Origin of the sequence: Clostridium sp. DFI.1.208, from assembly GCF_024463855.1 — a bacterium.
GTDB lineage: Bacteria > Bacillota_I > Bacilli_A > Erysipelotrichales > Erysipelotrichaceae > Clostridium_AQ.
Map to the genome: position 1 here is coordinate 1 of NZ_JANGCA010000010.1, position 57,671 is coordinate 57,671.

General features: G+C 44.8%; 56 protein-coding genes (1 of these 56 running past the window's edge). 38 read left to right on the top strand and 18 right to left on the bottom strand.

Annotated elements, in window-relative coordinates:
- The 19 genes from NE665_RS06930 to NE665_RS07020 all read left to right on the top strand — a co-directional run.
- A partial coding sequence (locus NE665_RS06930) for a replication initiation factor domain-containing protein (RefSeq protein WP_256302515.1) occupies positions 1-692 on the top strand: 692 nt, incomplete at its 5' end.
- Positions 692-895 carry an excisionase gene (locus tag NE665_RS06935; RefSeq protein ID WP_002610247.1) on the top strand — a complete coding sequence of 68 codons (204 nt, stop codon included), beginning with the start codon at positions 692-694 and terminating at the stop codon, positions 893-895. The genes NE665_RS06930 and NE665_RS06935, both read left to right, overlap by 1 nt.
- Before the next feature lie 78 nt (positions 896-973).
- Positions 974-2,167, top strand: coding sequence for a site-specific integrase (locus NE665_RS06940; protein WP_025301273.1), 1,194 nt, complete (start codon positions 974-976; stop codon positions 2,165-2,167).
- 254 nt (positions 2,168-2,421) lie between these two features.
- Positions 2,422-2,676 carry a hypothetical protein gene (locus tag NE665_RS06945; RefSeq protein WP_256302516.1) on the top strand — a complete coding sequence of 85 codons (255 nt, stop codon included), beginning with the start codon at positions 2,422-2,424 and terminating at the stop codon, positions 2,674-2,676.
- On the top strand, positions 2,673-3,317 hold the full coding sequence (locus tag NE665_RS06950) for an Rpn family recombination-promoting nuclease/putative transposase (RefSeq protein ID WP_256302517.1): 645 nt from the start codon (positions 2,673-2,675) through the stop codon (positions 3,315-3,317). The genes NE665_RS06945 and NE665_RS06950 overlap by 4 nt, the downstream gene beginning before the upstream one ends.
- Positions 3,318-3,692: 375 nt before the next feature.
- Positions 3,693-4,682: an Rpn family recombination-promoting nuclease/putative transposase gene (locus tag NE665_RS06955; protein ID WP_233104564.1), complete on the top strand. Its 990-nt coding sequence runs from the start codon at positions 3,693-3,695 to the stop codon at positions 4,680-4,682.
- Between the two features lie 658 nt (positions 4,683-5,340).
- Positions 5,341-6,789, top strand: a complete 1,449-nt coding sequence (locus tag NE665_RS06960; protein ID WP_117443385.1) for a chorismate-binding protein — start codon at positions 5,341-5,343, stop codon at positions 6,787-6,789.
- Positions 6,786-7,364 (top strand): aminodeoxychorismate/anthranilate synthase component II, encoded by a 579-nt coding sequence (locus NE665_RS06965; RefSeq protein WP_117443378.1) that lies wholly within the window; start codon positions 6,786-6,788, stop codon positions 7,362-7,364. Before NE665_RS06960 ends, NE665_RS06965 begins: the two co-directional genes overlap by 4 nt.
- Positions 7,358-8,377 (top strand): anthranilate phosphoribosyltransferase, encoded by a 1,020-nt coding sequence (gene trpD / locus NE665_RS06970; RefSeq protein WP_117443377.1) that lies wholly within the window; start codon positions 7,358-7,360, stop codon positions 8,375-8,377. The genes NE665_RS06965 and trpD overlap by 7 nt, the downstream gene beginning before the upstream one ends.
- Positions 8,374-9,141, top strand: coding sequence for an indole-3-glycerol phosphate synthase TrpC (trpC, locus tag NE665_RS06975; protein ID WP_117443376.1), 768 nt, complete (start codon positions 8,374-8,376; stop codon positions 9,139-9,141). Before trpD ends, trpC begins: the two co-directional genes overlap by 4 nt.
- Positions 9,113-9,745, top strand: a complete 633-nt coding sequence (locus NE665_RS06980) for a phosphoribosylanthranilate isomerase (protein WP_117443375.1) — start codon at positions 9,113-9,115, stop codon at positions 9,743-9,745. The genes trpC and NE665_RS06980 overlap by 29 nt, the downstream gene beginning before the upstream one ends.
- 58 nt (positions 9,746-9,803) lie before the next feature.
- Positions 9,804-10,988, top strand: coding sequence for a tryptophan synthase subunit beta (gene trpB / locus NE665_RS06985; RefSeq protein WP_117443374.1), 1,185 nt, complete (start codon positions 9,804-9,806; stop codon positions 10,986-10,988).
- Complete coding sequence (gene trpA, locus NE665_RS06990; protein WP_117443373.1) at positions 10,981-11,775, top strand: tryptophan synthase subunit alpha; 795 nt, start codon at positions 10,981-10,983, stop codon at positions 11,773-11,775. Before trpB ends, trpA begins: the two co-directional genes overlap by 8 nt.
- A 336-nt stretch (positions 11,776-12,111) precedes the next feature.
- A complete protein-coding gene (locus NE665_RS06995; protein ID WP_178759747.1) occupies positions 12,112-12,681 on the top strand; it encodes a helix-turn-helix transcriptional regulator in 570 nt (189 codons plus the stop codon).
- A complete protein-coding gene (locus NE665_RS07000) occupies positions 12,674-13,411 on the top strand; it encodes a CPBP family glutamic-type intramembrane protease (RefSeq protein ID WP_117443371.1) in 738 nt (245 codons plus the stop codon). Before NE665_RS06995 ends, NE665_RS07000 begins: the two co-directional genes overlap by 8 nt.
- A 129-nt stretch (positions 13,412-13,540) precedes the next feature.
- Complete coding sequence (locus NE665_RS07005; protein ID WP_117443370.1) at positions 13,541-14,110, top strand: TetR/AcrR family transcriptional regulator; 570 nt, start codon at positions 13,541-13,543, stop codon at positions 14,108-14,110.
- Between the two features lie 54 nt (positions 14,111-14,164).
- Complete coding sequence (locus tag NE665_RS07010) at positions 14,165-14,833, top strand: hypothetical protein (protein ID WP_117443369.1); 669 nt, start codon at positions 14,165-14,167, stop codon at positions 14,831-14,833.
- On the top strand, positions 14,830-15,252 hold the full coding sequence (locus NE665_RS07015; protein WP_117443368.1) for a DUF2871 domain-containing protein: 423 nt from the start codon (positions 14,830-14,832) through the stop codon (positions 15,250-15,252). The genes NE665_RS07010 and NE665_RS07015 overlap by 4 nt, the downstream gene beginning before the upstream one ends.
- The gene (locus NE665_RS07020) at positions 15,243-15,659 is read left to right on the top strand and encodes a hypothetical protein (RefSeq protein ID WP_178759746.1); all 417 of its coding nucleotides are present in this window, start codon (positions 15,243-15,245) and stop codon (positions 15,657-15,659) included. The genes NE665_RS07015 and NE665_RS07020 overlap by 10 nt, the downstream gene beginning before the upstream one ends.
- A gap of 343 nt (positions 15,660-16,002) precedes the next feature.
- On the opposite strand, the gene NE665_RS07025 is transcribed toward NE665_RS07020, so the two are convergent.
- The 9 genes from NE665_RS07025 to NE665_RS07065 all read right to left on the bottom strand — a co-directional run bounded on the left by NE665_RS07025 (position 16,003) and on the right by NE665_RS07065 (position 26,321).
- On the bottom strand, positions 16,003-16,902 hold the full coding sequence (locus tag NE665_RS07025) for a HAMP domain-containing sensor histidine kinase (RefSeq protein WP_117443366.1): 900 nt from the start codon (positions 16,900-16,902) through the stop codon (positions 16,003-16,005).
- 17 nt (positions 16,903-16,919) lie between these two features.
- Positions 16,920-17,672, bottom strand: coding sequence for an ABC transporter permease (locus NE665_RS07030; RefSeq protein ID WP_117443365.1), 753 nt, complete (start codon positions 17,670-17,672; stop codon positions 16,920-16,922).
- Positions 17,662-18,579, bottom strand: coding sequence for an ATP-binding cassette domain-containing protein (locus NE665_RS07035; RefSeq protein ID WP_117443364.1), 918 nt, complete (start codon positions 18,577-18,579; stop codon positions 17,662-17,664). The genes NE665_RS07030 and NE665_RS07035 overlap by 11 nt, the downstream gene beginning before the upstream one ends.
- A gap of 91 nt (positions 18,580-18,670) precedes the next feature.
- Positions 18,671-19,339: a response regulator transcription factor gene (locus NE665_RS07040; protein WP_178759745.1), complete on the bottom strand. Its 669-nt coding sequence runs from the start codon at positions 19,337-19,339 to the stop codon at positions 18,671-18,673.
- Positions 19,336-20,136: a histidinol-phosphatase gene (locus tag NE665_RS07045; protein ID WP_117443362.1), complete on the bottom strand. Its 801-nt coding sequence runs from the start codon at positions 20,134-20,136 to the stop codon at positions 19,336-19,338. The genes NE665_RS07040 and NE665_RS07045 overlap by 4 nt, the downstream gene beginning before the upstream one ends.
- Before the next feature lie 108 nt (positions 20,137-20,244).
- The gene (locus tag NE665_RS07050) at positions 20,245-21,822 is read right to left on the bottom strand and encodes a GGDEF domain-containing protein (protein ID WP_233104565.1); all 1,578 of its coding nucleotides are present in this window, start codon (positions 21,820-21,822) and stop codon (positions 20,245-20,247) included.
- Positions 21,823-22,355: 533 nt separating this feature from the next.
- Positions 22,356-23,300: a GTP-binding protein gene (locus tag NE665_RS07055; protein WP_117443361.1), complete on the bottom strand. Its 945-nt coding sequence runs from the start codon at positions 23,298-23,300 to the stop codon at positions 22,356-22,358.
- 9 nt (positions 23,301-23,309) lie between these two features.
- A complete protein-coding gene (locus NE665_RS07060; RefSeq protein ID WP_178759744.1) occupies positions 23,310-24,428 on the bottom strand; it encodes a CobW family GTP-binding protein in 1,119 nt (372 codons plus the stop codon).
- Between the two features lie 441 nt (positions 24,429-24,869).
- Entirely contained in the window at positions 24,870-26,321 is a 1,452-nt protein-coding gene (locus NE665_RS07065) for an alanine/glycine:cation symporter family protein (RefSeq protein WP_256302518.1), read from the bottom strand.
- Positions 26,322-26,516: 195 nt separating this feature from the next.
- On the opposite strand from NE665_RS07065, the gene NE665_RS07070 reads away from it, so the two are divergent.
- The gene (locus NE665_RS07070; RefSeq protein ID WP_117443359.1) at positions 26,517-27,113 is read left to right on the top strand and encodes a hypothetical protein; all 597 of its coding nucleotides are present in this window, start codon (positions 26,517-26,519) and stop codon (positions 27,111-27,113) included.
- A gap of 132 nt (positions 27,114-27,245) precedes the next feature.
- On the top strand, positions 27,246-28,463 hold the full coding sequence (locus NE665_RS07075; RefSeq protein ID WP_117443358.1) for a VanZ family protein: 1,218 nt from the start codon (positions 27,246-27,248) through the stop codon (positions 28,461-28,463).
- Between the two features lie 462 nt (positions 28,464-28,925).
- Here the strand turns inward: NE665_RS07075 and NE665_RS07080 are convergent, their stop codons facing one another.
- The gene (locus NE665_RS07080; RefSeq protein WP_178759743.1) at positions 28,926-30,848 is read right to left on the bottom strand and encodes a BglG family transcription antiterminator; all 1,923 of its coding nucleotides are present in this window, start codon (positions 30,846-30,848) and stop codon (positions 28,926-28,928) included.
- Between the two features lie 352 nt (positions 30,849-31,200).
- On the opposite strand from NE665_RS07080, the gene NE665_RS07085 reads away from it, so the two are divergent.
- From NE665_RS07085 to NE665_RS07105, 5 genes are all read left to right on the top strand, one after another.
- Positions 31,201-31,509 (top strand): PTS sugar transporter subunit IIB, encoded by a 309-nt coding sequence (locus NE665_RS07085; protein ID WP_178759742.1) that lies wholly within the window; start codon positions 31,201-31,203, stop codon positions 31,507-31,509.
- A 61-nt stretch (positions 31,510-31,570) separates the two neighbouring features.
- Positions 31,571-32,860, top strand: a complete 1,290-nt coding sequence (locus NE665_RS07090) for a PTS transporter subunit EIIC (protein ID WP_117443355.1) — start codon at positions 31,571-31,573, stop codon at positions 32,858-32,860.
- Between the two features lie 15 nt (positions 32,861-32,875).
- Positions 32,876-33,205 carry a PTS lactose/cellobiose transporter subunit IIA gene (locus NE665_RS07095; RefSeq protein WP_117443354.1) on the top strand — a complete coding sequence of 110 codons (330 nt, stop codon included), beginning with the start codon at positions 32,876-32,878 and terminating at the stop codon, positions 33,203-33,205.
- Between the two features lies 1 nt (position 33,206).
- Positions 33,207-34,640 (top strand): glycoside hydrolase family 1 protein, encoded by a 1,434-nt coding sequence (locus NE665_RS07100; RefSeq protein ID WP_117443353.1) that lies wholly within the window; start codon positions 33,207-33,209, stop codon positions 34,638-34,640.
- Between the two features lie 345 nt (positions 34,641-34,985).
- On the top strand, positions 34,986-36,437 hold the full coding sequence (locus NE665_RS07105; protein WP_117443383.1) for a family 1 glycosylhydrolase: 1,452 nt from the start codon (positions 34,986-34,988) through the stop codon (positions 36,435-36,437).
- A gap of 326 nt (positions 36,438-36,763) precedes the next feature.
- On the opposite strand, the gene NE665_RS07110 is transcribed toward NE665_RS07105, so the two are convergent.
- The 4 genes from NE665_RS07110 to NE665_RS07125 form a co-directional block, all read right to left on the bottom strand.
- Complete coding sequence (locus tag NE665_RS07110) at positions 36,764-37,150, bottom strand: DUF3795 domain-containing protein (protein WP_117443352.1); 387 nt, start codon at positions 37,148-37,150, stop codon at positions 36,764-36,766.
- A gap of 67 nt (positions 37,151-37,217) precedes the next feature.
- Entirely contained in the window at positions 37,218-38,123 is a 906-nt protein-coding gene (locus tag NE665_RS07115; protein ID WP_117443351.1) for a YafY family protein, read from the bottom strand.
- Position 38,124: 1 nt separating this feature from the next.
- Complete coding sequence (locus NE665_RS07120; RefSeq protein ID WP_117443350.1) at positions 38,125-38,592, bottom strand: YbaK/EbsC family protein; 468 nt, start codon at positions 38,590-38,592, stop codon at positions 38,125-38,127.
- 20 nt (positions 38,593-38,612) lie between these two features.
- Positions 38,613-39,119 (bottom strand): cob(I)yrinic acid a,c-diamide adenosyltransferase, encoded by a 507-nt coding sequence (locus NE665_RS07125; protein ID WP_117443349.1) that lies wholly within the window; start codon positions 39,117-39,119, stop codon positions 38,613-38,615.
- A gap of 193 nt (positions 39,120-39,312) precedes the next feature.
- On the opposite strand from NE665_RS07125, the gene NE665_RS07130 reads away from it, so the two are divergent.
- From NE665_RS07130 to NE665_RS07140, 3 genes are read left to right on the top strand one after another with little or no spacing between them, the layout of a single operon-like run.
- On the top strand, positions 39,313-40,305 hold the full coding sequence (locus NE665_RS07130) for an ABC transporter substrate-binding protein (protein WP_117443348.1): 993 nt from the start codon (positions 39,313-39,315) through the stop codon (positions 40,303-40,305).
- A gap of 18 nt (positions 40,306-40,323) precedes the next feature.
- Positions 40,324-41,238 carry an ABC transporter permease gene (locus NE665_RS07135; RefSeq protein WP_117443347.1) on the top strand — a complete coding sequence of 305 codons (915 nt, stop codon included), beginning with the start codon at positions 40,324-40,326 and terminating at the stop codon, positions 41,236-41,238.
- A gap of 9 nt (positions 41,239-41,247) precedes the next feature.
- Positions 41,248-42,048, top strand: coding sequence for an ATP-binding cassette domain-containing protein (locus NE665_RS07140; protein ID WP_117443346.1), 801 nt, complete (start codon positions 41,248-41,250; stop codon positions 42,046-42,048).
- 197 nt (positions 42,049-42,245) lie between these two features.
- Here the strand turns inward: NE665_RS07140 and NE665_RS07145 are convergent, their stop codons facing one another.
- Both NE665_RS07145 and NE665_RS07150 read right to left on the bottom strand, forming a co-directional pair.
- Complete coding sequence (locus NE665_RS07145) at positions 42,246-42,812, bottom strand: DUF1349 domain-containing protein (RefSeq protein WP_117443345.1); 567 nt, start codon at positions 42,810-42,812, stop codon at positions 42,246-42,248.
- On the bottom strand, positions 42,809-43,720 hold the full coding sequence (locus tag NE665_RS07150) for a MurR/RpiR family transcriptional regulator (protein WP_117443344.1): 912 nt from the start codon (positions 43,718-43,720) through the stop codon (positions 42,809-42,811). The genes NE665_RS07145 and NE665_RS07150 overlap by 4 nt, the downstream gene beginning before the upstream one ends.
- A 191-nt stretch (positions 43,721-43,911) precedes the next feature.
- Between NE665_RS07150 and NE665_RS07155 the strand changes: the two genes are divergently transcribed.
- The 6 genes from NE665_RS07155 (at position 43,912) to NE665_RS07180 (ending at position 52,149) form a co-directional block, all read left to right on the top strand.
- Positions 43,912-44,724, top strand: a complete 813-nt coding sequence (locus NE665_RS07155) for an HAD hydrolase family protein (protein WP_233104566.1) — start codon at positions 43,912-43,914, stop codon at positions 44,722-44,724.
- A 133-nt stretch (positions 44,725-44,857) separates the two neighbouring features.
- Positions 44,858-46,690, top strand: a complete 1,833-nt coding sequence (locus NE665_RS07160) for an NAD(P)-binding protein (RefSeq protein ID WP_117443342.1) — start codon at positions 44,858-44,860, stop codon at positions 46,688-46,690.
- Positions 46,684-48,417: a [FeFe] hydrogenase, group A gene (locus tag NE665_RS07165; RefSeq protein WP_117443341.1), complete on the top strand. Its 1,734-nt coding sequence runs from the start codon at positions 46,684-46,686 to the stop codon at positions 48,415-48,417. The genes NE665_RS07160 and NE665_RS07165 overlap by 7 nt, the downstream gene beginning before the upstream one ends.
- Positions 48,418-48,743: 326 nt before the next feature.
- The gene (locus tag NE665_RS07170) at positions 48,744-49,916 is read left to right on the top strand and encodes an FRG domain-containing protein (RefSeq protein ID WP_117443340.1); all 1,173 of its coding nucleotides are present in this window, start codon (positions 48,744-48,746) and stop codon (positions 49,914-49,916) included.
- A 13-nt stretch (positions 49,917-49,929) separates the two neighbouring features.
- Positions 49,930-50,727, top strand: a complete 798-nt coding sequence (locus NE665_RS07175) for a MerR family transcriptional regulator (protein ID WP_117443382.1) — start codon at positions 49,930-49,932, stop codon at positions 50,725-50,727.
- An 81-nt stretch (positions 50,728-50,808) separates the two neighbouring features.
- Positions 50,809-52,149 (top strand): MATE family efflux transporter, encoded by a 1,341-nt coding sequence (locus tag NE665_RS07180; RefSeq protein WP_117443339.1) that lies wholly within the window; start codon positions 50,809-50,811, stop codon positions 52,147-52,149.
- 399 nt (positions 52,150-52,548) lie between these two features.
- Here the strand turns inward: NE665_RS07180 and NE665_RS07185 are convergent, their stop codons facing one another.
- Positions 52,549-53,280 carry a class I SAM-dependent methyltransferase gene (locus NE665_RS07185; protein WP_117443338.1) on the bottom strand — a complete coding sequence of 244 codons (732 nt, stop codon included), beginning with the start codon at positions 53,278-53,280 and terminating at the stop codon, positions 52,549-52,551.
- A gap of 241 nt (positions 53,281-53,521) precedes the next feature.
- On the bottom strand, positions 53,522-53,722 hold the full coding sequence (locus NE665_RS07190) for a DUF378 domain-containing protein (RefSeq protein WP_002605892.1): 201 nt from the start codon (positions 53,720-53,722) through the stop codon (positions 53,522-53,524).
- A 108-nt stretch (positions 53,723-53,830) separates the two neighbouring features.
- On the opposite strand from NE665_RS07190, the gene pta reads away from it, so the two are divergent.
- From pta to NE665_RS07205, 3 genes are all read left to right on the top strand, one after another.
- Entirely contained in the window at positions 53,831-54,835 is a 1,005-nt protein-coding gene (gene pta, locus NE665_RS07195; RefSeq protein WP_117443337.1) for a phosphate acetyltransferase, read from the top strand.
- Entirely contained in the window at positions 54,807-55,373 is a 567-nt protein-coding gene (locus tag NE665_RS07200; RefSeq protein WP_117443336.1) for a GNAT family protein, read from the top strand. Before pta ends, NE665_RS07200 begins: the two co-directional genes overlap by 29 nt.
- 313 nt (positions 55,374-55,686) lie before the next feature.
- Positions 55,687-57,671, top strand: partial view of a cytidylate kinase family protein gene (locus NE665_RS07205; RefSeq protein WP_117443335.1) — the 5' portion only. 25 nt of this gene lie beyond the right edge of the window; 1,985 of the gene's 2,010 nt are visible here — the first part of the coding sequence; the start codon lies at positions 55,687-55,689; its stop codon lies beyond the right edge, outside the window.

A 57,671-nucleotide genomic window follows, 5' to 3' on the forward strand; every position in this document is an offset into this window, starting at 1 on the left:
TTACCATAGAGCAGATAAAGAAGAAATGCGAAAAAGAGGAATTTATCTCGAATAGTGAGGGCTACCACTTTGACGAAAGCAAGTTTGATGATTTCGACACCGCAAAGACCGTTTATATCGGTGCTGGGAAATCGGGATTGTCCTACCGCTTTTATGACAAGGATAAGGAAGTCTGTTCAAAACATAATAAGACACTTGATGAAGTCGGCAGTTGGAAACGGACAGAAATGCAACTGCGTGATGATAAGGCTCATGCTTTTGCCATGACATTCAAGGACAGACCGCTGGAACTGGGAGAACTGGCTTTCGGGCTATTGGCAAACAACCTACGCTTTGTCGTACCAAACAGAAACGAAAGTAATAAAAGCAGATGGAAAACGTGTCGGTTTTGGGAACGCTTTTTAGGGGCTGTGGAAGTCTTAAAACTGCAAGTACCAAAACAGCAAAATTCCCTTGAAGAAACACAGCAATGGCTCACAGAGGGTGGCGTGATTTCCGCTGTCAAAAGTTTTTACTTCTTGGAAGAACATGACGCATTAGGTGGACTGGAAAAAGTGGGAACTATGCTTGATAAGGCAAGATACAGCAATTCCCTTTCCAGTAAACTAACCGCCCACTTACAGAGGATAGACCGCACCGACCTTATCCCCTATATCCAGTATGACACGAAACATGGGAAAGGGGGTATCTGATGAATAACAACGATATTCCTGTATGGGAAAAATACACCCTTACCATTGAAGAAGCGTCAAAGTATTTCCGTATCGGAGAAAACAAGTTAAGACGCTTGGCAGAGGAAAACAAGGACGCTGGCTGGCTCATTATGAATGGCAACCGCATACAGATTAAACGCCGACAGTTTGAAAAGGTCATTGATAAATTGGACGCAATCTAATGCAAATGAGCCTTGTATGTGTTATGATGAACATAAGTCATATCAAGGCTCTTTCCAACAAGGAAAGGAGCAGATACCATGAAAGAAAAAAGACGGGATAGCAAAGGACGTATCCTGCATACTGGAGAGAGCCAACGAACAGACGGAAAATACTTATATAAATATGTGGACGCATTTGGAAACACAAAATATGTGTATGCTTGGAGATTGACACCCACAGACCCGACACCAAAGGGAAAACGGGAAAAACCCTCACTTCGTGAACTGGAACAGCAGATAAGACGGGATATTGAGGACGGTATCGACAGCACAGGCAAGAAAATGACGCTTTGCCAACTCTACGCCAAACAGAACGCACAGAGGGCAAACGTGAAGAAAAGCACACAGAAACAACGGGAACAGCTCATGCGGTTATTGAAAGAGGACAAGTTAGGTGCTAGGAGTATTGATACGATAAAACCCTCTGACGCTAAAGAATGGGCGTTACGCATGAAAGACAAAGGCTTTTCCTATAACACCATTAACAACCATAAACGCTCGTTAAAAGCGTCATTCTATATCGCCATACAAGACGATTATGTAAGGAAAAATCCTTTTGATTTCAAGTTAAGTGAAGTCTTAGAAAATGATACAAAAGAGAAAGTCGCATTGACAGAGGAACAAGAACAATCCCTACTGTCATTCATCAAGACGGACAATGTGTATCATAAGTATTTTGATGATGTGCTGATACTGTTAAAGACTGGACTTCGTATCTCGGAACTGTGCGGATTGACAATCATGGACGTTGATTTTAACCATGAGGTTGTGATTATCGACCACCAGTTATTAAAGAGCAAGGAACAAGGCTATTATATTGAAACGCCTAAAACAAAGAGCGGAACAAGGCAAGTACCGTTGAGTGAGGAAACAATCAAAGCATTTCAACGATTGATGAAGAAACGCCCAAAGGCAGAACCATTTGTGATAGACGGACGGGGCAACTTCCTATTTGTCAATCAGAAAGGCAAGCCCAAAGTTGCCATTGATTACAACGCCTTATTTGTCCGTATGGTAAAGAAATACAACAAGCACCATAAGGATAACCCCTTGCCACATATCACACCGCACACGCTACGCCATACGTTCTGTACAAGACTGGCAAGCAAGAACATGAACCCGAAAGATTTACAGTATATCATGGGGCATTCAAATATCAGTATCACAATGAACTGGTACGCTCATGCGTCCATAGATACCGCAAAATCAGAGGTTCAGCGTCTAATTGCATAGAAGTATTTACCACGATTTTAACCACGTTTGATAGCGAAAATATAAGAAGATAGACCTAGATATGTGAGGTTTACCACAAAAGCAAAAATGCCCGTAGAGCCGATAAAATAAGGCTTTGCGGACATTTAAGAAGATATAAAAAGATAGTCAAAAAGACATATATAATTTATATCCAATTTTTTAGGAGTTTTACCTTTTCGTTACGTATGTAGTAGTGTAAAGCATAAGACTGCATACGAAAGGAAGTGAATACTATGCTTACAAACGATGTATTAGGAAACAAAGATATGAAAAAAGAGGAGGTGGAAGAACGACTTAACTATGACAACGATATTTTTTTCAAATTCGCTCTTGGGACAGAAGATGAAGATGCGGCTTTTATCCGTAACACCATTATCGAACGAGTGACAGGAATTCAGCCTAAGGAAAGCACCGTATTAAATCCCAATCTGGATCCTGTTATTCTCAAAAAGAAGAATATGGTGTTGGACATCCGTGTACAGAGTTGAAGCGCTTTGAACTGTATGGTGCCAGAATGCTATCGAATCAGCTTGATAACGGAGAAAAGTATTACGAGCTTCTTCCTGTTTATCAAATCATCTTTCTTGATTCCTACGCCGAACATACCAGAAAATTGATTGATGCCTATCAGATGAGAAATGAGGAAGGTGAAGTGGAAAGTAAGCGAAGCTTGATGAGGAGAATTTACATCTATCTGCCGGAGATAAATGCAATCGTTAAGCGTAAGGGATTTGAAAAGCTGAATGACTTTGAACAATTATGCTACCTGTTTAAAAATAATGATGAAGATGATATACTAAAAACAGAGGAAAGGCTGGTGAAGAAGGTAATGGAAAAGTACAAAAAATTTCATGATGCGGAAGACCTCTGGTCAATAGCGATGGCAACGCAAATACAGGAACAGCGCGAAAAAAATGCTATTTTGGATAGCTTTGAAGATGGTGTTGAACAAGGACAAGAAGAAGGAGTAAGAATGCTGTTGAGGCGACAAATGGAAAGTAAATATCATGAAGACTGCTCAGCATGGCTATGCTCTTTGACAATGGAACAGCTCGATCTTGTATCCAATCTATTATTTACCTGTGATACCTTGCAGGAATTGAAAAATCAGCTTACGATTCACAAATAATACATACGAAGCTACGCAAAAAACTGTTTTATGAACTGTGAAACAGTTTTTTTTGGCAGTTGTATATAAAATAAAATCGATACCTGATGCTTTTATCCAAGTATAAAGCTAGCATAAATAAAAACAGAGGATTGTAGTATTTTAAATTGAATGCCTTATATTGATACATAAGAAATACTTTTGAATTATAGTTCATAGGTAAGATGCTTGCCTAGTATATGAAGCAAGCAGATGGTCATAGACGATGAAATTGACTATAAATACATAAATTGATAAGATATGTAGAAATTTATCTAATTTTTTAGGAGTTTAGCCCTTTCGCTACGTATGTAGTAGTGTAAAGCATAAGACTGCATACGAAAGGAAGTGAATACTATGCTTACAAAAGATGTATTAGGAAACAAAGATATGAAAAAAGAGGAGGTGGAAGAGCGACTTAACTATGACAACGATATTTTTTTCAAATTCGCTCTTGGAACAGAAGATGAAGATGCGGCTTTTATCCGTAACACCATTATCGAACGAGTGACAGGGATTCATCCTAAGGAAAGCACCGTATTAAACCCCAATCTGGATCCTGTTATTCTCAAAAAGAAAAAAATGGTGTTGGACATCCGTGTGAAGGACAGTGAAGGAAGAGAATATGGAATTGAAATGCAGACCACCTATTCAAAGAAATCAGAGTTGAAGCGCTTTGAACTGTATGGTGCCAGAATGCTATCGAATCAGCTCGATAACGGAGAAAAGTATTACGAGCTTCTTCCTGTTTATCAAATCATCTTTCTCGATTCCTACGCCGAACATACCAGAAAATTGATTGATGCCTATCAGATGAGAAATGAGGAAGGTGAAGTGGAAAGTAAGCGAAGCTTGATGAGGAGAATTTACATCTATCTGCCAGAGATAAATGCAATCGTTAAGCGCAAGGGATTTGAAAAGCTGAATGACTTTGAACAATTATGCTATCTGTTTAAAAATAATGATGAAGATGGTATACTAAAAACAGAGGAAAGGCTGGTGAAGAAGGTAATGGAAAAGTACAGAAAATTTCATGATGCGGAAGACCTCTGGTCAATAGCGATGGCAACGCAGATACAGGAACAGCGCGAAAAAAATGCTATTTTGGACAGTTATGAAGATGGTGTTGAACAGGGAATTAAACAAGGCATAAAACAAGGTGTTGAACAAGGACAAGAAGAAGGAGTAAGAATGCTGTTGAGGCGACAAATGGAAAGTAAATATCATGAAGACTGCTCAGCATGGCTATGCTCTTTGACAATGGAACAGCTCGATCTTGTATCCAATCTTTTATTTACCTGTGATACCTTGCAGGAATTGAAAAATCAGCTTACGATTCACAAATAATACATACGAAGCTACGCAAAAAACTGTTTTATGAACTGTGAAACAGTTTTTTTGGCAGTTGCATATAAAATAAAATCGATACCTGATGCTTTTATCCAAGTATAAAGACAGCATAATATAATAGGAGATTGCAGCACTTTGCATGCATTTGTTAAATGCCCTATATCGGTAAATTGTTACATTCATTCTGAAAGAAAATGAAAATATTCTCGAAAGTCTATTGACAATGACAGCAATCGGTTTTATAATCAAACCAATAAATTCGATTGATTCAGGAAGAGTAACAGAAGCCTTTGATCCATAGAGAGCTGATGATGGTGGAAATTCAGCGTGAGAAGATCTAGTGAATGGCCCTGAAGAGAAGCATCGGCGAAAAGTGATGAGTAGCTGATGACGCAATTCCCGCGTTATCTGAGGAAGCAGACATGTTGGTGTTTGTATAAGAGTGTTTTGCATTTGTCTTTTCGCAAAACGTATAGGTGGCTAAACGAAGATCCTTCGTCCTATGATACAGGGCGGAGGTTTTTATTTTTATTCTCACTCTTATACAGAAGCAGGAAAGGAAAAAGAAAATGAAAAACGCAGAAATTCTCTGCTGTCTCAGCAAACGATGGCGCAGCTCTTAACAGCCGCCTATGCAGATGACAGGAGGAACAATATGATGTATCCCGATTTACAAGCAGTGCGTATCTACGCAGAAACATATACACGGATTCCCGTTTACACTGTATTGGATTATGAACAGGATGATATTCTTGATTTGTATGCAATGCTGCGGGGGCCCTATTCATTTTTTCTGGAAAGCGGTGTTCTGAATTCGTATGGCCGCTATTCCATCATCGCTTTACCCTGTAATAAACGTTTGATCAGCAACGATGGTACGACACGTCTCATTCAACATGGAGAAGCTATACAGCTGGATGGAAATCCACTGGATATCCTGAAGAAGGAAATGCAGGAAAGTGCTCCCATCTATCCGGAGCTGCCTGTGTTTAGCGGTGGAGCTATCGGTCACTTCAATTACGATATGATTCGATTATTTGAACCCATTCAGGATCATCAGCTTCCCTCATTAGAGCTTCCCCTGATGCAGTTTGCATTTGTGCAGGAGCTGCTGGTACTCGATCATGAACAGCACCGTTTGTATATCATCGTGAATATGCAGACACAAAACGAGGAGTTAAAGACAGCCTATCAAAAAGCGGTAAAACGCATTCTTGAGCTGAAGGACAGGATATCCTGTCGAAAGCCCTATTATGGAAATCCTGTAGCTAAACGCAGCGTCACAAGCTCCATGGATAAAAAACAGTTTATGGATAAGGTAGGCAGGGCACAGGAGCACATTCATGAAGGAGATATCTTTCAGGTTGTGCTAAGCCAGCGTATGGAGGCAGCATATACAGAGGATCCGCTGGATGCCTATATGCAGCTGCGTAAGCTTGGAAAAAGTCCTTATATGTATTACCTGGATTTTGATGAATATGTCATTGCCGGGGCTTCTCCCGAGCTGCTGCTGAAGGGGCGCGGACGCTCCATTATGACGATGCCGATTGCCGGTACCCGTCCGCGGGGAGCCAACGAGCAGGAGGATCACAAGGCAGCACAATCCCTGCTCGAGGACCCCAAGGAGAATGCAGAGCATAACATGCTGGTGGATTTAGGACGCAACGACATCGGTAAGGTTTCAGAAACCGGCAGTGTACGCGTACAGCATATGAAGCAGGTACAGCATTATTCCCATGTTATGCATATGACGAGTGAAATACACGGGCAGCTGAAAGAGGGCTGCGATATCTTTGACGCACTCGCCTCCGTACTTCCAGCCGGCACCTTGTCCGGTGCACCGAAAATCAGTGCGATGAACATCATTGAAAAGCTGGAGCCGGTAAAACGGGAAATATATGGCGGGGCGATCGGCTTCCTTGGCTACAATAAACAATTTGATGCCTGTATCACGATTCGTACCTTTGTCTTTCATAAACATAAGGTCTATTTACAGGCAGGAGCCGGAATCGTAAAGGACTCCATAGCGGAAAAGGAATATGAAGAAACCATGCAGAAAGCAAAAGCGCTGCTTCGTGCAATACACGCCGAGGTGGCTATATGATTGTGATCATCGATAACTATGATTCCTTCACCTATAATCTCTATCAGGCAGTTGCCGCATATGAGCAGGATGTCATCGTTTTGCGAAATGATGCAGTAGATGTGGCTATGCTGCAGGCGCTGAAGCCGACTGCCATCATATTTTCACCGGGAGCCGGTCATCCCCATGCGGCGGGAGCTATGGAGTCCATTATACAGCAGTGCTACAAGGAAATCCCCATGCTGGGAATCTATCTTGGACATCAGGCCATTGCGGAGGTGTTCGCTTCAAGAATCGCCTATGCGAAAGAAATTCTGCATGGAAAGTGTGATGCAATCACCCAAACAGCAGCCTGTGCGTTATTTGATGGTCTTCCTGTCACATTTCCGGCAGCCCGCTATCATTCTCTAGTTGTAGAACAGCCGGGGAGGGAGCTGATCGTAACTGCGCTGAGCAGTTCAAAGGAAATCATGGCGATTCAGCATCGCCGCTATCCTGTATACGGTATTCAGTTTCATCCGGAATCCATTCTGACACCGGATGGTATGCGTATCATTAAGAATTTTATAACGAAAGCGAGGAGCTCTATATGTTAAAGGAATATATCAAAAAAATCAGCGAGTATCACGATTTGACCACAGAGGAAATGAAAAATGCCATGGATATCATCATGGATGGCAGAGCAGACAGTGAGCAGGTCAGTGCGTTTCTTATCGCAATGAAAATGAAAAAGGAGAGTCCTGCGGAAATTGCTGCGGCCTCCAGTGTTATGGTAAGCAAGGCCACACCGCTTCCAACCAGTGTCAAGGGCATTGTGGATATCGTCGGCACCGGTGGTGACTGTCTGAATACCTTCAATATCTCCACTACCTCCTCCTTTGTCCTATGCGGGGCAGGTCTGGCAGTTGCCAAGCATGGAAACCGCGGAGTTTCCAGCAAAAGCGGCAGTGCTGATACACTGGAGGCATTGCACGTCAATATCGCATTGCCACCCAAAGAAGCAGCCTATCTGCTGGAGAAAGTAGGCATCACCTTTCTGTTTGCGCAGACCTATCATGAGAGTATGCGGCATGTTGGTCCGATTCGCCAACAGCTTGGATTGAAGACGATGTTCAACATTCTTGGACCCTTGACAAATCCGGCACATCCCGATACCTATGTCATCGGTGCCTACAATGCGGAAATGGCAGACGTCATGATTCATGTCTACAAGGAAATGGGCGTCAAGCAGGCAGTTGTTGTTCATGGTGACTGTGGGATGGATGAGGTTTCCATGACGGGAGATACCCTTGTACATGAATTGAAAAACAATCAGATTCATACCTATACCATCTCTCCGGAGCAATTCGGTATAAAGCGCTGTCAGCTGCAGGAGCTAGTCGGTGGAGACAGTGTAGAGAACGCAAGAATTTTCATGGATATTTTACAGGGAGAGCACAGCGCCAAACGGGATGCCGTTTTACTGAACAGCGGTCTTGCCCTGTATATCAGCGGGCGTACGGATACCATTGAAACAGGAATCAGACTGGCAGAGCAGAGTATCGACAGCGGACAGGCTCTGGCGAAATTCCAGATGTTTCAGCAGTTGTCACAGGAGGTATGTGCATGATACTGGATGCAATCATAGAAAAGAAAAAAAGGACGCTGGAGGAGGAGCTGATGCAGATGCTCCCCAAGGAGCCGGGCAAGATTGCCAAGCAGATGAAGCTGTATGATTCCCTTTTTGTTATCGGGGAAATTAAGAAAGCAAGTCCCAGCAAGGGTGTCATCGTAGAGAATTTCAGTGCTGCACGCTTTGCGAATGCGTATGATGAAGCAGGAATCAATGCCATCTCCATTCTGACGGAACGCAATTACTTTCAGGGCGGTTTGGAAAATATAGCGATTGCCCGTTCGGTGAGCGATCTCCCCATTCTGCGCAAGGATTTCATACTGGATGCCCGCGAGGTTGTACAGACAAAGCGCATTGGCGCAAACATGATGCTGCTGATTGTGGCTATGCTGGATGATGCGGCACTGCGGGAGTTCTATCATATGGCGCGCTTTCTCGAGCTGGAGTGTATCGTGGAGGTTCACAATGAAGAGGAGCTGGAGCGTGCATTATTACTGCATCCGGAAATCATCGGTATCAATAACCGCGATCTGCATACCTTCGCGGTATCACTGGAAACCACAAAGCGTTTGGCTGGCCGCATTCCTGCGGATATCAGTATCGTTTCGGAAAGCGGAATTTTCACCCATGAGGATATGGAATATGTAAGAGAAGCAGGCGCAGATGCTGTCCTGATCGGAGAGAGCTTCATGCGCTGTGCGGATATCCGCACCCACCTGCAGGAGCTGAAGTATGGCAGTTGTAAAGCTGTGCGGTCTTAGAAGCGAAGAGGATGCGGTGCTGATGAATGAGGTACAGCCGGACTATGTCGGCTTTGTATTTGCCCCTGGAAAACATCAGATATCCGCAGCGACCGCCATAAGGCTTTCAAGTATCTTGAAATACAGCAGACTTGTCGGCGTTTTTGTGAATGAACAGCCTGATGTTATAGCACAAATCGCGAAACAGACAGGTCTGGATGTGATTCAGCTGCACGGGGATGAAAGTGATAAGGATATCGAACAGCTGAAAAAAAGCTGCAGGTGTGAAATCTGGAAGGCAGTACGCATTCATCAGCTTGAGGATATGGATGCTGCTTGGTTTCCACATGCGGACCGTCTGCTTGTGGACAGCTATGTGCAGGGCCTGCGCGGAGGAAGTGGAAAGCGTATCGCCATGGATGTACTGCAAAAGCTGGACGTATCCAGACTCATCATTGCCGGTGGCATCGGCATGGATACTGTAGAGGAAATTCTGGCGCTACAGCCATATGGCATCGATGTATCCACTGCATTGGAAACCGATGGCAGGAAGGATAAAGAAAAAGTACGCTCGTTTATGAAGCAGATAAAAGAAATAAGGAAGGCACAGGAATGCGCCTTGTAAGGATATATGCGATTGTTCACATTTGATTATCCGCAAAAAGCGGGAGATGGGAGGCAGTATGACAAAAGGAATGTATGGAGCGTTTGGCGGACAGTATGCGCCGGAAACACTTATGATTGCTCTGGAGGAGCTGGAGCAGGCCTATGAGCAGGTAAAGGATGATCCGGATTTTCAGCAGGAGCTGCAGTTTTATTTAAGAGAATATGCGAACCGTCCTTCTCTGCTGTATTATGCAAGGAAGATGAGTGAGGAGCTGGGCGGTGCGAAGATATATTTGAAACGGGAGGATCTGAATCATACCGGTGCACACAAGATCAACAATGTACTGGGACAGGTGCTGCTGGCAAAACGGATGGGTAAAACGAAAATCATAGCAGAGACAGGTGCAGGACAGCACGGGGTTGCATCTGCGACAGCGGCGGCTCTTTTCGGTATGGAGTGTGAGGTATTCATGGGCGTTGAGGATATGCGCAGACAATCGCTGAACGTCTTCAAAATGGAACTGCTTGGGGCAACGGTAACCGGAGTTTCCAGTGGTACGGGAACCTTGAAGGATGCATGTAACGACGCTATGCGGGCGTGGGCTTCCCGCTGCAATGATACCTTTTATGTACTTGGCTCTGCTGTCGGACCGCATCCGTATCCGATGATTGTCCGTGATTTTCAGAAAATCATCTCCGAGGAAATGAAGGCGCAGTGTCTGGAAAAGGAAGGCCGTCTGCCGGATGCGGTCATTGCCTGTGTAGGTGGCGGCAGCAATGCCATTGGCACCTTTTATGATTTTCTGGAGGATGAGGAGGTTGCATTGATCGGATGTGAGGCAGCAGGTAAAGGGATTGATACCTTTCAGCATGCCGCAACCATAGCACGCGGCAGTGTCGGTGTTCTGCATGGGATGAAATCGCTGTTTCTACAGGATGATGACGGACAGATTATGCCGGTGTATTCCATATCCGCAGGACTGGATTACCCGGGAATCGGACCGGAGCATGCCAGTCTTGCCAAAAGCGGACGCGTGAAGTATGTGCCTGTCACGGATGATGAAGCGGTTGCGGCTTTTCTGTATCTGACAAAAACAGAAGGTATCATACCGGCAATTGAAAGCAGTCATGCGCTTGCCTATGCCATGAAGCTTGCCCCAACCATGCCGAAGGACAGCATACTCGCCGTTACGCTGTCCGGACGCGGTGACAAGGATGTAAAAAGTATTGCGGAATATCTGGAGGTGGACGTTCATGAATAGAATCGATGCAGTATTTAAGAAATTGAAGCAGGAACAAAAAACGGCCTTCATCGGCTTTCTGACGGCAGGTGATCCGGACATCGCCACATGCATTGACTGTGTGAAGCAGCTGGAAAGCAATGGCTGCGATATCATTGAAATCGGAATCCCCTTTTCTGATCCCATTGCGGAGGGACCCGTTATTCAGGAGGCAAGTCTTCGTGCTTTACAGCATGACATTACAACCGGGACTGTTCTGAACATGATGTCGAACATTCGCGAGTTCTCCCAGATTCCGCTTGTTTTCCTCCTGTATTACAACCAAATCTTTAAATACGGGGCAGAAAATTTTCTCAGGGAAAGTGAAGCTGCCGGTATCGATGCATTGATCATTCCTGATCTTCCTATGGAGCATCGCAAGGAATTAAAGCCACTGGCGGATGCATATCATATACAGCTGATTTCTTTGGTAACGCCTGTATCCAATACTCGTAAAAAAAGTATAGCAGAACAAAGCGAAGGCTTTCTGTATTGCGTAACCTCCCTTGGTGTAACCGGTGCGCGAAAGGAATTCCAAACAGATTTACAGGCATTTTTAAAGGAGCTTTCTGCCTACAGTGATACGCCGAAGGCTCTTGGCTTCGGTATTTCCACCCCACAGCAGATCAATGAGATGAAGACCTATGCGGATGGCGTTATCGTCGGAAGTGCCATTGTAGAGAAAATCGGTCAACTTGCAAAGCAGGAAATCACATTGGAGGAGGTGGGCAGCTTTGTGAAGACACTTGCGGATGCGGCACATAGCTAACACTTTAAATCATCCATCAACTGCCAAATCGACACTTAAAAAGTGTACATTTGCTTATCAGGCTTTGAAACTATCTATTTTTATTATTCTGCGCAGCAGCTTCCAGTATGTTTTTAGAAGCTGCTGCGATTTTAAACCCTATGCTATGAAACCAGAAAATCCGATCAAAAATTTTTTTAAGAATGAAACTAGCGTGCCAAGTACGCTCATAAAAGGATACCATCCCTGCTTTTCCTTATGTATCAGGAAACTATGTATGAAATCAGGCAAAGTTGCGGAATAGTTGCTAGACGAAAGCACTCGCATTCTGGTATCCTAAATTCAGGAGCTGATACAATGAACGTAAATGACAAAATTAAATTGCTTCGCACAACGCACCAGTTATCGCAGGAGAGCCTTGCAGCACTTCTGGATGTCAGCCGGCAATCCATTAGTAAGTGGGAGAAGGGATTATCAAAGCCCAGCTCAGATAATCTGGCAAGACTTGCTGAAATTTTCTCGGTAACAATACAGGATCTTATGAATGACAGTATCACCTTAAAGCGTGGTTATCAGACCACGCATTATTTCACAGACATGCTGAAAAAAAAGATTTTTTTATTACCCTTCTGTACATTTCTTATCGTTTTCGCTACAATGCTTCTTATTGGTCTACTTTTACGCTATCAGGAAAGGCCAGAATTCTGGATTTTTAACATTATGACAATTTCTGCGACAGCCTGCTTCTGTGCTGCCATAATGTTTATATCTGTAATACTACGCTTTGTCTACCTTGATTGCAAAATACGTGATATTCGTCCTCTATGGTATGTTTTGATTTCCATTACACTGCCGGGATTTATATTTTATCTACTTTGTCGTGATGAGATGTCACAAAAAAGAAAAGGCCGCAAAGCCGATGTTTAACAGAAAAAAACATACACTGCATCTAAGCATGTTTGCATTCTTTTTATGCAGCTACTCCATAATCAGCGCACAGACCATCGGTATGCTCGCCTGGCTGGTTCCGATCTCCGTCATTTCCATCATCCAGCTCATAAAAGATTATCATGATATACAGAGGAAGGATCTGCTGACAGCCTGTTTTCTCAGCCTCATCGTACTGGCTAACAACACCATATTATCCATCGCAGTATTCCCAGCTTACCTCTCTGCCACGACAATGCTGCACAGCTCTTACGATATTCCATTCTTGTTTACCGATAAAACTATCGCAAAAGCACAACTGCGGAAAACGCTTCTTTGCCTCATGGCAGGCATCCTTTTAGCTGTCTTAAACTTACTGTTATCCAACAGCTATCTGCATCCTCATTGGAAGCTGTCTTATCTGTTTGCTGCCCTGCAGGCTGGAATTTTTGAAGAGGTTTACTTTCGTTTATTTCTATTTGCATGGGCAATACGTCTTTATGGAAAAGCTTCTTTAACTTCTTTCGCACGCGTCCTCATTTTCATCATTCTTATTTTCCCTCACGTATTTCTGCATTTTCCGCAGACTCTGGATATCATAAGCATTCTCATGCTTTCCCTGCTGTTCGCTCTTCCGTTTTCCATAATGATGCAAAAGATCAATCTGTTCTCAGCAATCGGGGCACACACCCTTGTGGATTTACTTCGTTTTATAATGCTTGGTATGTGAGCAGTTGCACGAATATAATTTATGCGGCTGCTTTTCCTATATTATGAGCAGAATAGATGCAGAAGCAGGTTCCTTGACATATAGTGAACCATCTCCTATAATGAACAGTGTTCAAGTTGGAGGTGGTTTATGAATAAGGTAGTAACCTCAAGAGAGGAGCTTCTGGATACAGCCAGACAGATTGTTTTTCAGGAAGGCATTGATCAGCTCAGTATCCGGACACTGGCGAAAAAACAGAATATTTCGGTAGGAGCTGTATACAACTACTTCCCGTCAAAGGCTGACCTGCTGCTTGCCATTGTGGAAAGCTTCTGGAAAGGCATATTCCATAAGGACATCTGTACGCTCAGTGAAACACTGCCCTTTGCAGATTTCTATGAGGTTGTATATCTTCGACTTGCTGAGCATATGGAGGATTTCTTTTCCGTTTTGCTGGGCCAACTGGATATATTGCGCAATACAGAAAAAGAGCGTGGAAAGCAGATGGAGGAACGCTATCAGCTGCATATCCGCAAGGGATTCCTTTATGCCTTACAGCAGGACTGTAATATCCCGGAGCATATTTGGGATGATACATTTACGAAGGAAGCCTTCATCGATTTTCTGATGGAGCATATGATGAATGATTTATCACACCAAAGAAGGAGCTGTACCTTCACTAAGGAGCTTATCTGCCGACTGCTTCAGGCAAACCATTGAACAGCTTCTCACGGTCCAAAATGAACGATGTTCATATAATAAGGAGGAAGACACATGCAGGCTGTTATGGAAACTGCTTTTGATATTTTATATTTATGTACCGTTTGTATTCTCGGGTTCACCATGATACGAAAGGCAAAAGGAAGCCGTATGCTTCTGCTGTTTGGAATCATGGCGGTAACCCTTGGGCTGGGAGACGCCTTCCATCTGGTCCCAAGAGCCTATGCTTTATGTACAGATGGACTTGCGGCACACACGACAGCATTGGGAATCGGGAAATTCATAACATCCATTACCATGACCATTTTCTACCTGCTGCTGTTTCACATATGGGAGCTGCGTTATAACAGACACAGTCCCCTGCTTCGCACAGGTATGTATCTGCTTGCTTTTTTCCGAATTGCACTCTGCTTCTTTCCGCAGAATGCATGGACAAGTCCGGATGCACCGCTTTTCTGGGGTATCCTGCGAAATGTTCCGTTTGCCATGATGGGGCTTTGGATCATCGTGTTGTTTTATCAGCAGGCCAGACAAAAAGAGGATTTCATCTTCCGCTATATGTGGCTTGCCATAACACTGAGTTTTCTGTTTTACATTCCGGTTGTCTTATGGGCAGATACCATGCCAATGATTGGAATGCTGATGATTCCCAAGACACTCGCTTATGTATGGGTTGTATGGATGGGATATCAAATGATGAAAAAGGAGCTGAATTATTTATGAAAAAAACAATAAATCTTGCATTTCTATATGCGATTCTCGCTATGATTGGCGGAGTCTTTTACCGGGAATTCACAAAGCTTAGCGGCTTTGACGGGCGCACAGCATTATCCTTTGTGCATACCCATTTGTTTCTGCTGGGGATGGTCATGTTTCTGATTGTCACCTTCTGTATCCGACTGTTTGCTATTCAGGAATCAAAAAAGTACAGGGCATTTATCATCGTATATAATATTGGTGTTCTTCTGACTTCTCTGATGCTGGCAGTTCGTGGTGTTCTTCAGGTAAACGGCAGCACACTGAGCTCTGCGGCAAACGGTATGATTTCCGGCTTTGCAGGTATTGGGCACATTCTGGTTGGTATCGGTATGATTCTCTTCTTCCTGATGCTGAAAGAGAAGGTGAAGGAATCATGCATGTAGCAAAGAAATATCTGCTTCTGATCGCAGGTATTGTATGGGCTGCCGCAGGCTTCAATATTGTTCGGATTGGATGGCTGAGTACCAGCTATATGAGCATAGCAACTGCTGCTGCCGCAGTTGTCACCTTCCTGATTTTCTATCATATGATTTTCAAAAAGCTGATTCATAAGCATACTGAGCGCATTCTTGCCAATAAAGAAGATCGTATGCATATCCTGCGTTTCTTCGATGCAAAATCTTATGTGATTATGATTTGTCTGATGAGCTTTGGTATCGCTCTGCGTGCGTCCCACCTTTGGCCGGATGTATGTATCAAGTCCTTCTATACCGGACTTGGCTGTGCGCTGCTTGCGGCCGGCATCGGCTTCCTACGACAGTATGGTAAAACCAGTTTGCATGCGAATTAGACAAATAAATAGGCTGTTGCACCCTACAATCAAGAAAACAAACAGGCTGCTGTACAGCACGATATAAAAATAAGAGAATTCAAACTTTACGCGAGGTATCTTTGAATTCTCTTTTTCATTTGTAATTGGTTCCGGTGGACAACCGTTTGTCATTTTATGCCAGCTGTTTCTGCCATCGTTTATGCTATACCGCATTCCTTATTGAAGGCGATACCTTATCCGGGAATATCAGGATCAACCTTTCTATGCTCCTTCGATATACTGCTCATCTTTTATTTGCAGACTGCCATCCCTGCATGCTCTTCCACATCCTCATCCAGTTTTTCCACCTTTCCTGCTTGATTTAAAATGTCCTGCCTCCCGGAAAGATGGTATGAATAGACAGTCGATGCTTTTCCTTTTGTGCAAACACCGTTCCCTGCATTCCTTCACACAGCTCCTTAACAATAGCCAATCCTAGACCAGTATCTCTGCCGCTTCCACTATTATCCTTTGTATAAAAACGATCAAATATCGCCTTTGCATCCACATCATCCACAAGGTCATTCTCAAAAACAAGCTCGCATGTGCTGTTTGTTTCCTTTGCCGAAATCACAAAGGCTCCAAAGCCGTGACGCAGTACATTTACACACAGATTATGCAGCATTCGCTTTAGATATACCGAATCCCCTGTCAGGATCGTCATAGGATCGACCTCCAGCTGAACCTCCAGCTCTTGCTGTTTGAAATCCTCGTAGTAATGCAGGAGCACTTCACTCAGCATATCATGAATGCGAATCGGCTCCGGATGAAACTCAATGCTGGCACTGCTCAGGCGCGTATACAAAAACAGCTCCTCCAGTAAGTCCTGTAAATATGTCATACGTGCCCGGATCACCTGAAAGCAATGCTGTCGTTCCGCTTCATTCTCTGCTGTTTCCAGCATTTGCAGATAACCGCTGATACTTGTCAACGGCGTGCGGATATCATGCGATATGTTGGTAATCAGATGCTTAAAATTATGATCCATCCGCATGGCCCGCACACTTTCCTGCATATAATATTCCCGCAGCTTCTGCATCTCCTCACAAAGCGCCTTCATCTGCGGGTCCATGGATGCTGAATAAAACCGGAAGGTGCTATGCTCCCGGTTGGTATAGATCAGCTGCTCTTTGATACAGCGTAGATTATTGTGCTGAAGCAAGAGAAGCAGCAAAAGGAACAGACACAGGATGCCCAATACAAGCACGATAATTTCCAGCATACTGTTCCCTCCCTTCCTTATTTTAGATCCTTTTTCCGCAGCAGTATATAGCTGCCTACATTATACAGGATTGCACTGGTAATTGCCACCATAGCAGCGCGGCTATAGAATAAAGCATCCCATTCTACAGGCAGCTGACCGGATATCGCATACAGAATATAATCCGTGTAATCCACGTTCAGTAACGACATGATACCGGCATGCAGCATGAAAATCGTCATACTGCCATAACCGACGGATACCAGAATGGCAAGCACCTTGCTTCCCGTCGCATGGATGAGCAGATTCAGAAAGGATGCAATCACCGTCAAAATCAGCATCTGCATCAATGAGTAGCCAATAAACTGCAAGATGTTGAAGGTGGCAAAGGAATCCTGCTGCCACAGGTTTTCCACAGCAACCATAACAATGATGGCTATCCAATAAATAAAAGCAGTGATAAACGAGAAGACAAAGCGTTCCAGCAACAGCAGCTCCTTGCGATGAATGGACGGATAAATATTCTTCACAAAGCCGCTGGCATATTCTTCACAGAAGAACAGAGATAAAAAGACTAAGACAGCAACCGCGTAAAATGCGCTTTTTGGAAAATAGTAGAGGAAATCCACAAGTGTATTCTTATCGGCATAAAAGCTCGCAAACGGCGTATTGTTTTGCAAACCGGCAGCATTCGTCATCCAGAAATACAACAGCAGCATGATGACCATGGCAATATAAAAGGACTTCTGCCGTACCATACGGTACAAATCCATTTTCAAATTATTCCACATGCTCTTCTCCCTCCTTCAGGAAATAGGCTTCCAAATCCTGATGATGATCCTCCATACCATAAAGTGCCACATCATTCATCACCAGCTGTCGGGCAATATGGGACGGGTCCTCATAATGATCATACAGGCGCAGAATTCCCTTTGGCAGCACCTCATACGTCTGTACAAAGCATTTTTCCTCGAGGATAACGCTTGCCCGTTTCACATCATCCACACGCAGCTGAAAGCAGTCCCGACAGCGCTCCAGCAATTCATCCTTTGTGAACTGCTCAATGATTTTTCCGGACCGAATCACAACAAAATCCGTAGCAACCTTATCCAGCTCCGCCAGCATATGGGAGCTGATCAGGATACTCATACCGCGCTCCTCCTGCAGACGCTTCAGCAGATCCCGCATATCACAGATTCCCTGCGGATCGAGACCGTTTGTCGGCTCATCCAGAATCAGCAGCTCGGGGTCTCCCAGCAATGCCATCGCAATTCCCAGACGCTGCTTCATTCCCATTGAGAAATTACCAGCCTTTTTCTTTCCTGTTGTGGAGAGTGAGCAAAGCTTTAACAGCTCCATTATCAGCTCATGGCTGCAGCAGCCCAGCATGAGTGCCTTCATTTTAAGATTGTCATATGCATTTAATGCCGGATACAGCCCCGCATTTTCTATCAGCGTACCGACACGCCGAAATACAAACGGATCATCCGCCGGATGCTTTCCAAACAGCTTCAGCTCCCCTTGTGTTTCATGCAGAAGACCGCTCATCAGCTTCATAAGCGTGGACTTTCCTGCCCCGTTTGGTCCAATCAGACCAGTGATTGATCCCTTCTTCATATGAAATGAAACCTGATCAACTGCTGTGAAATTATGAAATTTCTTCGTCAGTGCATTTGTTTCTACAATCCATTCCTTCATACTATCAGTCCTTCCTTGTACATGAAGATTATAACAAACGAAGTTTCAGAAACAGTCTGGAAAAGGTTAAGAAAGAATAAAGAAAAGGACCTTAGTCCTTCCATTTGAATCCAATGCCCCATATCGTTTCAATATATTCCCGTTTCGATACTGCATTCAGCTTGCTTCGGATATTGCTGATATGCACATTGATGGTCTTGTCATCTCCCAGATAATCATCTTCCCATGCATACTCATAAATTTCCTTTTTCGTACGTGCCCGTTTGACATCCCGCATCAGCAGCTCCAGAATTCTGTATTCATGTCTTGTCAAACGGATTTTCTTTCCCTGAATTTCCAAATGGCAGAAATCCGGAAGAAGAACAACACCGTCAACAGCGATTTCATGCTCCTGCTGCGGCATTCGCTTGCGCAGCTGTACCTGAATTCTGGCCTTCAGCTCCTTTAAATCAAACGGCTTGCATAAATAATCATCAGCCCCCTCATTCAGCAGAGCCACACGATCATCGATGGCATCCTTTGCGGATAATACGATAACCGGAAGCTGCTTTAGCTTCAGCTCCTTGAGAAGCGCTTCACCACTGATACCCGGCAGCATCAAATCAAGCAGTACAAGCGATACATTGGTTTGCTGTAAAACCAGACGCGCTTCTGTTCCGGAATACGCGTCCAGACAGGTGTAGTCCTTCTGCAGAAATTCACGAATCATGCTGTTGATTGTTTCATCGTCCTCAACGATCAATATGCGTTCTTCACTCACAGCTTTGTAAAATCCTTCAAGGGTAGCGTATCAGTAATATTCATGCCAAAGCCCGTCAGCAGTGCAATGCCTTCCTCACGATATGTATCGGTTTCCAGTGCAGCCGGCTCATGGGCATCGACACCGATGATTGCGGTATTGCCAACCTCTGCCGCAGTTTTCCAGAAATCTGTATGCGGATACTGCATGGTATGCATGATGTCATTATAAGCAGCCCCTGCCAGATTGTATTCCAGCGGTATGTTTAATTCCTTTGCGGCCTGACACAAGCGTATGGATTCCCGTTTTGCGACTTCATCAAAAACACGACGGCCGCGCATGAACAAATCCGGATGACACAAATAGGAATACAGACCGGTTTTCATTCCGGCGATGGCTTCATCCACATAGGCAATCAGCCATGCCTCCTCTTCGCATGCAGTCCCAAAATACACGCGCTCCTCATCCGTCTTATAATAATGATTACCAAAGATGATATAATCCAGCTTCCTGTCAATCAGAAATTGCTTCAGCCAATCGATATATTTTGGGAAATATTCACATTCCAATCCGATTTTGATGGATATCTGATCCTTATATTTTTCCTTCAAGGATGAAATGGAGGCATAGTAGTCATCAAATTTTGACAACGGCATTCGCATGTTCGCCACAAAATCGCTGTCATATTTCCATGGGGAATGATCAGAAAATCCGATTTCCTCATAACCGTTTTTAATAGCACTTTGTACATATTCCTCATCCCTGCCTGAGGCATGCATACAGCGCCGGGTATGCATGTGATAATTTGTTTTACGCATAGCTGCTCCCTTCTTTTATCAACAGGTATACTATACCACAAGTTAAGAGGGAATAACAAAAAACTGACTGTATTTTATGCTTTTGAATGCATTACATACAGTCAGCTTCTATGCGCTGTATTCGTTTTCCACATACACAACAGCCTGATTTCTTCCTTTTTCCTTTGCCTTGTAAAGAGCCTGATCACTTCGTTCATAGACATCGTGAAAGCAGGCGTTTGCGTGCTTGATGAGGCAGCAGCCAATGCTCATAGTCAACACTCTGTGCATTTCCAAAAGGCGGATTGCACGGATACGCTCCAGTATCGTATCCAGCAACTGCTGCAGCTGTGCTTCCTCCTGTATGCCGTTCAGATAGATACTGAACTCATCCCCGCCGATTCGTCCGGCAACATCATTGGGACGCAGCACATGCTTCATGATATCAACAATGCGTAAAATTGCTTCGTCTCCCACAAGATGACCATAGGTATCATTGACCTCCTTGAACTGGTCTACATCCAGAATAAGCAAAGCGCCCCAGGAAGCGGCATCCGCTTGCTTCATCTGTTCCTTGACGTGCTTTTCAAAAGCCTTCTTGTGATAAATTCCCGTAAATCCATCCAGCTCACTTGTGTAACGCAGCTTTTCGTTCTGTGCCATGATCTTCTTCTGCTGGTACTGGCTTTCCTCAAGCTCCATCTTCAATGCCAGACTTTGCCGTCCGCGCTTTTGTTCCTCTTTTTTAGCCAGTAGATTAAGCTGGTAGTTTTCCACAAGTGCATCCTTCAGCCGCTTATCCTCAAATTCACGCAGCAGACGAATGTACAGGTTGGACAGGCGGGCGAGCATCAGTGGATTATCGGCTAGATGAACCAGCGTCTCCATTTTCTGATACACCTTGTCGCACAAACAGCGATCCTTTTTACGCAGACAGATGTCAAAAAGAAAGGAAAGAAGCTGAAAGGTATTGTTCACATCCTGTTCCTGTCCGGATAGTCTCAGTATATCATCTACATGCATGCAGAATGCACTGTCATCCTTATTATAATCCGCCATAAAGGCAAGGGTGAGCACATAGTTTAGAAATAAAGAGGGGATGCCCATTTCCTGTTGATGCTCTACGAATAGCCTTTGCCATGCCGGGATACTTTCGTATTGACCAAGCTGTGCATATGCGATAATTATATTTGTAATCAAAACCGCATCCGAGCGATCCATAGGAATTCTGTTTTCTCTACGCTCTTTGAAGCCTTCCTTCAGATATTTCAAAGCATTGTCAAAATCCTCCACCTTGATAAACATCGTTCCGAGGTTATTCAAAATCAGATGGCGAAGATGCAGCTCGGGATGCTCCAGTGCTTTATAATACGCATTCAAAAACTGTTGCAGACCGGAAAGAAGATTGTCCTGATCACTGTATAGAACACCGGAAAAATTAGATAGCAGAATGTATGCCTTCGCACAGGCCTCATTGTTATCACACACTGTAATTCCTGCCAGACAGTCACGAATCGCCAGTGCATTTTCTTTTTTCAGATAGTGGCAGAGAGTGCTGTAATAATAAGCAAGTGCCTCATATGCAGGGCATTGCTGCGCATGCGCAAGCCTTAAAAGCTCCCTGCTGTCCTCCTGCATTCCATCCACATCCCTGCAGGCGCGTTTTCTTTTAATTTCTTCATCGAGGATGAACATCTGCTTATCCATTATATTTATCTCCACCTTTGTGATTATTGTAACACACTTTTCCCATGGAACAAGAGAAACCGTTATATATAAATAGAATTCACACAGATTATTCCTGCCGACCCATACATCCGTATGTATTTGTACATGAATATTGCATGATTGCAACGGTTAAAAGCATAGAAAAGCATGAACCGATAAAAAATCCAGGAGCCTTTCCACATGCTTCTGGCTAGGGGCCGTTTTTATCTAAAAAGCAGGCAGAATACCCCCACCTCAGTGGTCGATGAACAGGTGGGGGATGAATGCGCATGCTTTCATTAGAAGCCGCTTGCTCTATAGCTGGCGGTAGTTCACGTATGCAGCAGATATTGGAATAATGCCGATAGCAGGAAGGCTTTTCCGCTATTCTTCCCTTACGTATAGCAGCAATGGGAAGGCTATTTTCTACACGCATAGCGGAGGCAAACAGCCATAAGCGCCATGACATCCATGCTTTCTTGATTTTGTTATTGTAGAAAAAAGCTGAATATCTTTTTCATATTCAGCTCATCTTAATTAAAATATACGAATTCATCCTCCAGCGGCTGTGCTTCCGTCAGCTGCTTCACACACAGCACCGGAACATCCCCCTGATATTCCTCATCAAATTCGACTGCGATCTGTGCCGTGATGCTCACCCAGTCCTTTGGGATCAGATTACTGGCATGCTCATAATGACACAGCAGTCCAATCAGTGAAGTATCATCTGCACAACAGACCATGGCATACCGCCCAAAAACAAACGCATTCGGTATTCCGTCCACATGCGTTGCAATGACCTTTCCTTTCAGCTCTACGCTTTTTCCGTCATATTTACGGGGATGCTCCAGAGCATCCATATACCACAGACCATAATCGCCATCCTGAATGGTTATGATATCCGCTTGCAGATCAAAAGGCATCTCATCATCACCAAGCCCCACAATCTGACCGTCTTTTGTTTCATAAATCAGCTGTGCGCCCTTATTGATTGCCTTGATATTATTTCTCAGGTACAGCTTTTTGGTTGCTTCATCACAGCGATTAAAAATAATCGTCTCCGAGTGCAGCAGCTGGTCATATATCATGGAGCGCATATTGTTTAGATAAACTTCAAATGTGGAAGCATCCACTGTGGATAAAATCTGAACCAGAAGCCAGTCGAAGGGATATTCCACATCCATAAAACCATTCAAATTCCAGGTTCCGTTAAATTCAATCATGACACGGTCAGGTTCAATCAAGCTGTCACATTTCTTTAAAAATTCATAGCTCATCGCCGCTTCATTATCCACTGTGACCAGAGCGGTATTTGTTTTTGTCAGAAAATCATCATCGTATTCTTCCATACCTTCTTCACAGGCGAGCAGCAGTGTGCGTTCTCCGGTATTGAATCCCGCATCCAGCAGAGTTTCCTTGATCAATGTTGTTTTACCGCTTTCCAGAAATCCGGTAAACAGATATACAGGTACTGTCATAACCTTCTCCTATTCCGCATGAAACAGCTCTTTCAGCTTATCTTCTTTAAGCTTGGAGCCAATAACACAAAATCTTCCGGTATAGGTAGGCTGTCCTTTTCGTATTTCAAATTCTTCCGGAACCAGATCAAAATACAGCCATTCCTTACCTTCTGTTTTCAGCATCCCCTTTGCACGCAGGATAATACCATATTCTTCACTGGTTGAAAGCCTCTTCAGGATGCGCTGAAGCTCCTCTTCCTGATAGGTACGCACGGTTTCCATTCCCCAGCTGGTGAATACCTCATCTGCGTGGTGATGGTGATGATGATGGTGATCATGCGTACAGCTGCAGCCTTCCCCATGCTCATGATGATGGTCATGCTCGTGACCGCCTTCCTCTTCATGCCCGTGGTGATGGTCATGCTCGTGGCTGCATTCCTCCCCATGCTCGTGGTGATGATGCTCGTGACTACACTCCTCTTCATGCTCGTGGTAGTGACCGCATGTCGGACAGATGTCTGCTTCCGCAAGCAGCTCCTTTTCCAGTGACTGCTTCTGTTCCATAGCCTCCAGAATCTGTTCTCCGCTCAGCTCATCCCACGGAGTGGTGATGAATGTCGCATGTGCATTATGTGCTCTTACATCACGTGTTACACTTTGCAGCTTTTCCTCACTCAGATTTTGTGTACGGCTCAAAATAATGGTATTGGCATATTCGATTTGATTATTAAAGAACTCACCAAAGTTTTTCATATACATACGGCATTTCTGTGCATCCGCAACCGTCGTAAAGCTATTCATACAAATTTCGGTTTCTTCCGCCACTCCCTGTACTGCTCTTATTACATCCGACAGCTTACCGACACCGCTTGGCTCAATAATGATACGCTCCGGATGATATTCCGCAAGCACCTTCTTCAATGCCTCAGAAAAATCTCCAACCAGAGAACAACAGATACAGCCGGAATTCATTTCCCGGATTTCGATTCCTGCATCCTTTAAAAATCCACCGTCAATTCCGATTTCACCAAACTCATTTTCAATCAGAACGATCTTTTCCTTATGTAATACGTCCTTGATCAGCTTCTTGATCAGTGTTGTTTTTCCAGCTCCCAGAAAGCCAGAGATAATATCAATTTTTGTCATTCCAATAACCTTCTTTCCTGTTCCTTTGCAGTATTCCCAACGTCTGTTAGTATAACACCAGGATGCGAAACTTTCAAATGCAAAACCATCCTTCCTCGCAATGCTGAAAGGTAATGCTAACTTCCTTCCAGCTTTCCCTTCCTTATCATAAAGACTCTTTCCTTATCAGGAAGACCCTGTTTCATGAGGATCAGAACGCTACACATTGTCAGCCGATTCTTACACAGTATAAAAGCTAGTCGCATTCCAAGTCAAAATATCCAATCCTAGCTCTGCCATTTTTGTTTTCCTATTATAGCGGACCAGCATTTCATAGAAACAGCAGCTTATAAAATCAGCATCAAGACCTTTCCTCTACGCTAAAACCCTGCATTTGCAAAGGCAAAAACAGGGTGCTTTCTTAATTTTCTTATGTAAAGAAGCTTCCAATTATAAAAAACCTCAGGATTCCTTATATTCCTCATCAATGCTCTCCCAGCATTCCGCATGCCGGATGCCCAGCTTTTCCGGTTCAAACAGCGGATCCTTTCCCTGCTTTTTCTGCTTTGTGTAATCCTTTAAAGCAAGGAAGGCAATATTGCCCAGAAAGAGAATCACCAGAATGTTTTCAATCGCCATAAAGCCCATCAAAACATCAGCTAAATCCCATATGGTGGAAAAATCCGCCTGTGCGCCAAAGAAAATTACAGCAACTGTAACCAATCGGAATATAAGAAGTGCTTTCTTATCGTTAATGATGAACTTCAAATTGCTTTCCGCATAGCAATAGTTTCCAATCAGCGAGGAAAAGGCAAACAGGATAATGGAAATCGTTATGAAATGAATTCCCCAGACGCCTACCTCCGAGGAAACCGCTGTCTGAACATATGGCATTCCTGTCAGTCCGTCCTCGATACCAAAATTCAGCAGCATGAAGGCTGTCGTCGAGCAGATGAGAATCGTATCAATAAAAACAGATATCGTCTGTACAAGTCCCTGCTTAACCGGATGAGATACATCCGCGGTTGCCCCGGCATTTGGTGCAGAGCCCATCCCGGCTTCATTGGAAAACAGTCCCCGCTTGATGCCATACATAACACAGGAGCCTGCAAAGCCTCCGAAGATTGCCTGTAAATCAAAGGCTTCCTGAAAAATCTGTGCGAATATCGCCGGCAGTCCGCTGATATTGGCTACCGTTATGTAAAGTCCCAGCAGAATATACAGCACGGCCATGATGGGAACAATCGTAGAGCTGATGATACCGATACGATGAACCCCTCCGAAGATAACCGCTGCAGTAGCCCCTGCAAGAACAAGACCAACAAGCATGGAGGCTGTTTGTGTATCCGTTACGTAATATTCCAGCGCACTGCTCACATTATAGGCCTGTAAGCCGTTGAAGCCGAAAATAAAGCAGGCAATCAGCAATACGGCAAACAGAATCCCCAGCCATCTCTTATGCAAGGCTTTTTCTATATAATAAGCAGGACCTCCGCGAAACTGATCGCCATCGCGTTCCTTATATATTTGAGCCAGCGTGGATTCCACAAAGGCACTGGCTCCTCCAATCAGTGCAATCACCCACATCCAGAAGATGGAGCCTGCACCCCCTGCAGCAAGAGCGGTTGCGACACCCGCAATGTTTCCGGTTCCTACACGGGAGGCCGTTGAGATCATCAATGCCTGAAAAGAGGATACACCGTCATGGTGATGTGCCTTTTCCCCAAGCAGACGCAGCCCCTCCCCCAGCATGCGAAACTGTACAAAGCCTGTCCGTATGCTGAAATACAGACCAGCTGCGACCAATAAAATGATCAATATATTACTGTATAAAAAAGTGTTTAGATTTCCTAATAGCTCCTGAATGAAATTCACGCATTCACTTCCTTTCTTCTTATCGTACCCCGCATCCATCGCCTCATTCGCTGAATTTGCCCAAATAAAAACACGTTATTGGCGTGTTCAGGATGGAAATACCCGTATCAGTATACCATACTTATATAAAAATTGAAATCCTAGAATTTTAGTGATATATGATTGCATATCGCAAAACCTTTTCCATCGTGTTATACTTATACATATAAATAACGATGTAAAAAGGAGAGGCACATGAAATATCCGGTATTGCGAACCAGGTTTTTACCTAATTTATATAAGCATTGTAAAAAAGTACAGGTGCTTCATGTCAGCTATGAGGATCGGGGCTTTCTTTCATTTGATGAACAGCGCGGTATCTGGCTGAAGGAAACAAGAGAAAAGCTGTATGAACAGATTGAAGGCAATTTTACAACCTGTCAGGCTACGAGGGTATTCTCCCTCCATAGGGAAACCTTTGTCATTTTTAAGGATAATCTGACAAAGAAGCTCTTAACAGAGTTTTTGGAAAATCTACTCACTGAAATCAGCTATTATTGTGAAGATCAGGTGCAGTTTAGTTACCAGCTTCTCACTGCTGTATTGTTTCAGGATGGCTGTGAGCCAAGAATGACTATGGCAAATAAGCTTGGCATGGATATTGAAGACAGTGATGAAATCAAACAAAGCACCGTCCTTCACAAGCCGGGCAAGCCGCCAAGAGGCAAGTATTTCAAGAGCTGGAAGGATTATGAACAGCAGATTTCCAAGCGGCCTGCAGTCCGCACATCAAATTCGCAGCCTCAAAAGGAAGCGTCCACCGACATGGACTCTTATATGTATTACATATAAGAGTCCTTCAGCATATTGGTTCAGAAAAGCGATGTTTTCATCGCTTTTTTACCATTCGGTAAACGATCACTACTGTCACCTTTTCTGATTTATTCTTCCATCATGCTATAATAGAACAGGAGGTATGTTCTCATGTCTGTATATCTGATTCCCCTGCAGTCAGCACTGCTGCTGTTTCCGTTTCTTGCGGCGATGATCACGCTGCCCTATATCATTATGCAATATCGGAAATACGGATCGATACTGCCGATTCGTGTTCTGATTGTATATTCCTTTATATTTTATCTGCTATGCGCATATTTTCTTGTTGTGCTTCCCCTGCCGCCAATAGAAGAGGTCGCCAGCTATACAAAGCCGATTATGCAGCTGATTCCTTTTGCCTCTTTAAAAGAGTTCACCATGAACAGCTCCCTGATCTGGAATGATCCCGCTACCTATCTGACAGCATTGAATGAGCCAAGTCTGTATCTGATCGTCTTCAACATTCTGCTTACCGTTCCCTTTGGCGTTTATCTTCGCTACTATTTTCAATGCAGCTGGAAGAAAACCCTGCTGCTTACCTTTCTTCTGACCTTATCCTTTGAATGTCTGCAGCTGAGTGCACTGTTTGGGTACTATCCACGCCCTTATCGTCTGTTTGATGTTGACGATCTGATTACCAATACACTGGGCGGCATGCTGGGGTATGCAATCACACCGGTATTTGCTCATTTTCTCGTTTCACGAAGCCGTATGGATGAAAAAGCATATGACCGTGGAAGAAGCGTATCCCCATTGCGCAGAGTCTTGGCATTTTTCTTTGACAATCTCATTGTCCTATTGACAACAGCCATCATCACTGCGCTGATTCTGTTCTTACATGACGAGTTCCTGCTGATTAGTCCTGCCAACCGCATCTGTCTTATCTATCTGGCAGTCGTATTTGTGTATTTGTTCATTCTTCCGATACTCATGCACGGCAAAACGCTGGGAAAGGCAGCTGTGAAGATCAAGCTTGTAACCATGGATGGACACACACCGCACTGGTATCAGTATCTGCTTCATTTTATGATTCTTTACGGCCTCATCCTGCCTGCCCCGTTTTATATTTTTCATTGTGTGCTGGCCTTTCTAACGCAAAGCGCTGCAGCGCACTGGATGTACGGAGTAGCTGTGCTCATTCTGGCCTTCCTATATATCGTGACCATGTATCAGTGTATCCTGTCTTTGTTCGATAAGGATGCCATTCCCTGGTATGACAGATTCCTGCCGATAAAAAATCAATCCAGCATACAAGGGCTTGAGAAAGAAGCGCCAGCCTCAGACGCTACCTCGCCTACGGAGGAAGACATGAGCACATCAACCAGCTGATTGACTTCCTTGAGCGAATTGACCATAGGTCCATCCGTGAGGAATCCGCACAGCACATAGCAAATGGGATGTGTACAGCCTTCGCCAGAAACATGAAGCTTTTTTAAAGGATACATATGAAAAAATCTGCATAGAGTCCATACAGTTTTTGACACATGGTCTGTTAAAATAAATACGAAAAAGCAAACAGCGCTTCTCAGACAGGTGCTGTTTTTTTCACTGGCTGCCTTATGTTCACGACTTTGCGGCATACCTATTCTCATGAACGAATTGTTAAAAGACTATACGCAGGACATTGCAGGAAACGTTGTTTGCTTACAGATATCGTCTGGAAGGAAAACTGAATCCTACATCCGCTATGCTTGATTTTCCCACAAAAGCACAGCCGCCTAGTATAGGACTGCCAGCCTTTGCGCATTGCGAACAGCTTGTCCGCATACCGTTGAAAAGATGCAGTCTGCTTCATACATCGACTGCATCCATATAGTGTGTAAGCTTCTGAATAAAGGAATCATAATCCTGACAGGTCACCAGCTCATTGAGAAAGGAGGGCTCACTCAAAATCTCAATCAAATGATCGAAAATCTGCGCAAACAGCTTTCTGGAATCATCATGGACACCCAGCAGTGTGACGATATGAACCTCATGCGTTCCCCACTTCATGCCCTGTGGACACAAAACCACACTGATAAAGCTTTTCTTTGCATTGCTTGCCAGTGAATGCGGAACGGCGGCATCCTCAAATGCTGTCGAGGACATATGCTCACGCGCAAAGACATCGGTTGTAAAAGAAGCATCGGCATAATCAAGACGGATGGCATCATTGCACAGCGTCTGTATCAGTTGGGTACGATCCATGTTCATACTTGTATAAAACAATCTGGGATCAAACAGATCAAACAGAAAGTCCTTCAGCTTATTCTTGTTTTTTTCAGTCAGCATCTTGGTGATGATGGTTTCAAGCTGATTCATATCCTTTTCAATCAGAAAGGGATGAATGATGATCGACGGCTGGGGAAATGGTGTTTCCACGGTAGAAATTATCAAATCCGCATGCAAAAGGTTTGGCTGATAGGAATGTATGGACATCGCATACTTAATGGTCACCTTGTCCTCAAAGCGACGACTGATCTTTTCCAATGTAGTTTGATGCAGACTGTAATAATCTGCATAAAGAAACAGGACGGTCAGCTTATTTTTCGATTGTACATTATTTTCAAAATAGCTGCCGATATGGAAGGAGATAAAAGCAATTTCATCCTCATTTAAAACGATGTCATACATATCCTTAAACTGCTGGGCGATGTAAACCGCAATATCGTAAATCAGGGGATAGGTCGATTTTATCTTTGCTGTCAGCGGATTTTTGGCATAGTAATTATGCTCCACGCGATTGAACAGATTCTTTACATGAATCGTAAACTTCGCGATAAATTCCTCATCAAAGGGATCCAGCAGATAGCACTCCTCCACATTGTGTATAACGGTATGCGCAATATCTATATATTTCTGTTCGATGAAGGAGGAGATATTGGAGCCGTTGATAAAGGAATAGTCAATCATTGTGGTGTTATTCATAATAATCAAGGTTAGATTATATAATTCCGCATCATTGATCTGTATCGCATATGCCCCTTCGATATATTCCCGTATTTCCCTTGCCACCGTATACTGCGGGGTTTTGAAAAACGGTGTGAGGTCCACCTGTTCGTGCAGGATACAGCTGCTGCGGATGCGATCGATCATCACAATCAGGTGCAGAGCTGTATTATTCAGTGTATAGTCATTCGCAAACAGATTATTGCGTGAAAAAATATCATCCAGATTCTTTCGGAAATCCCAGAAGTGATAATGGTAGGTCAGCAGCCGTACCTCGTCCTTTAAAACAAAATTATCGTAGGAATCACTCGTAATCAGCCGGCTCATCAGCTGGCGCTTTTCTTTTTCACTGCCATCGATATACAGCACATCCTTTTCTCTGCGGATGCCGACCTGATACGCGGATATCATTTTACGGATGCTGCGGATATCGTTATCCACTGTAGATTCACTGACATAAAGCTCCTGTGCCAGATCAAAGATATCAATGCCGTTCTTGGAGGAAATCAGCTTCTGTATTATCAGATTCTGCCGTGTCTGCGGGGTTTCCAGATTATGCTTTCCGCTCTCCCGATAACGCAGATACTGCTCCGTGCTGCTTAGCTTATAGCCCTTGTTTGTGGAAATGACCAGTGGTTCTTCGACATGCTCTTCATTCAGGATACTGATGTATTTGCGAATCTGGCGGGTGGAAACGTGAAGCAGTTGGGAAAGCTCAGCTGCGGAAATCCAGCTTTCATAGTGATGCCATAAATAATCCAGCAATGTCGATATATTATCTTTCATGTTCAATCACTCTCCTGCCTTATCCCCCTGTAAACAATGATAGTATTACATGATAAGTATACGTGAATTCGAAAATCCGCTCAACTTAAAAAAGTTCCGTGCACTAGGAACTTTTAAAATTTGTCTGTTTCGGCTGCATTCGTTATACTGAGGGTGTCGATAAGAAAGGAGGGCAGTCACACTGATTGGTATAAGAAAAAGAGACATATCACACGCTGAATCGCTTCAGCCAAGTACGGGAATACTTTGATACATCTCTTCTATATTCTAACACCAATCCAGAAAAATTTCATTCATTATTAAAAAAAGTCCGTGGAATGTTAAAAAGCTTACGGACACAAAGGAGATCATTATGAAAAACATTTTATTAGTTTGCGGTACAGGAGCCAGCAGCGGCTTTATGGCGAAGAACATCCGACAGGCCGCAAAAGCACGCAACATCGAAATCGGAGTAAAGGCACGAAGTGATTCTGTTGTAGAGGACTACATCGAGGATATCGACCTGCTGTTGGTAGGTCCGCATCTGAGCTATATGCTGCAGGATCTGGAGGACATCGCAGAGCCCCATGGCGTAGATGTACAAATCATACCGAAGGATGCCTACGGCGAGTTAGACGGGGATGCCGTTCTTGATTTCGCATTACCCTTCCTTGAAGACTAATGCATCAAAAGCTTTCGCTTTTAAAGTAACTTAAACAAAATGAAAAAATGAGGAGAAACATATGAAAAAATTCATGGATTGGATGACGAACAAATTTGCTCCGAAAATGAACAAGCTTGCGCGTAATCCCTGGATTGCGTCTGTACAGGAAGCGATCCTAACTGCAATGCCAATGATCTTTATCGGATCATTTACAACAATACTAACAGCCTTTGGAGGTCTGATTGACGGGTTCCCGGATTTCAGTCCATTGTCAACCTTCTCTTTGGGTCTGCTGTCCCTGTACCTTGCCTATCTGGTGCCTTACCTGCTTATGGAAAAGAAACGGCACAATAAGACAAAGAAGGAAGCAGGTCTGGCAGGCATCGGCTTTTTCCTGATGCTGGTAGGTCCCACCTTTGATGAAGCCGGAAACATACTGTTTCAAAGCTCCACGCTTGGCAACGGCGGTATGATTGCAGCACTGATTGCAGGCTTATTCGTTGGCTTTGTTATGAATGCATTCTCAACCCATTCTTTCTTCAAGGAGGACAGCGCCATTCCGGATTTCATCACCGTTTGGTTTGATACACTGATTCCGATTCTGATAATTCTGTTTGTCGGATGGTTGTTTATCTTCCAGCTGCATATTAGTATCTTTGACTGCATCTATACCTTATTCTCTCCGATTTTAAGTGCTGGTGACAGCTTCCTCGGCTTTGTGATTCTGTATTTCTTCGGTTATACCTTCCTGTATACCTTCGGTATTTCCACATGGGTGATCTATCCGATCGAATCCGCACTGATACTGCAGGGAATCGCAGCAAACCAAGCAGCGGTAGCAGCAGGAAATGCAGCCAGCGTCATAAATGCAGATGGCGTTTCCTATTATTTCACACTTGGTGGAGGGGGCTGTACATTAGCGCTCGGATTGATGATGCTGTTTATGGCAAAATCTAAGAAATGCAAGGTCATCGGAAAGGCTTCTTTGGTTCCGAATCTATGCAACATCAACGAACCGCTTGTATTTGGTGCTCCTATCGCGTTTAACCCGATTCTGATGATTCCTATGTGGATTATCGGACTGCTTGCCCCTGCACTGACGTGGTTCGCATTATACTTTGATATCCTGCCAAAGGTGACTACCTTATTCTCCTTCTGGTATCTGCCGGGGCCAATCTGCTCCTATGCGGTTGGAGGCATGATCGGGCTGCTGTTTACGCTATTCATATTCGTTTTATCCTGGATTATTTATTATCCGTTCTTCAAGGTGTATGACAGACAGTGTGTACAAAAGGAAGAAGAAGATGAATCTAAAAAAGAAGAAGTATCCAAACGTAAAGCAATGCGTCAACGAACAGAAAAAGCATAGGAAAGGAAGGGTGTTATGGAAAACACAACAATCGAAAAGCTCAACAGTGCTGCCATGCAAATCATTTTGCATGCAGGCGACTGCCGAAATCTGTTGAATGAGGCAGTCAATGCCCTCCTGGAAGATAAAAGCGAAGAGGATATAAAGGCTAAGATAGCTGCTGCGAAAAAGGAAATAACAAAGGCTCATGTGATTCAAACTGAAATGATACAAAGCTCAATCAATGAAGATGAGCTACATACTACACTGCTTTTCACCCATGCACAGGATACGCTGATGACAATCAACAGCGAGGTCAATTTAACACAAAACATGATTCGCCTGTATAGAAAGCTGGAAAAATAATATGTGGAAAACTGCAGACGGATTTCCGAAGAATTTTCTATGGGGTGGTGCGATTGCCGCTAATCAGGCAGAGGGTGCATGGAATGTCAATGGAAAAGGACCATCCATGGCAGATATTGAGCTTCTTCCAGAGCATTATGACCGCAAGCATGTTGTCGGCTTTCGCCATACAGCAAGTCAGATCCAAGAAGCACTACTGGATACAGAAGGCTATTATCCAAGAAGGAATGGCATAGATTTCTACCATACCTATAAGGAAGATCTTGCATTGATGAAGGAAATGGGATTCTCCTGCTTTCGTACATCGTTCAACTGGACACGCATTTTTCCAAACGGAGATGAGGAGCTGCCGAATGAAGAAGGACTAAAATTTTATGATGCCCTGCTTGATGAAATGCTACGCAACGGGATAGAGCCCGTCATGACCGTATCTCATTATGAAATGCCGGTTCATCTGATTACAAAGTACAAGGGCTGGTATGCACCTGAAATGATTGATTTCTTTGTTCATTTTTGTGAGGTGCTCTTCAAACGGTATCACAAAAAGGTCAAATATTGGATTTTATTGAATCAGATCAATTCCCTTGGCGGCTGGGGAGAGTTTGCCAGTCTGGGCATGGTGGAAGATGGATATGAAGACTGGGAAAGCGCAAAATATCAGGCCACCCATCATCAGTTTGTCGCATGTGCAAAAGCCACCAGGCTGGCTCATGAAATAGATAAAACCATGCAGATCGGCATGATGCTTGGAGATGATGCACTGTATCCGGCAACCTGTCGGCCGGAGGATGTTTTCGCCAATACACAGCGTATGCAGATGAGTATTTATTTCTACAGTGATATATTGCTGCGAGGAGAATATCCCGGCTATGCTCTTCGCTACTTCAAAGATCACCACATACAGCTCAATGTGAAGGAGGAAGAGCTGGAATTGTTAAAAAATCACACGGCTGATTTCCTTTCCTTCTCCTATTACTACACCCGCATTGTAGATGCACAGCAGCCATTCAAGCCAAAAGAAAATCCATATCTGCAGACCTCTTTGTGGGGTTGGGCTACGGATCCTCTCGGCTTCCGAAATTCACTAAATCAATATTGGGATCGCTATCACGTACCGATCTTTATCGCAGAGAACGGTCTGGGGGCAATGGATACGGTAGTGGATGGCTGTATCCATGATGATTATCGAATCGCCTATCTGAAGGAGCATATCAAAGCGATGAAGGAAGCAATTCGCGATGGCGTACAGATTTTTGGTTATGCCTCCTGGGGGCCTATTGATATCATCAGCTGTTCACAAGGGGAAATGAGCAAACGCTATGGATATATTTATGTGGATCGTGATGATCGCGGCAAGGGAAGCAATGCGAGAATCCGCAAGGATTCCTTCTACTGGTACGCCAGAGTGATTGCCTCGAATGGAGAAGATTTGTAAGATGCTATGTGCACCACATGATAAATTCAAACAAAGATGAACTATAGGGTACTCAGACTGATAAGAAACACAGAGAATCTACAGTATACACAGCGTTCGCTGATAAAAACATACAGTGAAGTATATATTGTGTCTTACGTTAAGAATCCGGCACAGAAAACAAGGATACATCAAATACCAGCTATAAAAAAAGTGCTGTCTGCTTACTTCTAACTTACAAATAGTATTGCTATGAATGAAGACGCGCAATTATATAAGGAAACACAAAGGGGCGTCGACTGCGCCCCTTTCCTATGAATGAAAAAGGAGAGATTTTGCCAAAAGCTGCAAAATCAAACAGGATATATGAAACAGAATGCAAAAGGATTTCCGAAGGACTTTTTATGGGGTGGTGCGATCGCTGCCAATCAGGCGGAAGGAGCATTCCTCGAGGGTGGACGCGGTTGGAGTGTCGCGGATATTCTCAAGGTTCAGGATAAAGGAGATCTTAAGAAAAAATCAAATAAGGAAACCTCTATGAAGGACATTGAGGCTGCTATGGAGGATACACAAGGGTATTACCCAAAGCGCTTTGGAATTGACTTTTACCATACCTATAAGGATGATCTGAAGCTGCTAGCCGGTACCGGGATGAAATCATTCCGTACGTCTATCAGCTGGTCAAGAATTTATCCCAACGGTGATGAAGAGCAGCCTAACGAGGAAGGTCTTCGCTTCTACGACCAACTGATTGATGAAATTATAAAAAATGGAATGGAACCACTGATCACGCTATCTCATTATGAAATGCCCCTGCATCTGGCGGTGACCTACAATGGATGGTATCATCGTAAAACTATCGATTTCTTTGTCAAATATGCGGAAACGATTATGCAGCGCTATAAAGACAAGGTGAAGTACTGGATCGTTGTCAACCAGATTAACCTGATTCATCATGAATCCTTCAATCATCTGGGAATCCCCAGTGATCGTGTGGAAAACCTTATGGAAGCAAAATATCAGGGAATACACAATGAATGCACTGCCAGTGCAATCATAACAAAAAAGGGACATGAGATAAATCCGAATTTTCAGATCGGAATGATGGTATACGATGGTCTCAGCGAGCCTTTAACGTGTAAACCAGAGGATGTATTCGCAAATATGCAGCGCAATCAGCGTGAGTATTTCTTTTCGGATCTGCTGCTACGTGGAGAATACCCGGGATATATGCTGCGTTATTTTCAGGAGCACGATATACACCTGGATATTCGGGAGGAGGATGAACGTGTGTTAAAGGAAAACCCTGCTGATTTTCTGGCTATTTCCTATTATTACACGTGTGCATCATCCAGTGAAAGCAATTCCCGTGCTGATGTAAATGACGATGGAGCGATATCCAATCCTTATATAGAGGCGAGTGAATGGGGCTGGGGAATCGATCCGCTTGGTCTTCGCACAGTGCTGAATTATTATTATGACCGTTATCAAAAACCGATTATCATTGCAGAAAATGGATTCGGAACCTATGATGAAATCAGTGCGGATGGATGTATTCATGATGAGCGCAGAATCGCATACCTTCGTGAACATATACGAAATATGAAGGAAGCAATTCTGGATGGGGTAGAGGTCATTGGTTACTATCCATGGGGTCCTATCGATATCATCAGCTGTTCCTCCTCCGAGATGAGCAAGCGCTATGGATTCATCTACGTCGATCAGGATGATTATGGAAATGGTACAAAGCAGCGGTTGAAAAAGGACAGCTATAACTGGTATCGAAGCGTAATTGCATCAAACGGCGAAAATCTGTAATAGGTAATATAAGGAAGCCGCAGTGCTATACAGGCAGCTATGCTTACATATATCGTCTGTATGAAACGGTTCTGCATGTATAAGAATCAATACGTTCAAAGCTTCCGCGTATAGAAGAGACAACCAATGCATAATATAAACAAAAAGAGAATTTAAAGCTACGAACGAATGCGTAGAATATAATTCTCTTTTCTTATATGTGTATGCCGATGTCTTACGCATAATACATGTGTAATTCTACATATCTGTTTCAATCTCACAAGCATGAGCGCAGGAAATCAGCTGCCGGATAGGCGATTGCTTCGCAAGCTTTTATCCATCCCTGTTCACCCCTTGCTGTGCACGCCGCCTTTCATCAACAGCTCCTCAATGTCACGATTGCAATCCAAATCATAGTCCCCAATCAGTTTGTCTGCATAATGATACTGTATCCCTGCTTTCTCATTACGGTTTAAACAGCGCATCACCTCAGCCGGACCTGCCTTGCGCATACAGCGGTTAAACACCTGCACCCTGCGCTTTTTCAGCATTTCCTCATCGCAGGGAAACTCGTCACACGCATAACAGCCGTCAATTCCTTTTCTCAGGCAGCAGTCCAGAATACCGCACATAGCCTTATGCTCACAGCCTCTCGCATGACAGCCTGGGCAATCTGATTCCGAGCACACACAGCAGGCAAGCCCGCAGAATGCCATTCCTCTTTCCTCTCTCATAAAGTACCTCATTTCCAGCTTTATCATACCAAAAAAACTACGACAACACTATGTCATAGTTCTTGATTTACTTCTCATACTGCTTCAGCATTGCCTTACAGTCTGCTTTGATGCGTTCCTTCAGCTCCATTGGCTCCAGCACCCGTACTGTATTTCCCATGCCGAGTAAGCTTGCATACCAGAAATGCTCCTGCTTCGGTACCCGCATACAATATAGAAAGGATGAATCCGCATATACCTCCATGATTGTTCCCTGAAAATATTCCAGCACTCTACCTCTGGCCTCCGGCTGACAGTGCAGCTTGATCGTCCAGGTAACCTGCGTATCCGCCGCATCCAGCTGCTTCAGTATTTCCTGCAGACTGGGGTGCTTATGCATGGTATGTGTCTTCTCTTGCAGCTGTTCCATACGTACCAGCTTATACATCCGATACGCCTGCTTATCCACATCCCAGCCTACCAGATACCACGCATACCAGCGAAAAATCAGTGCCAGTGCCTCGCAGTTGCGTTTTGTCTGATTCCCCTGAGCATCCGTATATAAAAAGGAGGTGCTGTGTCTTGCGCTAATCACTGCCTGCAAGAAGGAACGCTGCTCTGCCGCTGTTTCATTCGCAACGGAAAAATCCAGCTGTACTCCCACGGTATCATCCTCGTGCTTTGGAAAAAGCAGCTTCGCATTTTGTACCTCCTTATGCAGACCAGCACTCTCCAGACTGTCCAGCGATGCCGCAATGATTGCATAATCCTGTTCCTTTACCAGAGCTGTAGGCAGCTTGTATCCCTCCTGCAGCTCATAGCCTCCATTCACGCCGCTATACGCAATGATAGGAACGCCAGCCATAGACAGCGTATCCATATCCCGCTGAATACAGCGCAGGGATACCTCAAAGGTTTCCGCAAGACAGCGGCCGCTTGCTCGTTTGTGATTCAAAAGATAAAGGGTAATCCCATACAGACGATCTGCCTTCATCCTACACTTCCTTGCATACATCAACCCATTTTGCTTGCGGAAGCAGTTCCTCCAGCTCCGCAATGGTCAGCTTGATTGCGGAATTTGGCGTTCCGCAGGCCGGATATACGAAATCAAACCGCTTTAAAGAAACATCCAGAAATACCTGCGTTTTATCAGGTACGCCAAACGGACATACCCCGCCGATGGCATGATTCGTATAGGCTTCCACCTCATCCCCCTTCAGCATCTTCGCCTTACAGCCGAAGGTTTCCTTATATGCATGATTATCCACCCTGCAATCACCGGCAGCAACCACGATCACGGCATGCTCCTTTCCCATAAAGGAAAGCGATTTTGCGATGCGCTCCGGTTGCGTTCCAAGGGCCTGTGCCGCCTGCTCAACGGTAGCACTGGATGCATCCAGCACCAGGATATCCTGTTCCTTATGATACTGCTTCAAGTATGCTCTTGCCTGTTCCATTGCCATTTTCTTATCCTCCTGATTTTCTAATATTCCACACCCTTACGTGCAGCTATCCCCCTTTGATAGGGATGCTTGTGTTCTACCATCTCCGTATGATAATCACATAGATTCATCAGCTCCTGCGACGGATTTCGGCCGGTGAGGATGATTTCCAAATCCCGGTTCGCCTGTAAAAAGCGCAGGAGTGTTTCCTCCTTTAGCAGTCCCAGCTGTACAGCATCCAGAACCTCATCCAGAAAGATGCATGCACACTCCTTTGCCATACCCTGCACCCATGCGAACAGCTCCTGTATCCCCTGTCTGGTTTCCAGCTGCTCCTGTTTTTGCATTTGAAAATAAAATCCCTGCGGCATTCGTGTTGCACGCAGCTTCACACAGGATAAGTTCCGCAAAGCATTGAGCTCACCACTCGTTCCATCCTTTAAAAACTGTGCAACCGCAACGCGCTTTTCATATCCTGCCTGACGCAGAACCAGGCCGAAGCCGGCAGTCGTCTTTCCTTTCCCGTTTCCGCTGTATATATGGATCATACGCTTCACCCTTCCTTATGTCATCTTAACCGTTATTATACCATAGCAATGCATATTGTGTAACGGTTTCAGCTATAAATGCAAATTTGTGAAACTTTGTGGTAAAAATGTGAAAGATTTTCATGAAAATATTGATTTTATGTACAAAACAAGGTATCATCATAATATCATATAGAAAAGAGAGGTTAGTCTTATGAAGAAAAAATTATTGGGAGGACTTGCACTGGCACTGCTTCTTGCAGGATGTGGAAACAGTGGCGACAGCGACAAAGAAAAAACGGATGATGGAAAGAAAACATATAAACTCGGTATCATCCAGCAGATGGAGCATCCTGCGCTTGATAGTGCCAGAGAGGGACTGGAGAAATATCTGAACAGCAAGAGCGATGCAAAGTTTGAGATTACGGTAAAAAATGCACAGGGAGACAATGGTACGGCGGATACGATCGCCAAGCAGTTTGTTTCCGATGATGTGGACCTGATTTATTCCATTGCAACCAACGCATCACAGGCTGCCGTGAATGCGACTGGCGGTACAGACATACCTGTTGTGTTCAATGCAGTGACGGATGGTGTGGAGGCGAAGCTGGTTACCAGCAATGAGTTGCCGGGTGGTAATGTCACCGGCGTCAGCGATGCCGCACCGCTGGAAAAACAGCTGGAAATGATTCGTGAGTTCCTGCCGAAAGCAAAAAAGATCGGTATGATTTACAATATCGGAGAAGTAAACGGAAAGCTTCAGGTAGCGCAGGTGGAAAAGCTGGCTTCAAAATATAACTTTAAAATCGTTAAGAAAGGCGTCAGCGCCACCACAGAGATTGCCACTGCGGCAGAACAGCTGGCAGGTGATGTTGATTGTATTTATAATATTACCGACAATATGGTCGTATCAGCTACAGCCTCTATTACAGATAAGGCAAATGCAAAGAATATCCCGGTATTTGCGGCTGAGGACGGACAGATGAAGGCAGGCTTACTGGCAAGTGATTCCATCAGCTATGAGAAGCTTGGAGAGCAGGCAGGCAGTGTTGCCTACGATATCCTTGTCAACGGCAAGAAAGCAGGCGATATTCCTGTAGAAACAGCAAAGGATACAACCCTGTATATCAACAAAAAGGTCGCAGAGCAGCTGGGTATTAAAATTCCGGATTCACTGGCAGAACGTGCTACTTTTGTAGAAGAATAGAGTAAGGTGTGAATACGTATGGATTTCATATTAGATGTTATAGCGCAGGGGCTGGCCTACAGTATCCTCGCCATCGGGGTTCTGCTGACCTATCAGGTTCTGGACTATGCAGATCTGACCGTTGAGGGCAGCTTTCCACTCGGGGCAGCTGCGGGTGCTATGTGTGTGATGCATGGCATCAATCCGTTTCTCTCACTGATCGTGGCATTTATTGCAGGACTGGCGGCCGGGTATGCGACCGGCTTCCTGCATGTTAAATTTGGTATTTCCAGCCTGTTGAGCGGCATTCTCGTCATGACAGGCCTGTATTCCATCAATCTGGTCGTGGCCGGAGATATGAGTAACATTCCCCTGTTTACCTATGACACAATTTTCTCCTATGGGGCGCTGCTTGGCAATATTGCAGGAGGATCACTGGGCACCTGGATCGTGAAGCTGTGGCCGATATTCATCCTGCTGGTTCTCGTCCTGTTCCTAAAGCTGCTGATGGACTGGTTTCTGGATACGAAATACGGCTTTCTTATGCGTATTGCAGGTGACAATCCCCAGCTGATTGCGACACTGGGAAAGGATATCGGGCACATCAAAATGAACGGTCTTGCTATTTCCAACGGCTATGCGGCTGTATCCGGTGCGGTTGTATCACAATTCCTGAAATATTTTGATATCACCCTTGGTACCGGTATGATCGTCATGGGACTGGCCTCTGTCATCATGGGGCTGACATTGTTCAAGCGCTTTAAATTCATCGGTTTCACAACGAGTGTAATTCTCGGTGCCATCACCTACCGTCTGACGATTGCCGCTGCCTTAAAGGTGGGCTTACCGCCAAGCTATCTGAAGCTGATCATGGCTGTCATCTTTATCGCGGTGCTTGTACTCGGCAATGGTGTGATGGGGAAATTCTTCCATCGCAAGGTTCAGGAATCGTGAGGTGAGAATATGCTGAAACTAGAACATGTGAAAAAGACCTTCAACAAGGGAAGTGCCAACGAGGTCATTTTATACAGAGATTTGAACGTGGAAATCCATGACGGTGAATTTGTCACGATTATCGGCTCCAACGGTAGTGGAAAATCAACATTTTTCAATGTCATCAGCGGGAATATCCGACAGGACGCAGGAAGAGTCTCTTTCAACGGAAAAGATGTCTCCCGGCTTCCCGAGCATAAACGCTCCCAGTTTATCGGCCGTGTATTTCAGGACCCGCAAAAGGGAACCTCCCCATCGCTGACAATTTTACAAAATATGGCCATGGCCTATAATAAGGGAAAAAGCTTTGGTCTCACAAAGGGCGTTGATAAGACTTTGATACCACGCTTTGAAAAAGAGCTGGCAGATATGCAGCTGGGGCTGGAAAGTAAGCTGCATGTCAGTGTCGGTTCCCTGTCCGGTGGACAAAGACAGGCATTATCCCTGTTGATGGCAACCCTGATTACGCCGGAGCTTCTGCTGCTGGATGAGCATACGGCGGCTCTGGATCCAAAAACAAGTGATCTGATTATCCAGCTAACCAAGAAAATTGTGGAAGAAAAGAAAATGACAACCATCATGATTACCCACAATCTGAAGCATGCCATTACCTATGGCGATCGTCTTCTGATGTTTCATAAGGGAGAAATCATCATGGATATTCCAAAAGAGGAAAAGAAAACACTGACAGTGGAAAAGCTGATTGAGAAGTTTAACTCATTGAATATGCTGGATGCGCTTGATGATGAGCTGGCATTCAGTGCACAATAGCATTCGATAGCGATAGACTTTTGCGGGAACGTATCCTGCAGAAGTCTTTTTTTCTATCCGAAGGGCATGGATACCCGCTTGACTGTTTCCCATAGCAGGATGCACCACAGCATTATCTAAATATTATCAAGATAAGAAAAACGTGCAGCCCTATTGACCTCACGTTTTCATTCAGTATTCAGCCTTTCTGTGTGGAATCAGTTTCCTCCCCGGATATCCTCCTTACGTTCCAGCTTCAAAGATACCTCCTCAAAGACGAAATCTCCACCATCTCCCAGTGGGCTCTGCGCCACCAGACCGACCTTTAATTCTTCCTCCATTTCCATGCGTAATATGCGATGCATCCTCCAGTGCGATCCATCCAGAGAATAATGCACCGCAAATATCTGATCTCTGCGGCACAGCTGCAGCCATATGGAATCCCCGTCTGTTTCCACTCCATTGCAATCATCCGAGGTTGTATTCGTCATAACAGATACAACAGCTCTGGTATTCAGATCGGTATACTCAAAGCAGGCCTTCGCCCAACGTGTTTCAGACTCCATTGCCATAAGTGCCGGTGCATCATAGGTGGAAAGAAAGCGCTGGGACACCTTTGCCTGCAAGACAAAATCCCCCTTCACCCACTGATACAGAAAGGCAGCACTGGCGACAACCTTTTTGTTTGTCGCACTGACTACAAAGTCGCTTTTCGCGTTGGCATGCAGGATAATCGCTCCATCCTTCTGCGTATAGGATGCATCATTCATTGTTTCAAATTTCATATTTCCTCTTCTCCTTTATTCGTTTCCATACGTTTCATCCCCGATTCCTCCTTTGCCTTCAGGCGGCATACATGATAGGCACGGTCTCTATGCTCGATATTTTTCTCATAATTCTTCTGGTAGATAACGGAATAAACAAGATCAAGCAGATACTGTGCAGATACATGAGAGGAAAAGGTTGTTATTTTCTGATAGGAAGATTCAAAGCCGCAAAGATACAGACGGCAGGTGGCAAAATAATGCAGTGTCTGATCGTGTCTGCTGGATAACAGCAGTACGGTTACCTTATTCTCATACAGCTGCTTTACACACTCCTGCACATGATCGGAAATACCTGCGTAGGAAAGGATGATTGCCACATCCCCCTGTTTGGCAGAGGCACAGTACAAGCGCTGCTGCAGCAGCTCCCCTGCGACATGGATATGCATCCCGATTTCCTCCATTTTGCGTGCAAAATTCTTTGCAGCCTGCAGATTGGTATTCGTCGTAAGAATATAGGTGAAGCGTGCCTGATAAATATGCTCTGCGAACTTTTCCAGCTGTGTGATATCAAGCAGCCGTATGGTTTCATCAATCGAGGTTTTATACAGACTGCCCAGCGTTTGAATCAGCTGTGCCGTGGATTCCTTTTCCGTAAAGGGATAATCGTAATTCACCTCACTGGGACTGCTCAGCTTCTCGTTCAGCTCACTTGCCAGCTGGATACGAAAGGCAGAAAAGCCCGCAAAGCCAAGCTTATGGCAGAAGCGATAGACACAGGAGGTACTGACCGCAGCTCCCTGTGCCAGCTGTGTGCCGTTCATATGTATGACCGCTATGCTGTTTTCTAAAATATAATCACACAGAGCCTGCTCGTTTGCACTCCAGCTGCGAGTATTCTGTAAGGTTTCCCGTATATGCATACACATCCGTCCTTTCCTCTTCATTATAGCGGTATGACAAAACTTTGTCATTCCTCTTTCGTTCATTGATAATTTTTTCTCATATTTTCTGCTTTCCCAAACGAATCCGTGTCAACCTTTTCTCAACCGTCCTCTGCTTTGTTTACAGGATAGGATTTTCTGCGTTACACTGTAGCTGTCAAAAGGAGGACAACATTATGTATAAACTGATCGTCTGCAGTGTCGATGATACGCTGCTAACCAACAATCACAACCTGAGCGCTGATACAAAAGAAGCTCTGCTGCAGGCCCAGCAGGCGGGTGCACGGCTGGCTCTGATCTCACGCCGTTCTCCGGAAAACCTGAGAAAAATAGCAAAAGAGCTGCATATGGATACGTATAACGGATATATTGCCGCCTGTCACGGCGCCTTTGTGCAGGAGCTGGGCAGTATGCGAATATTGCGGAAGGAAGAGGTTTCACTGAAGCTGGTGGATAGAATCAAGGCACTTGCCGAGGGACAGGACGTTACGCTGTCCATTGTAGAAAACGGCTGCCTGTATGCAAATGGCATTGACCCTTATGTACAGCTGGAGGCTCTGCTGAATGATATGCGCCTGTGTCCCTGGGAAGCATTTGAGGACATCAGCGATACGGTATTGAAGCTCTATGTTACCGGAGAAAGCAGCGCCTTAAACGGCTTTATCAGCTGGATGCCGAAAACCTTAGAGGAAGAAATCAAGCTGATTCAAAGCGGTAAGAATATGTGCAGTATTGCCCATGCCGATGTGGACAAGGGAACAGCACTGCAGTGGATTATGCAGGACATGGGCATTCAGAAGGAGGATGTGCTGGTGATTGCGGACAGCACAAATGACAAGGTGATGGCACCGTATGCAGGCTGTGTAAGCGTCATGGCAAATGCACAGGATGAGGTGAGAAGGGATGCGACCTTCCTCACACACAGCAACGAATGCGATGGTATCGTACGAACACTGGAGGTACTGACACAGGATGTGGAGGTCATATAGCTGAAGCAGTTACGAACAGCTCTTTGTAATATTAGAAACAGAAACGGGAAATCTTTCAAAAGTGATTGGAAAAGTTCCCGTTTTGTTTTATACTGAAAGAGATGTAACCGTTCACAAGATATGGAGGAATGCTATGAGCAGATTAACGATTATGACCGCTACCAAAGCGCAGCGGGTCATTGAAGATCTCTACAAGGATCTGGAACGAAGAATCATTGCCAGTCCGCCGGGCCTTTGTCCGGTTGATATGGCAAGTGCTTTTCTGAAGCTGTGTCACGCGCAGACATGCGGAAAATGTGTGCCCTGCCGTGTCGGTCTGGCACAGCTGCAGCTGCTGCTGGAGGATGTGCTGGAGGGAAGAGCTGAACTTTCCACGATTGATCTGATTGAAAAGACTGCACAGAATATCTCATGGAGTGCGGATTGTGCAATCGGACAGGAGGCTGCTGATATGGTGTTGAAGGGGGTGCAGGGATTTCGGGATGATTATGAGGAGCATATCCTGCACGGACGCTGTACCGCCAGTCTGAATCAGCCGGTTCCCTGTGTTTCCATGTGTCCGGCCGGTGTGGATATCCCCGGCTATATCGCATTGGTGAAGGAAGGAAGAAATGCCGATGCTGTCCGACTGATCCGAAAGGATAATCCGTTTCCTACTGTTTGCGCCTATATCTGTGAGCATCCGTGTGAAGCGCGATGCAGAAGAAACATGCTGGACGATTCTATCAATATCCGCGGTATCAAACGCTATGCTGTCGATCATGCCGGCTATGTACCGCCGGAGCCCTGCGCACCATCGACCGGAAAGCGGGTTGCCATTGTCGGCGGCGGTCCCGGTGGTCTAAGTGCTGCTTATTATTTGCAGCGGATGGGACACCAGACCGTCGTTTATGAAAAACGAAAGGCTCTGGGAGGTATGCTCCGCTATGGAATCCCCAACTATCGGCTGCCCAGAGCACGTCTGGATGAGGAAATCGAAGTAATAAAGGCCGCAGGTGTGGAAATTCATACCGGGGTGGATATCGGCAAGGATATCGCCATGTGTGATCTGGATAAGGAATTTGATGCTGTTTATCTTGCCATTGGGGCACAGACAGATAAAAAAGTAGGGATTCCCGGAGAGGATGGAAAAAATGTCATTTCAGCGGTTACGATGCTGCGGAAAATCGGTGATGATATCATGCCGGACTTCACGGGAAAACGCGTGCTCGTCATCGGTGGTGGAAATGTTGCCATGGATGTAGCCAGAAGCAGTAAACGGCTTGGTGCAGCCTATGTGGGAATCGCCTATCGCAGAAGACAGGAGGATATGACCGCCCTGCCGCAGGAGGTTGAGGGGGCTCTTGCGGAGGGCTGTGAGCTTCTGCCTTTGCAGGCACCAACGCGCATTGAACTGGATGAAGAACAGAAGGTCGCTGCTTTATGGGTACAGCCGCAGATTATTTCATCCTACCGTCAGGGACGGCCTTCACCGAAACGTGCGGATACAGAGGAAAAACGAATTCCCTGCGATATCGTCGTTGTGGCCATCGGTCAGGGTATTGAATCTCAGCATTTTGCGGAAGAGGGCGTCCCGATCCGCCATGGTGCAATCGACGCACTGGATCATTCCGGTGTGGAAAACATGGAGGGAATCTTTGCCGGCGGCGACTGTGTAACCGGTCCGGCTACCGTGATTCGCGCCATTGCGGCAGGTAAGGTTGCGGCTGCCAACATTGATGAATACCTCGGCTTCCATCATGTTATTGAATGTGACGCACTCATACCGCCTGCAAACTATGCGGATCGTCCGAAATGCGGCCGCATACAGCTGAAGGAACGGGAAACAACGAAGCGCAATGCTGATTTTGAGCCGATTGAATATGGCATGTCGCGGGAAGAGGCACAGCAGGAATGCGGAAGATGTCTGCGCTGCGATCACTATGGTTTCGGTGTATTCAAAGGAGGAAGAACGACAAAATGGTAACGATAAAAATCGATCATCAGCAGATTGCGGTAGATGAGCAATTAACGATTCTGGAAGCCGCAAAGCAAGCCCATATCGAAATTCCTCATCTCTGTTATCTAAAGGGTATCAATGACATCGGTGCATGCCGTGTCTGTGTGGTAGAGCTTGCGGGCAAGGATAAGCTGGTTACCGCCTGCAACACCATCGTGCAGGAGGGAATGGTCATTTATACCAATTCCCCAAAGGTTCGCTATACGCGAAAGTGCAATGTGCAGCTTCTGCTTTCTCAGCATGATTGTGAATGTGCCTACTGTTCACGAAGCGGGAATTGTTCCCTGCAGAAAATAAGCAATGATCTGGGTATCACCTCCCTTCCTTATGAGAAAAAGGTCGTGTATACACCATGGAATCAAAGCTTTCCACTGATTCGGGAAAGCAATAAATGTATCAAATGCATGCGCTGTATTCAGATATGCGACAAGGTACAGAACCTGCAGGTATGGGATGTCCAGAATACAGGCTCCCGGACAACGGTGAATGTATCCCTGAACCGCAGCATTGAGGAAGCCGATTGCAGCCTGTGCGGACAGTGCATTACGCATTGTCCGGTAAATGCACTGCATGTACGTGAAGACAGCGAATGCGCGTTTGATGCACTGAATGATCCGGATAAGATTACGATCGTACAGATTGCACCGGCTGTTCGGGCTGCCTGGGGAGAATCGTTTGGGCTGTCCAGAGAAGAGGCGACGATTGAAAAGCTGGGAGATGCCTTTCGCAGGATGGGTGCCGATTATGTATTTGACACTGATTTCGCAGCGGACCTTACCATCATGGACGAAGCCAGTGAATTTCTGGAGCGCCTGCAGCAGAAGGACGAGCAGAAGCTTCCGATGTTTACTTCCTGCTGTCCGGGCTGGGTACGTTTTCTGAAATCACAGTATCCGGATATGGTGCCCCATCTCTCCACTTCAAAATCTCCGCATCAGATGTTTGGGGCTATCACCAAAACATGGTTTGCGGAAAAACTGGGCGTCGACCCGGCGAAGCTATATAATATTTCAGTCATGCCGTGTGTCGCAAAAAAGCATGAAATTGATATACCGGGAATGGAGGATTCTGGATATCGCGATGTAGATGTCGTTTTGACGACACGAGAGGTTGTCCGCATGCTTCACGCCGAGCATATTGATGTCAGCTGCATACAGGATACACCGCTGGATGATCCGCTTGGAACCGCCAGTGGTGCCGGTGTGATTTTCGGTGCAACCGGCGGCGTCATGGAGGCTGCACTGCGCAGTGCCTATTATTTCGTTACGGGCGAAAATGCTGATCCTGATGCCTTTGCTGATGTCCGTGGCATGGATGGTTGGAAGGAAGCTACTTTCGAGATACAGGGCATACCGGTTCGCTGTGCAATCGTCAGCGGGCTTGGAAACACCCGCAGACTCATCGAGGCTATGCGCAGAAATGAAGTAGCCTATGATTTCATCGAGGTTATGGCTTGTCCGGGTGGATGCAGCGGAGGAGGCGGTCAGCCAATCCATGATGGAGAGGAGCTTGCGGCTGAACGTGCCGATACGCTGTATCGTCTGGATCGAAATGCAAAGCTTCGCTATTCCCATGAAAATCCGTCCATCCGCACACTCTATGATGAATATCTGGATAAGCCGCTTTCAAAGCTTGCGGAGAAGCTGCTGCATACCGATCATGAAGCATGGCAAATGCCCCATTTTAAGCGTTAGGTATCGGAAGCGCTCGCCTGCTGTCTGCTGCTAAACGGCTATTACATGTCGGAAAGCTGTAAGTGATACAGCATGAGAAATAAGAGCTATCGCAATGAAAGCGCCCGAAATAACAGCTTATGAAAATCGCTACCAAAAAGACACAGCAAGTGTCTTTTTCTGATGCTTTTCCCTGCTCGTATTTTTATACATGAATATGATAAAACATGATTACACATATACAGGATACAGCGTCGTGATACGTTCTTATTATCAAAAACACGTATTTTCCTTTCGCTTTCCCTTCACCTTCAGTATAATAAAGGTAACAAAACGGAGATGATACCATGACAGAAGCCCTTCAGAAGCAGGCAGCCACCCTCTATAAGCTTCCACGCTTTCGCACTGCATTTCATAATGTTATTCTACGCTCGCTGCGCAGCAACGGATATTATGACTACCGCTATATCAGCAGAAGCATCACCCGCGCAGATGTTCTGGTTGCGGACACTCCTGCGACGCAGCTGCAATATCTTTCCGAGATATCCAATCAGACACTGCTGCACTACACCTTAAAGCACGCGGCGGTGATGGAGAAACGCCAGCCTCTGCTGCTGGAGCTCCTGAAACAGGCAGGGTATGAAAAGGACATCGTGGGAAAGGATTCTATTCTGTATGAGAAAGAGGCTGTGCAGCTAGTGGAAATCACCTCCCTTCCTCAATATCTGGAAATCATCCTAAACTATCGCAAGGCGCATGTTTCCTTTTATTTTCGCGGACATCAGAATATGAATTACCAAATGACCCCTTCCCTGTTTCGCAATCCTGACATGGCGGTGCGGGAGGATGCAATCTATAAGCAGACGCTGATTGAATATCCGGCGGATTTTTATAACTGCAAAACCCATTTTGAAAAGCTGGTGAAAATGCAGCACTATCAAATCTGTACCCGCCTGCTCGATCTGACGACCAATCCTCTTGTGGCACTGTTTTTCGCCTGTGAGGATGCCACAAGGGATACCGGACAGGTTCTCGTATTTGAAAGCAGGGAAGCCCCGTTGTTTCCAGACAGTGATAAGGTGAGTATGCTTTCCAGCCTTGGCTTTCTGAAAGAGGACACCCGCAAGGCATTGCGCAAGGAAAGTGCAGAGACCTTTTCCAGCAGTGCAGCTGCGGCAATGCTCCTGCATGAAATACAGCGGGAATTGCCAGCCTTTCAGCCCGGTATAAAGCAGAAGGATTTGCGAAAGGTTTTACTTGTGCAGGCGGCGATGGACAACATCCGCATACAGCGGCAAAACGGCTTGTTTTTCCTGTGTGGAAACTATGCCAGTGATGATGAGGAGCTGCAGAGTGTCCTGCGGAATAAGCTACTGCACCATGAGGGGAAACAGATGGTCTTTTACATCAAAAAGAAGGAACAGCTGCTGGAGGAGCTGAAGCTGGTACATATGTCACATAAAGACCTGTATGGTAATCTGCAGGAAGCCGCATGGGATATCCTGCATACCGTGCGATAGAATGGGAGAAGTTATGGAAACCTACAAAATTTCACAGATAGCAAAACTGCTCGGTTTAAGCAGCGACACGATCCGTTTTTATGAAAAAAAAGGTCTGGTACACCCTTCTGTGAATCCGGACAACCAGTATCGGGAATATAATCTGGATAATATACTGGAGCTGCTGGATATCATTTACTATCGGCATCTGGACATATCCTTACAGGATATTCAATCCATCTGTACCAGCAAAAGCCGGGAAAATATGTATGAGCTGCTGTTGAAAAAGAAACAGGAAACGGAAGAAAAAATACGGTATGAGCAGCAGCTTCTGAAAAAGCTTACCTGTATATCCGAGACGTATCAAAGGGTGGAATCCAATCAGAACATCTGCAGTATCAAAGCCTTTCCGGCATCCGTCATTCTGTTTGAAAGTGAGCGGACAAGTGATTTCTTCACACAGCAGATAGCCCATTTGACACAGGATCAGTTTGTCCTATGCTCCCTGTTTAAAACCTATCAGATCAGCAGCTGTGACATACAGCCGAAGAAGACCATCATCGCACTGGAACAGGATATCATGGAGGAGCTGCACATGGATTATCCGCAGGCACAGCTGATAAAAGCGCATAAGCAGCCCTGTGTTTTCCTTGTGATCCACATGCTTCACAACCAGATTCAGCAAGAGGATATCGCTTTGCTGTTTGCCTATGCCGCCAAGCAAAAGCTAACCCTGCAGGATACCCTGTATATGCGTGAGATTCCGCTTACCAGCTATCAGGATGATCAGAATTATTATGCGGAGCTGTATATTCCCATATGTGAGGACTAAATCCTCATTTTTTATTATTTTTCCTTGACCTTGGAGCTGCTTCAGGGTTTATACTTACATTCGCACGGAGGTGAAGTCAAAATGAAAAAAGATTATATACACAAGCAATTCTGGAACTATGTGCTTCCTTCCATGTTCACAATGCTGCTAAGCGGCTTCTATGCGATTGTGGATGGGTTGTTTGTAGGTAATGCGGTGGGAGATACCGCACTGGGCGCAATCAATCTTGCCTATCCGATACAGGTAATATTAAATGCTACAGCAATCGGGCTGGGGATCGGAGGATCTGTTGTCATGTCCCGCAGCCGCGGGGATGGAAGAGAGGATAAGGCACGCCATGCCATGGGGTCTACGCTGGCACTGCTGCTGGCATCCGGTGTCCTTCTGTCTGCGGTACTGCTCATACTGCATCCGATGCTGCTGCGTATGCTGGGAGCGAAGGGAGCCATGTATGCACAGGCCCGCTCCTATATCATAGTTGTACTTATGGGGGGACTGCTCCCTGTTCTTGGCAACGGATTGAATCCGCTGCTGCGCAATTACGGAAAAACCTTTCTGGCAACGGCAATCATGAGCAGCGGACTGATTACGAATATCATCCTCGATTATGTATTTGTCTTCCGTTTACATATGGGACTGGCAGGTGCAGCTTGGGCAACCATCACAGCACAGGGCGTTGTCGCTGTCCTTACACTGCTCTATATGTATGCAAGAGAGCTTCGCGGTTATTCCCGAAAGGATATTGTGCCGGATGCACCCCTTGTGAAATCCATCGTCCGTATCGGCCTTTCCCCCTTCGGACAAACGATGGCGCCTTCTTTTGTCATCGTATTGACCAACTGGATGTGTCTGCGCTATGGCGGGGATGCCGCAGTAACCATTTACTCGGTCGTTTCCTATGTTCTGTGCAGTGCACAGCTTCTGCTTCAGGGAATCGGTGACGGTGTACAGCCTTTGATCAGCTTTTATTACGGTGCCAAAAAGGAGGAGAAGATTCATATTCTATATCGCAAGGCCTTTTTCGTAACCGTTGCAGCTTCACTTGTTCTCTGCATAGCGGTAGTCCTCTTCCTAAATCCGCTGACTGCCCTGTTTGGAATCAGCGATGCCATTTTTGAAGGAGCGAAGACTGCTATTTTGATCACCACGGTATCGTTCCCCTTTCTCGGCATTACAAGAGTTACATCAGCCATTTTTTATGCGACAGAGAAAACACGCAATTCCACCTTTCTGGTCTATATGGAGCCCTGCCTTCTGTTACCCCTGAGTCTGTTCGTGCTTTCCTTCCTGTTTCAGCTGTCAGGAATCTGGGCGGCCTATCCCGTTGCGCAGATTCTTCTTTGCACTATCGCCCTGTTTATGAAAAACCCGCTGCACGCCCCTGTCACAGTGCCACAAACACAGGAACAAACGCTGTGCTGATATCATTCTCGGAAAACAAGCTTTGCAGCAAATGGCAGGTGTTGTAAAAAGCAGCCAGCTGATCAGATGCAGTAAAGCGGACAACACAAGCAATACATGCCGCTTTAAGGTTCTAAATTTGGGAATTGATGAAGCTGTTGATAATAAAAAAATAAAGCCCCAAAGGTTCTTTCTTACTTTCGGGTGTTTGCAAAAGGGAGACTTCAACACGATTGGATTTATCAATAGAAGTTGAAGTCTCCCTGTTTTTAGTTTTTCAACACTTGAGAAAGAACCGCTCCAAAATCATAGGAGTATATTTCTTTCTTCGCTTTTTCCACATACGTGCCTGCAATGCATGAGAATCCGCTTAGAATACAGCTATTTCTTTCTATGACAGCTGCTGAGCTGCGTGGCAAATCAGCGCTTTCTTGCAGCTACAAGCAGCATCATCGGTCTGCGCATTTCATCCCGCATGCCCGCGATATCCAGCATATGCTTCGGCGGCTGTGGCTCTATGATATGCTGAAGCTCAAAGCCATTACGCAGCAGTGTATCCAGATAGGTGGTAAGCGTACGGTGATACTTCACTACCTTTTCACCAAGGAAATTTGCCTCTCGCTTTCCCTCGTAATAATAATTATCTACCGGGAAATGCAGTATTTCTCCATTCTCTCCATAATACCAGTCCTGCGTGCCATAGGATGTAAACACCGGATGCTCCACCGAGAAAACAAAGCTACCTCCCGCTATCAGCCAGCTGGATATTGCGACTGCCAGCTGTTCAAAATCCTTTACATAATGAAAGGCCAGAGAGCTGATGACTGCATCAAAGGATGCCTTTGGAAACTGTAGCTCCTCCATGGCACAGCACTGATAGCTGATTGCGTACTCTTTGCTTTTTTCTTCTGCGACTGCCAGCATTTTTTTTGAAATATCCACACCAATTACTGATGCAGCCCCCTGCTGTGCAGCATATATACAGTGCCAGCCATAGCCGCAGCCAAGATCAAGAACGCGTTTTCCTTCAAAATTCGGAAGCAGCTGCTTCAGCTGAGACCATTCACCGGCTCCCTCCAGTCCCTGTACTGAGCGGTTCATTTCTTTATATTTGTTGAAAAATACATCGTCGTCATATTTATTTTCTTTCATGTTTTTATCCTCCCATGCGAATTATGCATTGTTTATCTGATTGAAATTCACATGGGTCTATGCAATCTTCTGCGCAAGGATGCCTTTTCTCACAGAGCAACACTCCTTCCCAAAGCCGTACGTTTCTGTATAAAGTATAGCATACAGAAACAAAACTTACCATCCTGTAAAAGCTCTACTTCCTTCAGAAAAGCAGACAAAGAAAAAGCTCTCTGCAAGCTGCAGAAAGCCGTATTTCTTCCTATCTCTCGTTGTTCAAACTGGAGAAGAAGGAAAGCTGATAGATACCACAGATACCAACCAGAATATAAACAGCTCTGGACAGAATGGATCCGGTACCAAACAGCATATCTACCAGATTGAAATCAAAGAGTCCAATCAGACCCCAGTTGACACAACCGATAATACTGATAATCAACACGATATAATTTATGACTTTCATATACATCCTCCTTGCAATTAGTCTGGACATTTTCCATCGGTTTATACCGTTATCTTTTCGACGAAAGGCAAAAGGAATGCTATAATGAAAAGAGAGGAGTGCAAACCTATGAACATACCGTTATGCGTAAAAGACAGCACGATTCGTATCCTGTTTACAGAAGGCAGCGACAGGCGAATGATGGAAGCAGCAATACAACTGCACAACGAACATATTCTCACCCCGCTGCTATATGGAGATACCAAAGAGCTGCATGCACTGGCAGTGGAGTATGGCCTTTCGCTTGCCGGCATTTTGATTGTCGATCCAAAGCAGTTTGCCCATCGAGAGGACATGATTCGGCGCATGCTGAAGCTTCGTAAAGGAAAAACAGATGAACAGACATGCCGCGAGTGGCTGATGAAGGATACCTATTTCTGTACGATGTATGTAGAGCTGGGATATGCCGATGGCCTGCTGGGAGGCTCTGCCAACTCCACTGCCGATACACTGCGTCCGATTATGCAGCTGATTAAAACACGATTGCCGCACACCATCGTCTCCAGCTGCTTCCTTATGAGCAGAAAGGATGAGCATTACATTTTCGCAGATTGCTCCTTAAATCGAAACCCCGATACGGATGAGCTGGTGGAGATCGCCTTGCAGGCAGCGGAAACCGCAAAGACCTTTCAGCTGGAGCCGAGGGTGGCCCTGCTCTCCTATTCCACACATGGAAGCGGGAGCGGCACAGATGTTGATAAGGTCCGGGAGGCAGCAGAGCGGTTACAGCGTATGCCGCTGGATTATGCTGTGGATGGCGAGCTGCAGGTGGATTGCGCACTGTCCGCACGAGTGGCGAAGCTGAAGGCTGTGGATTCCATCGTTGGAGGAAATGCCAATATTTTAATTTTCCCGGATTTAAATGCAGGCAATATCGGATATAAGCTGGTCGCCAATCTGGGCGGATTTGAGGCGCTTGGACCGATTCTACAGGGCGTGCGACTGCCGATGAACGATCTTTCTCGCAGTGCAACAACAGAAGAAATTTATAAAATGGCAATCATCACTGCCATGCAAAAGGAAGCAGAAGCAGGGAGGAATGTAAATGCAGACAGCAGCAATTTGGGAATATAAAGGAACCACCATGCGCTCATCGCGAATCGAAGACAAAGATGCGTATTACATAAACGGATTCACAGAATGTGACCGTGAGATTGCACGTATGACCGGCAGTAAAATGCATTATAGCAAAGAGGAGGTGGATGCATATTTTGTGAGCTGTCTCAGCGATACAACACGATATGATTTCCTTCTATTTGATTCGCAGGACAGCCTGATCGGTGAGTGCGTAATCAATGAAATCGACGAGCAGGCACGCTCTGCAAATTTCAGAATCTGCATTTTTCAAAGCAAAGATTGCGGACAGGGAGTCGGCAGCTGGGCGGTGCAGACGATCAGAGATTTCGCCTTTCGCGAGCTGAAGCTGCACAGACTTTCACTGGATGTGTTTTCCTTTAATACAAGAGCAAAAAAAGCTTATGAGAAAGCGGGATTCCGTGTGGAGGGCAGCTTGCGGGATGCCATTTGGGATAACGGTGTATATGCCGATGATATCCTGATGTCCATTTTGGAGGACGAATGGCAGCAGCTGGTTAAAGAGAACACAATGTAACAAAAGGGGAAAAAATCATACAGAAAAGGTATTCGCAGCTATGCTGATGGGAGCAGTAGTCACCACCAAATATGCGCATACCTTTTTCTATATCACTAAAAAGAACGATCGCTTCACTTATATCATAGCTGATGGCTACAAAAAAATTATTGACAATGCTGATTATAATTTGTTAAAATAATATAGTCAAAACAGCAAACGGCGTAGAATCTTTGACGAGATTCTACGCCGTTTTTCGTTTTGTACGCAGTTTTTAGGTAGCTTTTCTCTAATAAAGACTCCAAATTTATCATTTGTAGATGGAGGTAATAAAATGCAATCAAATGAACAAATTCACTACTTAGGTAAGGAAAAGATTCCGAAATTGATATTTAAGTTTTCAATTCCCTGTATTCTTTCACTGCTTGTAAGTGCACTTTACAATATTGTTGACCAGATATTTATAGGTAATAGTGAACTAAGTGCATTAGGGAATGCTGCTACAGGAGTTGTCTTTCCTATTTTTATTATAGCACAAGCCTTTGCTTGGTGTTATGGTGATGGCTGTGCGGCATATCTAAGTATATGTCAAGGAAAAAGAGACACCAAAAATGCACCTGTTTCTATCGGCAGTGGGATAACTGTCACGCTGCTTACCAGCTTAATTTTAGTTGCAGTATTTTTCCCGTTCAAAACACAAATTTTAACACTGTTCGGTGCATCAGAAAATAGTATTGGCATGGCTATTGATTATTTTAATATTGTGTTAGCCTTTTTTCCTATATTTATGTTAATGAACATGATGAATTCCGTTATCCGTGCAGATGGAAGTCCAACATGGTCAATGGCATCTATGCTTTCCGGTGCTATCATAAATATAATACTTGACCCTGTATTTATTTTTGGGCTTCACTGGGGTATGCAGGGAGCTGCATTGGCTACAGTAATCGGTCAGTTGGTATCTTTTATCATCAGTTTTATATATTTCTTTCACACAAAAACTTTTCGTTTGTCGCTTAAACATTTTATACCCAATTTCAAGGTTTTCTTTATTGCTTTAAAGTTAGGGGTATCCTCATTCATTACACAAATGACTATTGTAATTATTTCATTGGCTTGTAATATAATGCTGGTGAAGTACGGCATGTTATCTCATTATGGTGTTGATATCCCCATCGCTATCATCGGAATTGAAAGTAAAGTTTTCACTGTTGTCATTAACATCGTTGTCGGGATCATATTGGGGTGTCAGCCAATTATCAGTTATAATTATGGTGCCAAAAATTATAAGCGTGTAAAATTAACGTATCGGTATGCTTTACAAGCTACTGTTATAATAGGTATCATTGCCACTTTATTATTTGAATTTCTCCCCACTCATATTGTAGGAATGTTTGGAGAACCAACAAATCTTCCAAACCCAGAAGATTATTGGCAGTTTGCTAATATGACATTTCGGATTTTCTTATCACTCGTAACCTTTACATGTATAATTAAAATGACCTCCATTTTCTTTCAGGCTGTTGGAAAGCCAATTCATGCTATTATTTCATCATTAACAAGAGATATTATTTGCTTTATACCCTTGATAATTATCCTTCCTGGAAAGTTTGGCATAGAAGGAATTTTATATGCTGCCCCTGCTGCTGATTTTATTGCAATGATCGTTGCAGTAGCAATGACAATTTATTTTATGAAAGGACTTGATAAAGAGAACGAATTGACAGATACTACAAGCCCCACTTTACAAGCATCAAAGCAAGGCTTGATTATCACTATTAGCAGGGAACATGGTTCTTCTGGAAAGCAAATTGGTAAAGTTGTTGCAGAAAAATTAAAAATTCCTTTTTATTATAAGGAGATTGCAGCACTGGCAGCCCAAGAAAGTGGACTACACAAAGCCTTTATATCAGATATCAATACGAATTCCCCTAAGATACTACATGATCTGTATCTTAGCACAACTGCTGTCCAGCAAGCGGTTGCAGCTCAGGAGCAAATCATTCGTAAAATCGCAAACCAAGGGGCCTGTGTAATCATAGGCAGAGCTGCCGATTATGTATTGCGAGAGTATAAAAATATTATTAGAATTTTCATTTATGCACCAGAAGAATATCGTATTAAAAGAGTTATGGAGGTGTATGGAGATACATATACAGAAGCTATAAAAAACATTCATCACTCTGATGAAGCTCGAGCTTCCTACTACCACAGTATTTCTAATACCCAGTGGGGTGATGTACATAATTATGATATATTGATCGATAGTTCAGTAGGAGTTGAGGAATGTTCAGAAATAATTTATTCATTTATCAATCA

Coding starts and splice junctions, on each gene's coding strand:
- trpB (WP_117443374.1), top strand. CDS start 9,804: ATGACAAAAGGAATGTATGGAGCGTTTGGCGGACAGTATGCGCCGGAA.
- NE665_RS07045 (WP_117443362.1), bottom strand. CDS start 20,136: ATGCGTAAAACAAATTATCACATGCATACCCGGCGCTGTATGCATGCC.
- NE665_RS07180 (WP_117443339.1), top strand. CDS start 50,809: ATGAAAAAAGATTATATACACAAGCAATTCTGGAACTATGTGCTTCCT.
- NE665_RS07000 (WP_117443371.1), top strand. CDS start 12,674: ATGTTTAACAGAAAAAAACATACACTGCATCTAAGCATGTTTGCATTC.
- NE665_RS07085 (WP_178759742.1), top strand. CDS start 31,201: ATGAAAAACATTTTATTAGTTTGCGGTACAGGAGCCAGCAGCGGCTTT.
- NE665_RS06960 (WP_117443385.1), top strand. CDS start 5,341: ATGATGTATCCCGATTTACAAGCAGTGCGTATCTACGCAGAAACATAT.
- NE665_RS07025 (WP_117443366.1), bottom strand. CDS start 16,902: ATGCTGGAAATTATCGTGCTTGTATTGGGCATCCTGTGTCTGTTCCTT.
- NE665_RS07165 (WP_117443341.1), top strand. CDS start 46,684: ATGGTAACGATAAAAATCGATCATCAGCAGATTGCGGTAGATGAGCAA.
- NE665_RS06995 (WP_178759747.1), top strand. CDS start 12,112: ATGAACGTAAATGACAAAATTAAATTGCTTCGCACAACGCACCAGTTA.
- NE665_RS07095 (WP_117443354.1), top strand. CDS start 32,876: ATGGAAAACACAACAATCGAAAAGCTCAACAGTGCTGCCATGCAAATC.
- NE665_RS06980 (WP_117443375.1), top strand. CDS start 9,113: ATGGCAGTTGTAAAGCTGTGCGGTCTTAGAAGCGAAGAGGATGCGGTG.
- NE665_RS07030 (WP_117443365.1), bottom strand. CDS start 17,672: ATGTGGAATAATTTGAAAATGGATTTGTACCGTATGGTACGGCAGAAG.
- NE665_RS07120 (WP_117443350.1), bottom strand. CDS start 38,592: ATGGCAATGGAACAGGCAAGAGCATACTTGAAGCAGTATCATAAGGAA.
- NE665_RS07100 (WP_117443353.1), top strand. CDS start 33,207: ATGTGGAAAACTGCAGACGGATTTCCGAAGAATTTTCTATGGGGTGGT.
- NE665_RS07075 (WP_117443358.1), top strand. CDS start 27,246: ATGTCTGTATATCTGATTCCCCTGCAGTCAGCACTGCTGCTGTTTCCG.
- NE665_RS06945 (WP_256302516.1), top strand. CDS start 2,422: ATGCTTACAAACGATGTATTAGGAAACAAAGATATGAAAAAAGAGGAG.
- NE665_RS07015 (WP_117443368.1), top strand. CDS start 14,830: ATGAAAAAAACAATAAATCTTGCATTTCTATATGCGATTCTCGCTATG.
- NE665_RS06955 (WP_233104564.1), top strand. CDS start 3,693: ATGCTTACAAAAGATGTATTAGGAAACAAAGATATGAAAAAAGAGGAG.
- NE665_RS06940 (WP_025301273.1), top strand. CDS start 974: ATGAAAGAAAAAAGACGGGATAGCAAAGGACGTATCCTGCATACTGGA.
- NE665_RS07190 (WP_002605892.1), bottom strand. CDS start 53,722: ATGAAAGTCATAAATTATATCGTGTTGATTATCAGTATTATCGGTTGT.
- NE665_RS07170 (WP_117443340.1), top strand. CDS start 48,744: ATGACAGAAGCCCTTCAGAAGCAGGCAGCCACCCTCTATAAGCTTCCA.
- NE665_RS07105 (WP_117443383.1), top strand. CDS start 34,986: ATGAAACAGAATGCAAAAGGATTTCCGAAGGACTTTTTATGGGGTGGT.
- NE665_RS07135 (WP_117443347.1), top strand. CDS start 40,324: ATGGATTTCATATTAGATGTTATAGCGCAGGGGCTGGCCTACAGTATC.
- NE665_RS07090 (WP_117443355.1), top strand. CDS start 31,571: ATGAAAAAATTCATGGATTGGATGACGAACAAATTTGCTCCGAAAATG.
- NE665_RS07200 (WP_117443336.1), top strand. CDS start 54,807: ATGCAGACAGCAGCAATTTGGGAATATAAAGGAACCACCATGCGCTCA.
- NE665_RS07060 (WP_178759744.1), bottom strand. CDS start 24,428: ATGACAAAAATTGATATTATCTCTGGCTTTCTGGGAGCTGGAAAAACA.
- NE665_RS07050 (WP_233104565.1), bottom strand. CDS start 21,822: ATGGATAAGCAGATGTTCATCCTCGATGAAGAAATTAAAAGAAAACGC.
- pta (WP_117443337.1), top strand. CDS start 53,831: ATGAACATACCGTTATGCGTAAAAGACAGCACGATTCGTATCCTGTTT.
- NE665_RS07175 (WP_117443382.1), top strand. CDS start 49,930: ATGGAAACCTACAAAATTTCACAGATAGCAAAACTGCTCGGTTTAAGC.
- NE665_RS07010 (WP_117443369.1), top strand. CDS start 14,165: ATGCAGGCTGTTATGGAAACTGCTTTTGATATTTTATATTTATGTACC.
- NE665_RS07055 (WP_117443361.1), bottom strand. CDS start 23,300: ATGACAGTACCTGTATATCTGTTTACCGGATTTCTGGAAAGCGGTAAA.
- NE665_RS07150 (WP_117443344.1), bottom strand. CDS start 43,720: ATGTGTATGCATATACGGGAAACCTTACAGAATACTCGCAGCTGGAGT.
- NE665_RS07185 (WP_117443338.1), bottom strand. CDS start 53,280: ATGAAAGAAAATAAATATGACGACGATGTATTTTTCAACAAATATAAA.
- NE665_RS07005 (WP_117443370.1), top strand. CDS start 13,541: ATGAATAAGGTAGTAACCTCAAGAGAGGAGCTTCTGGATACAGCCAGA.
- NE665_RS07110 (WP_117443352.1), bottom strand. CDS start 37,150: ATGAGAGAGGAAAGAGGAATGGCATTCTGCGGGCTTGCCTGCTGTGTG.
- NE665_RS07070 (WP_117443359.1), top strand. CDS start 26,517: ATGAAATATCCGGTATTGCGAACCAGGTTTTTACCTAATTTATATAAG.
- NE665_RS07080 (WP_178759743.1), bottom strand. CDS start 30,848: ATGAAAGATAATATATCGACATTGCTGGATTATTTATGGCATCACTAT.
- NE665_RS07035 (WP_117443364.1), bottom strand. CDS start 18,579: ATGAAGGAATGGATTGTAGAAACAAATGCACTGACGAAGAAATTTCAT.
- trpD (WP_117443377.1), top strand. CDS start 7,358: ATGTTAAAGGAATATATCAAAAAAATCAGCGAGTATCACGATTTGACC.
- trpC (WP_117443376.1), top strand. CDS start 8,374: ATGATACTGGATGCAATCATAGAAAAGAAAAAAAGGACGCTGGAGGAG.
- NE665_RS07130 (WP_117443348.1), top strand. CDS start 39,313: ATGAAGAAAAAATTATTGGGAGGACTTGCACTGGCACTGCTTCTTGCA.
- NE665_RS07155 (WP_233104566.1), top strand. CDS start 43,912: ATGTATAAACTGATCGTCTGCAGTGTCGATGATACGCTGCTAACCAAC.
- NE665_RS07065 (WP_256302518.1), bottom strand. CDS start 26,321: ATGGATGCGGGGTACGATAAGAAGAAAGGAAGTGAATGCGTGAATTTC.
- NE665_RS06935 (WP_002610247.1), top strand. CDS start 692: ATGAATAACAACGATATTCCTGTATGGGAAAAATACACCCTTACCATT.
- NE665_RS07140 (WP_117443346.1), top strand. CDS start 41,248: ATGCTGAAACTAGAACATGTGAAAAAGACCTTCAACAAGGGAAGTGCC.
- NE665_RS07115 (WP_117443351.1), bottom strand. CDS start 38,123: ATGAAGGCAGATCGTCTGTATGGGATTACCCTTTATCTTTTGAATCAC.
- NE665_RS07145 (WP_117443345.1), bottom strand. CDS start 42,812: ATGAAATTTGAAACAATGAATGATGCATCCTATACGCAGAAGGATGGA.
- NE665_RS06965 (WP_117443378.1), top strand. CDS start 6,786: ATGATTGTGATCATCGATAACTATGATTCCTTCACCTATAATCTCTAT.
- trpA (WP_117443373.1), top strand. CDS start 10,981: ATGAATAGAATCGATGCAGTATTTAAGAAATTGAAGCAGGAACAAAAA.
- NE665_RS07125 (WP_117443349.1), bottom strand. CDS start 39,119: ATGATCCATATATACAGCGGAAACGGGAAAGGAAAGACGACTGCCGGC.
- NE665_RS07160 (WP_117443342.1), top strand. CDS start 44,858: ATGAGCAGATTAACGATTATGACCGCTACCAAAGCGCAGCGGGTCATT.
- NE665_RS07020 (WP_178759746.1), top strand. CDS start 15,243: ATGCATGTAGCAAAGAAATATCTGCTTCTGATCGCAGGTATTGTATGG.